General features: G+C 71.5%; 45 protein-coding genes and 1 tRNA gene. 33 read left to right on the forward strand and 13 right to left on the reverse strand.

The features are described from left to right. The 7 genes from M0638_RS23380 to M0638_RS23410 form a co-directional block, all read left to right on the forward strand. Positions 1 to 181, forward strand: a 181-nt coding sequence (locus M0638_RS23380; protein ID WP_456316054.1) for a hypothetical protein, incomplete at its 5' end; no start/stop codon positions are given. 595 nt (positions 182 to 776) lie between these two features. Next, positions 777 to 1,502, forward strand: a complete 726-nt coding sequence (locus M0638_RS29175; RefSeq protein ID WP_248669372.1) for a recombinase family protein — start codon at positions 777 to 779, stop codon at positions 1,500 to 1,502. Positions 1,503 to 1,706: 204 nt separating this feature from the next. Beyond that, positions 1,707 to 2,024: a hypothetical protein gene (locus M0638_RS23390; RefSeq protein ID WP_248669373.1), complete on the forward strand. Its 318-nt coding sequence runs from the start codon at positions 1,707 to 1,709 to the stop codon at positions 2,022 to 2,024. Positions 2,025 to 2,431: 407 nt separating this feature from the next. After that, complete coding sequence (locus M0638_RS23395) at positions 2,432 to 3,562, forward strand: AAA family ATPase (RefSeq protein WP_248669374.1); 1,131 nt, start codon at positions 2,432 to 2,434, stop codon at positions 3,560 to 3,562. A 171-nt stretch (positions 3,563 to 3,733) separates the two neighbouring features. Continuing rightward, entirely contained in the window at positions 3,734 to 4,024 is a 291-nt protein-coding gene (locus M0638_RS23400) for a hypothetical protein (protein WP_248669375.1), read from the forward strand. A 72-nt stretch (positions 4,025 to 4,096) separates the two neighbouring features. Further along, positions 4,097 to 4,600 (forward strand): hypothetical protein, encoded by a 504-nt coding sequence (locus tag M0638_RS23405; protein WP_248669376.1) that lies wholly within the window; start codon positions 4,097 to 4,099, stop codon positions 4,598 to 4,600. Positions 4,601 to 4,679: 79 nt separating this feature from the next. Continuing rightward, on the forward strand, positions 4,680 to 5,117 hold the full coding sequence (locus M0638_RS23410) for a hypothetical protein (protein ID WP_248669377.1): 438 nt from the start codon (positions 4,680 to 4,682) through the stop codon (positions 5,115 to 5,117). Here the strand turns inward: M0638_RS23410 and M0638_RS23415 are convergent. The 3 genes from M0638_RS23415 to M0638_RS23425 all read right to left on the reverse strand — a co-directional run bounded on the left by M0638_RS23415 (position 5,114) and on the right by M0638_RS23425 (position 8,382). After that, entirely contained in the window at positions 5,114 to 6,673 is a 1,560-nt protein-coding gene (locus tag M0638_RS23415; RefSeq protein WP_248669378.1) for a site-specific integrase, read from the reverse strand. The genes M0638_RS23410 and M0638_RS23415 overlap by 4 nt on opposite strands. Before the next feature lie 86 nt (positions 6,674 to 6,759). Next, positions 6,760 to 6,835: transfer RNA gene (locus M0638_RS23420), tRNA-Glu, on the reverse strand. A gap of 560 nt (positions 6,836 to 7,395) precedes the next feature. After that, entirely contained in the window at positions 7,396 to 8,382 is a 987-nt protein-coding gene (locus tag M0638_RS23425; protein ID WP_248669379.1) for a Bug family tripartite tricarboxylate transporter substrate binding protein, read from the reverse strand. Between the two features lie 683 nt (positions 8,383 to 9,065). Between M0638_RS23425 and M0638_RS23430 the strand changes: the two genes are divergently transcribed. Beyond that, positions 9,066 to 9,272, forward strand: a complete 207-nt coding sequence (locus M0638_RS23430; protein WP_248669380.1) for a hypothetical protein — start codon at positions 9,066 to 9,068, stop codon at positions 9,270 to 9,272. Beyond that, entirely contained in the window at positions 9,269 to 9,934 is a 666-nt protein-coding gene (gene trhA / locus M0638_RS23435) for a PAQR family membrane homeostasis protein TrhA (protein WP_282572249.1), read from the forward strand. The genes M0638_RS23430 and trhA overlap by 4 nt, the downstream gene beginning before the upstream one ends. A gap of 274 nt (positions 9,935 to 10,208) precedes the next feature. Here trhA and M0638_RS23440 read toward each other — a convergent pair whose 3' ends face one another. Together M0638_RS23440 and M0638_RS23445 are read right to left on the reverse strand one after the other, a co-directional pair. Beyond that, positions 10,209 to 10,997 carry an IclR family transcriptional regulator gene (locus M0638_RS23440; protein WP_248669382.1) on the reverse strand — a complete coding sequence of 263 codons (789 nt, stop codon included), beginning with the start codon at positions 10,995 to 10,997 and terminating at the stop codon, positions 10,209 to 10,211. A gap of 156 nt (positions 10,998 to 11,153) precedes the next feature. Beyond that, positions 11,154 to 12,344 (reverse strand): FAD-dependent monooxygenase, encoded by a 1,191-nt coding sequence (locus M0638_RS23445; protein ID WP_248669383.1) that lies wholly within the window; start codon positions 12,342 to 12,344, stop codon positions 11,154 to 11,156. Positions 12,345 to 12,507: 163 nt separating this feature from the next. Between M0638_RS23445 and M0638_RS23450 the strand changes: the two genes are divergently transcribed. The 7 genes from M0638_RS23450 to M0638_RS23480 all read left to right on the forward strand — a co-directional run bounded on the left by M0638_RS23450 (position 12,508) and on the right by M0638_RS23480 (position 19,967). After that, the gene (locus M0638_RS23450; protein ID WP_248669384.1) at positions 12,508 to 13,518 is read left to right on the forward strand and encodes a Bug family tripartite tricarboxylate transporter substrate binding protein; all 1,011 of its coding nucleotides are present in this window, start codon (positions 12,508 to 12,510) and stop codon (positions 13,516 to 13,518) included. A 388-nt stretch (positions 13,519 to 13,906) separates the two neighbouring features. Next, complete coding sequence (locus M0638_RS23455) at positions 13,907 to 14,671, forward strand: enoyl-CoA hydratase-related protein (RefSeq protein WP_248669385.1); 765 nt, start codon at positions 13,907 to 13,909, stop codon at positions 14,669 to 14,671. Positions 14,672 to 14,678: 7 nt separating this feature from the next. Further along, positions 14,679 to 15,650 carry a Bug family tripartite tricarboxylate transporter substrate binding protein gene (locus tag M0638_RS23460; RefSeq protein WP_248669386.1) on the forward strand — a complete coding sequence of 324 codons (972 nt, stop codon included), beginning with the start codon at positions 14,679 to 14,681 and terminating at the stop codon, positions 15,648 to 15,650. A 15-nt stretch (positions 15,651 to 15,665) separates the two neighbouring features. Beyond that, positions 15,666 to 17,189, forward strand: a complete 1,524-nt coding sequence (locus M0638_RS23465) for an AMP-binding protein (protein ID WP_248669387.1) — start codon at positions 15,666 to 15,668, stop codon at positions 17,187 to 17,189. Between the two features lie 2 nt (positions 17,190 to 17,191). Further along, on the forward strand, positions 17,192 to 18,370 hold the full coding sequence (locus M0638_RS23470) for a thiolase family protein (RefSeq protein WP_248669412.1): 1,179 nt from the start codon (positions 17,192 to 17,194) through the stop codon (positions 18,368 to 18,370). Then, positions 18,367 to 18,795 carry a Zn-ribbon domain-containing OB-fold protein gene (locus tag M0638_RS23475; RefSeq protein WP_248669388.1) on the forward strand — a complete coding sequence of 143 codons (429 nt, stop codon included), beginning with the start codon at positions 18,367 to 18,369 and terminating at the stop codon, positions 18,793 to 18,795. Before M0638_RS23470 ends, M0638_RS23475 begins: the two co-directional genes overlap by 4 nt. Beyond that, positions 18,792 to 19,967, forward strand: a complete 1,176-nt coding sequence (locus tag M0638_RS23480) for a CaiB/BaiF CoA transferase family protein (RefSeq protein ID WP_248669389.1) — start codon at positions 18,792 to 18,794, stop codon at positions 19,965 to 19,967. Before M0638_RS23475 ends, M0638_RS23480 begins: the two co-directional genes overlap by 4 nt. A gap of 109 nt (positions 19,968 to 20,076) precedes the next feature. Here M0638_RS23480 and M0638_RS23485 read toward each other — a convergent pair whose 3' ends face one another. Then, complete coding sequence (locus tag M0638_RS23485) at positions 20,077 to 20,790, reverse strand: nitroreductase (RefSeq protein ID WP_248669390.1); 714 nt, start codon at positions 20,788 to 20,790, stop codon at positions 20,077 to 20,079. Positions 20,791 to 20,880: 90 nt separating this feature from the next. Then, the gene (locus M0638_RS23490) at positions 20,881 to 21,633 is read right to left on the reverse strand and encodes an alpha/beta fold hydrolase (protein ID WP_248669391.1); all 753 of its coding nucleotides are present in this window, start codon (positions 21,631 to 21,633) and stop codon (positions 20,881 to 20,883) included. Between the two features lie 136 nt (positions 21,634 to 21,769). Between M0638_RS23490 and M0638_RS23495 the strand changes: the two genes are divergently transcribed. From M0638_RS23495 to M0638_RS23510, 4 genes are all read left to right on the forward strand, one after another. Next, positions 21,770 to 22,702 (forward strand): AraC-like ligand-binding domain-containing protein, encoded by a 933-nt coding sequence (locus M0638_RS23495; protein WP_248669392.1) that lies wholly within the window; start codon positions 21,770 to 21,772, stop codon positions 22,700 to 22,702. Positions 22,703 to 22,948: 246 nt separating this feature from the next. After that, positions 22,949 to 24,850 carry a flavin-containing monooxygenase gene (locus M0638_RS23500; protein WP_248669393.1) on the forward strand — a complete coding sequence of 634 codons (1,902 nt, stop codon included), beginning with the start codon at positions 22,949 to 22,951 and terminating at the stop codon, positions 24,848 to 24,850. 122 nt (positions 24,851 to 24,972) lie between these two features. Continuing rightward, positions 24,973 to 25,890, forward strand: a complete 918-nt coding sequence (locus M0638_RS23505; protein WP_248669394.1) for a hypothetical protein — start codon at positions 24,973 to 24,975, stop codon at positions 25,888 to 25,890. A 14-nt stretch (positions 25,891 to 25,904) separates the two neighbouring features. Next, positions 25,905 to 26,762 (forward strand): MBL fold metallo-hydrolase, encoded by an 858-nt coding sequence (locus M0638_RS23510; protein ID WP_248669395.1) that lies wholly within the window; start codon positions 25,905 to 25,907, stop codon positions 26,760 to 26,762. 165 nt (positions 26,763 to 26,927) lie between these two features. On the opposite strand, the gene M0638_RS23515 is transcribed toward M0638_RS23510, so the two are convergent. The 5 genes from M0638_RS23515 to M0638_RS23535 all read right to left on the reverse strand — a co-directional run bounded on the left by M0638_RS23515 (position 26,928) and on the right by M0638_RS23535 (position 31,459). Next, positions 26,928 to 28,019 carry an LLM class flavin-dependent oxidoreductase gene (locus tag M0638_RS23515; RefSeq protein ID WP_248669396.1) on the reverse strand — a complete coding sequence of 364 codons (1,092 nt, stop codon included), beginning with the start codon at positions 28,017 to 28,019 and terminating at the stop codon, positions 26,928 to 26,930. Between the two features lie 30 nt (positions 28,020 to 28,049). Further along, complete coding sequence (locus tag M0638_RS23520) at positions 28,050 to 28,799, reverse strand: ABC transporter ATP-binding protein (RefSeq protein ID WP_248669397.1); 750 nt, start codon at positions 28,797 to 28,799, stop codon at positions 28,050 to 28,052. A 62-nt stretch (positions 28,800 to 28,861) separates the two neighbouring features. Next, entirely contained in the window at positions 28,862 to 29,686 is an 825-nt protein-coding gene (locus M0638_RS23525; protein WP_408903663.1) for an ABC transporter permease, read from the reverse strand. A 50-nt stretch (positions 29,687 to 29,736) separates the two neighbouring features. Then, the gene (locus tag M0638_RS23530) at positions 29,737 to 30,720 is read right to left on the reverse strand and encodes a Bug family tripartite tricarboxylate transporter substrate binding protein (RefSeq protein WP_248669399.1); all 984 of its coding nucleotides are present in this window, start codon (positions 30,718 to 30,720) and stop codon (positions 29,737 to 29,739) included. Between the two features lie 319 nt (positions 30,721 to 31,039). Continuing rightward, positions 31,040 to 31,459, reverse strand: coding sequence for a hypothetical protein (locus tag M0638_RS23535; protein WP_248669400.1), 420 nt, complete (start codon positions 31,457 to 31,459; stop codon positions 31,040 to 31,042). 243 nt (positions 31,460 to 31,702) lie between these two features. On the opposite strand from M0638_RS23535, the gene M0638_RS23540 reads away from it, so the two are divergent. From M0638_RS23540 to M0638_RS23595, 13 genes are all read left to right on the forward strand, one after another. Then, the gene (locus M0638_RS23540) at positions 31,703 to 32,983 is read left to right on the forward strand and encodes an acyl-CoA dehydrogenase family protein (RefSeq protein ID WP_248669401.1); all 1,281 of its coding nucleotides are present in this window, start codon (positions 31,703 to 31,705) and stop codon (positions 32,981 to 32,983) included. Positions 32,984 to 32,994: 11 nt separating this feature from the next. Beyond that, positions 32,995 to 34,059, forward strand: coding sequence for an alpha/beta hydrolase (locus tag M0638_RS23545; protein ID WP_248669402.1), 1,065 nt, complete (start codon positions 32,995 to 32,997; stop codon positions 34,057 to 34,059). Positions 34,060 to 34,112: 53 nt separating this feature from the next. Further along, complete coding sequence (locus M0638_RS23550) at positions 34,113 to 35,105, forward strand: Bug family tripartite tricarboxylate transporter substrate binding protein (protein WP_248669403.1); 993 nt, start codon at positions 34,113 to 34,115, stop codon at positions 35,103 to 35,105. Between the two features lie 110 nt (positions 35,106 to 35,215). Continuing rightward, positions 35,216 to 35,740 (forward strand): flavin reductase, encoded by a 525-nt coding sequence (locus M0638_RS23555; protein WP_248669404.1) that lies wholly within the window; start codon positions 35,216 to 35,218, stop codon positions 35,738 to 35,740. Between the two features lie 72 nt (positions 35,741 to 35,812). After that, positions 35,813 to 36,823 (forward strand): tripartite tricarboxylate transporter substrate-binding protein, encoded by a 1,011-nt coding sequence (locus M0638_RS23560; protein ID WP_248669405.1) that lies wholly within the window; start codon positions 35,813 to 35,815, stop codon positions 36,821 to 36,823. A gap of 36 nt (positions 36,824 to 36,859) precedes the next feature. After that, the gene (locus M0638_RS23565) at positions 36,860 to 38,134 is read left to right on the forward strand and encodes an acyl-CoA dehydrogenase family protein (protein WP_248669406.1); all 1,275 of its coding nucleotides are present in this window, start codon (positions 36,860 to 36,862) and stop codon (positions 38,132 to 38,134) included. Positions 38,135 to 38,355: 221 nt separating this feature from the next. Continuing rightward, on the forward strand, positions 38,356 to 38,478 hold the full coding sequence (locus M0638_RS28955) for a hypothetical protein (RefSeq protein WP_282572251.1): 123 nt from the start codon (positions 38,356 to 38,358) through the stop codon (positions 38,476 to 38,478). Next, complete coding sequence (locus M0638_RS23570; RefSeq protein WP_248669407.1) at positions 38,468 to 38,683, forward strand: hypothetical protein; 216 nt, start codon at positions 38,468 to 38,470, stop codon at positions 38,681 to 38,683. Before M0638_RS28955 ends, M0638_RS23570 begins: the two co-directional genes overlap by 11 nt. Next, a complete protein-coding gene (locus M0638_RS23575) occupies positions 38,680 to 39,498 on the forward strand; it encodes an SDR family NAD(P)-dependent oxidoreductase (protein WP_248669408.1) in 819 nt (272 codons plus the stop codon). The genes M0638_RS23570 and M0638_RS23575 overlap by 4 nt, the downstream gene beginning before the upstream one ends. A gap of 13 nt (positions 39,499 to 39,511) precedes the next feature. Then, positions 39,512 to 40,270: an SDR family NAD(P)-dependent oxidoreductase gene (locus M0638_RS23580; protein ID WP_282572256.1), complete on the forward strand. Its 759-nt coding sequence runs from the start codon at positions 39,512 to 39,514 to the stop codon at positions 40,268 to 40,270. A gap of 54 nt (positions 40,271 to 40,324) precedes the next feature. Next, positions 40,325 to 41,308: a tripartite tricarboxylate transporter substrate-binding protein gene (locus M0638_RS23585; protein ID WP_248669410.1), complete on the forward strand. Its 984-nt coding sequence runs from the start codon at positions 40,325 to 40,327 to the stop codon at positions 41,306 to 41,308. A 408-nt stretch (positions 41,309 to 41,716) separates the two neighbouring features. After that, positions 41,717 to 42,607: an intradiol ring-cleavage dioxygenase gene (locus M0638_RS23590; RefSeq protein WP_248669411.1), complete on the forward strand. Its 891-nt coding sequence runs from the start codon at positions 41,717 to 41,719 to the stop codon at positions 42,605 to 42,607. A 22-nt stretch (positions 42,608 to 42,629) separates the two neighbouring features. After that, the gene (locus tag M0638_RS23595; RefSeq protein WP_282572252.1) at positions 42,630 to 44,390 is read left to right on the forward strand and encodes an FAD-dependent oxidoreductase; all 1,761 of its coding nucleotides are present in this window, start codon (positions 42,630 to 42,632) and stop codon (positions 44,388 to 44,390) included. Between the two features lie 174 nt (positions 44,391 to 44,564). Here the strand turns inward: M0638_RS23595 and M0638_RS29275 are convergent, their stop codons facing one another. Further along, a complete protein-coding gene (locus tag M0638_RS29275; RefSeq protein WP_282572009.1) occupies positions 44,565 to 44,654 on the reverse strand; it encodes a DUF3297 family protein in 90 nt (29 codons plus the stop codon). Positions 44,655 to 44,656 lie beyond the last annotated feature (2 nt).

A 44,656-nucleotide genomic window follows, 5' to 3' on the forward strand; every position in this document is an offset into this window, starting at 1 on the left:
GTGTGTCCCCTCTCGCTTGGCGAGGTGGCGCCTGCCCGGGGTGCCGCCCCAGCCCCTGTCGGCGGCGGAGATCAGCAGGCGTGACGCCTATGAGGAGCGGGCAGCGATCCTAGAGTTCGATGCCGGCCTGACACGCGAGGAGGCGGAGCGGCTGGCGCGGATCGAGGTGGAAGGTCTGTGACCGGAGGAGCAGCGGCGCGCGCATGCCGCAGCGCCAGTTTGCCCAAACCATGTCGCACTGTGGGGGTGATTGTGGGGTGAAGCGGCCAACTGCCAGCTAACACACTGATATCGCTAAGCCCGTGGCGTCCCCTAGGGGACAGGCGGACGCAGCAAGAATCAAGAGCAAGATCAATGGGTTAGGCGTTCGGCTTGGCCGCTATTGGATCACCCTCTTGGTTCACCGGCAAGCCCTCTGCCAGGAAGCACGCTTGGTCTGGGCACGCTCTCTTCCGCCAGCGGCACCATCCCCACCACGGGCCAGCCACCTCCCTGGCGCAAGTACCGTTACCTCGGCAGGAAAGGGGTGGGGGCCTTCAGGGGCCTGGGGGGTCGGAACGACAACGAACAACGACCCCAATAACCGACTTTGCGAAGTCGATCCTGGAAACAAGCCCCGTGGGGGTCGGTCGCCAGATGGGACCCGGACGGCGCCGCCGGCCGCCACCGCAGGGCGGGCAGGACCAAGGCGTTCTGTATCGTGTGGCCTCAACGAGGGTTGACGATAAACGAAACAGACCGGATGATGCAGCGGCTACGCATCAGGAACCGCTGCCGTGTCCGTCCAAGCTCGCGACTTCGTCCCCTACCTTCGCGTTTCGACGGACCGCCAGGGCCGGTCGGGGCTCGGCCTTGAGGCGCAGGAAGCCGCCATCGCCGGGTTCATCGCCCAGACCCCCGGCGCGCGGCTGCTGGTGCCGCCCTTCGTGGAAGTCGAGAGCGGCCGGAAGGCGGACCGGCCGAAGCTGGCCGAGGCCCTGGAGAAGTGCCGCAGGACCGGCGCCACGCTGCTGGTCGCCAAGCTGGACCGGCTGGCCCGCAACGCGCGGTTCCTGCTGACCGTCGTGGAGGGCACCGGAGAGGGCGGCGTGGCGTTCCTCGACCTGCCGACCATCCCGGCGGGGCCGGTGGGGAAGTTCCTCCTGACCCAGATGGCCGCCGTCTCGGAGCTGGAAGCCGGTCTGATCGGCCAGCGGACGAGGGCGGCACTGGCAGCGGCCAAGGCCCGGGGCAAGACGCTGGGCGGTGTGCGGCCGGGCCAGCGGCTGCCGGACCAGGAAGCGGCGGAAGCCGGCCGCAGGTCCAGCTTGGAGACGCGGCAGCGAGAAGCCGACCGGGCCGCGCATCGGGCCGCCCGCCGGATGACCGAGCTGCGGGACCGGGGGATGGGCTTGCAGGGGATCGCCCGTATGCTGAACGAAGCCGGCGAGCGGACGGTGCGTGGCGGGGTCTGGACGGCAACGGCCGTGAAGCGGGTCCTGGAGCGGGTGGGGGCAGTCTGATCCCCGCCGGACCTCGATAGTCGTTGGTATTCAATCTGGAGCGGAACGGTCTTGAAGAAGGAAAACGGTTTCCGGCTTCACAACCGCTTGTCCCACGAATCCGTTCCGAATTAGACTCGTCTCGGGCTTTCGCACGGCCCTCAACCGAGAGGATCGAGATGCAACACCGTCCCGGCACATGCCGGCGAGACGAAGGAAGTAGCTGTGTCTGACAACGTGATTACCTTCCCGCCCCGCCGCCCGAGCACCGCGCCGGAGGATCTTCAGGCTGGCTTTGAGTTCGCCGCCCAGCATGGCTGCGAGGTGGGCGAAGAGCGGACCGAAGACGGGGACGCTTGGCTGTTCGTCCAGCGGCATCCGAACATCGGATGCAGCATCATCACACGGCGCGAAGGTGGCCGGCTCCACGTCGAAGACCCCTGGAACGAGGAAGGCGGCTACTTCGACAGCATCGGGGAGGCGCTGACGGCGGCCCTGAGCGCGGCCGAGGGGCGCGGCCTGCGGGGGCCGGAAGCGGCGTAGCACGGGCGCTCGGCGCGGTAGGGACTGCCGGCCAGCCCGACGCAGAGACGCCGCCGGGCCATCACGGGGAGACCTCCGGAGGCCGCTGCCGAGAGAGCCGCCATCGCTGCGCCGGGCGCACCTCCGCTGTCGCTCCAGCGCGACCCCCGCCGATCTTCACAAGGCGCTGTCGGTGGCGCAGCGCAGACCGGAACTCCGCCTGTAGGATAGCGTCGGCGCGTCTGAAACAAATCGTGACGGCACACTAGTGTGCCAATAGGCGGGGGACAGATCGAAACTTCGCAGAATATATCATGGCCGTTTCACATGCTCTTTTTGCCGGCGTGAGTATGTGGTCATGGAGTTCCTTGTTGCGCCTCAGACTCTAGCCCTCTCTATAGGCGGCTCCCCTCAACAAGGAGCCGCACATGGAAGTGCCACCAGCCACCGCCGACCTGACCTCGGGTCGGCTCGTCAAGTTCCCCGCCGCCGATGCCGGTGGGGCGATCATCCTGCCGCGTGCAGGGGTCACCACGTCGCGCCGTCAGGGGGGCTTGAAGACCCGCACCCTCCGGGAGTTGCTGGCGCATCCCTTCCCCACTCGTCAGCCGCTGCTGTTCCCCGTCCTTCGTCAGGGCGAGAGCATGATGCTCTGGGCACAGACCGGAGCAGGCAAGACATGGGTCTCGCTCTCCATGGCGCTCGCCATCGCCGGGGGCGGCTCCTTCCTCGGATGGACCGCCGAGACGCCACGCCGCGTCATGCTGCTGGACGGCGAGATGGCGATGGAAGACCTCCAGGACCGGCTGCGTGACCTCTGCGCGGCCATCGACGGGTTCGACCCGGAGGCCGCCGCCGACAACCTGTTGATCGTCGCCCGGCAGGACCAGGGCGCTGACACGGTCTTCCCCGACCTCGCGAACCCGGACGGGCAGGCGAGGATCTTGGAGATGGTCCGGCAGCACGGCGCCGAGCTTCTCGTCGCGGACAACTTCAGCACGCTGGCCGAGGTGGAAGACGAGAATGCGGCCGGCGCGATGAACCCCGTGCTGGCGTTCCTGCTGCGGCTCAAGCAGGCCCGCGTGGCGTGCATCCTGGTGCATCACTCGGGGAAGACCGGCCAGAGCTACCGAGGGTCCAGCAAGCTGGCCGCGACCTTCGAGGTGATCTTGGGGCTGACCCGCGACGAAGCGGCCGGCGGTGTCCAGGGAGCGGCCTTCACGACGTTCTGGGAGAAGTTCCGGGGCGAGCCCCACGACACACTCGTGCCGAGGGACGTCCGGCTTGGCCGTAGTGAGGCCGGCGCCCTCGCCTGGGACGCACAGCCCGCCGAGAGGGACAACATCCGCCTGTTCCTCGAAGCGGCAGCCACTGGGAACTTCCCGCATCAGACGGCAGCCGGTGCCTCCCTCGGTTGGGACAAGACGAAGACCTCGAAGACGGTCACGAAGGCCATTGCGGCGGGACGGACCACGCGGCGGCAACTGGACGAGATCTTCGAGGCTGCCAGGGAGGGATGCGCGGTGGAGGTCGCAGAGAGCGGCGAACCGCCGTTCTAGAGGCAGTGGCCGCGCGATGGCACGCCGGGGGACTTCATGTCCCCGGCAGGAACCCAACGAGTAGGAGTTGCGAGTTGCACGGTCTCCAAGGGCAGCAACCTGCAACCACCCCGCCAACACCGTGACCGCGACCCTGCGGTTACTTCCATGAGCATCATTGAAAGAATCACCATGAGCACGATCAAGACCCTGACCGCCAAAGACATCACGCTTGAGGCCGGCGCCGAGATCACCATCCGTCTCGCCGATTGCGATGCGCGGGACCTGATGGACGTGTCGGACATGCTGACCCAGGCCAGCGGCGACAACTTCGACGCCTTCCCGAATGAGCAACTGCTGCGCGCGGCAATCGCCATCGCGGCGCGGCACGCCCGAGCGCAGCTCAAGGACATGTCCAATCTGTGGGGGCGGCTGTCGGGCGAAGACGACAACGAGCCGGCGGAAGACGGCGCCTTCGCCTGACAGGTGCGCCGGCTTCTCCTTCGCTTCGGGGAGGCCGGCGCCCCAACATCCCGCGACATAGAGATGATGAACATGAGCAGCACGACGAACGAGCACAGCACCCGAACCCGGACATGGCGGCCGGGGTTCGTGAGGGGAAAGCCTTGGGACCCGGCCAACATCGGCGTCGTGAGGGGCTACCCGAAGACCGAGGAGGAGTGGCAGGCGCGCCGAGAGCGCCAGATACTGAAGGCGAAGGCGCTACACGAGCGCGGGGTCTTCCACCGCCGGGGCGTACCGGACGGCTGGTCCGGTCGGAAGGATGATCTGGATGCGATGCGCGCCACCGCCGCCGAGAAGGCGCGTCAGGCGGTGCAGGCCATGATCCGGCGCAACTCCCTGCCCAGCGACGACGAGCGCGCGCACATGGCGCTGGAATCGCTGATGGCCATCATGCTCTGCGAGGCCGAGCACATCTCTGACAGAGTGTCGGCGGCGCGGGCCGTGCTGAAGTTCACGAAGGGACAGGCTCCCCGGCGCAAGGAGGACACCTTGCCCGCAGCCGAGGAGCTGGTCGCGGAGATGCTGAAGGAGTGATCGGTGCGGGCCGGCGTGCTGAATGTCGGCCCGCTCCTACGGGTGAAGGTAGCGTCACCCCCATGACAACGGCCCCGGAATGACGCACTATGCGCGCATGATCCGGACCGCTATTCCCGCCCTGGTTGCTGCCCTGCTGACCCTGGGCGGCTGCGCCCTGACCGATGCCGACATCGCGGTCGCGAGCAACGGCAAGCTCTGCCACCGCTACTTCACGCCCATCGAACTCGACTACCGCAGCCCGAAGATACAGGCCGAGTTGGCCCGGCGTGCCGAACGCCTGGGGCACTCGCCATGCGACGACGCCCCGTATAACCCGCTAACCGGTCAGTCCGGCCCGGCGGCGGTTGGGGTGAACCCCTTCGCGCCTCTCGCTGCGGCGGCGGCTGCTTCGGCAGCGGCCAGCCAAGCGCAGCCGGCGCCCATTGTGGTGGTTCCGCGAGCCACGCCGGTACAAACGGACTGCAATGTCCGCCGCACCATCACGGGCGCCAACATGTCCTGTTCGAGCAACTAGGGGCCGGCGCCGCCCCTCGGCGGCAACGGCGAGACCACCTTCACCAGTTCCTTCGCCAGCTCATCCGGCCGCCCCCGCCAGCCGGCCCCATAGCCGCCCCCGGCGTTCATCGGGTTGGAGTGCCCCAGGATGGCGTCGGCGGCCTCGGCCGGCACGCCCGCGAACCGCAGCGTGTCCTTCATGCGGTGCCGCCAGGAGTGCCCGGCGACCTTGCCCTTCTGGTCTATGCCGACCTTGCCCTTGAGCCACCGCCTCAGCTTCTTCGTCGCCATCTCGCTCCGCTTGCCGAAGCGGCCAGGCGTCAGGTCGGGGAACAGCGGGCCACCCTTCGGCAGCCCTTCGACGTACCGCAAGAAGCCCTCTTCGGTCAGCGCCGGGTGCAGCGGCACGAGACGGACCGGCTGCCCATCCTTGAGCGTGCGCCCCTCCGTCCGGTCGTGGATGTCGAGGACCCACACGCCACGAACCTGCCGGATGTCGGCCCGCAGCGCCCCGGTGGCCTCTTCCAGACGGCATCCGGTGAATGCCAGGACCCAGGGCAGCCAGCGCAGGAAGCCGCGCTCGCTCCTGGCGGCGGTCAGGATGCGGGCCGCCTCGTCATCGGTGAACGGCTCCCGCTCGCTCGTGTGCTTCTTGGCGCCGCGCGGCGACATGCCGGTGAACGGGTTGGCCCGACCCTCGGGCAGGTAGCCGTTGCTGGCGCCCCAGTTCCACAAGCTCCGCAGCATGGCGAAGTCAGCCGCGACGGTGGCCGGTTTCACCCCCTTGGCGAGCCGCGCGGCCTTCATGTCGCGGACCGCCGCCTTGTCCACCTTGTGCGCGTCGTCATGCCCGGCGGCGGCGCGGAGGTGCGCCAGGGCGGACTGCCGCTTGTCGAACGTCTTGGGCTGCTCCTGGCGCTCCTGCTGATGGGCTTCGAGAAGCGCCGTCATGGTCACGGCGGGCGACGCCGGGGCCTGCGGGGGTGGATAGCGCGCCTCCTCGGGGTCGGGACCGAAGTTCTGCTCTGCCCGCTGGAGCCGCCGTCGCGCCAGCCGGTAGCGCAGCGTCCAGAGGTGGCCGGCCATGCGCCGGATGGAGTCGGCGTCGCCGAGGATGCCTTCGGTCAGGAGATGCTGCCGGGCCTGCTCAAGCTGACGCTCGGAGGGGATGAACTCCCGCCCTGGCAGACTCTCGTCTTCGTCGCTTTCAATGACCCACGATAGTTCGCCGAGGACCAGATCAAGGTCGACGTCGGCCGCCTCCATGCTGCCGGGCGCCGCATCCACGTCGCGGGCAAGGCGCCGGTAGTAGTCGCCGGCCAAGGCCGCGAGCCGGTCGTCCGGCACCGAGACCACGGCACCACTCGCCTGCAACCGTGCCCGGTCCAGCTCGGCCTGGAGTTCCGCCATGGCCGCCGGATGGAGTCGCTTGGCCTCCTTCGGGTCCTTCGTGTTGAGGGACCGACGCAGCTCCACGCGGCCGACTACCGCCCGCAGCGCGACGGGAACGGCGAGGCGGGCCATGTAGGTGCCGGACTTGGGGCGCTTGAAGGGACGGGGCATCGGCAGCGGCACGTTGGATCACCCGATTGGATCACCGGGCGCCTGCAACCTACTGATTTGCCAGAATATCTCGCCGGGTCAACACCTTGCGGTGTACGTGGCGTCCCCTAGGGGATTCGAACCCCTGTTACCGCCGTGAGAGGGCGGTGTCCTAGGCCTCTAGACGAAGGGGACCCAAGCGAGGGCCGCTGTCTACCCGGCACCGGCTGACCTGGCAACCCCCACTGCGCATTTTCTGTCACGCTCTCGCTTTGGCCTGCCATGCGGTTTCTGGCCCGATGACTCGCTTCCGGTTGGATTTCGTTCCGTTGTCAGTTCGGAAGCCGTCCGGAAAGGCAGCGAATCAGCCGGCGGAGGCCGCCGGGCGAGCAGGCGGAACAGCCGCGAGTAGGTGCCTTGGCTGGACAGCCCGCCCGGCAGCTCCAGGGACGCGCGGAACAGGGCCTCGCGGCCGCCGCCGAAGACGACGCAACTCGCCGCCCCGCACACCAGACGGTCAGGGCAATCACCAGCATGTCCCGCAGTTATGCCGCCCTGTGTTGCCGCAGCGCGGGTCGGGCAACGCCTCGAACGCCAGCCACGGCGACATCCCATTCCCGCCCCACCCAATCCACAGGAAGCAAACAGGAACCAAGCCGACCCAAACAGCCCGGAACCGTCCCTCCAAATGCGATCGCCCCGCGTGCATGCCACAGTCCGTCGGCGAGGGAGTGCAGAAGGCCGCGCCAGCCGGATCAGCCCGGCGTGATGCCGCGCGCCTTCACCACCTCGCCCCAGCGCACCATCTCCGCCAGGACGAAGTCACGGAACGCCGCACGGGACATCGGCGCCGCCTCCGACCCGTCCTGGCGGAAGCGCGCCACCACCTCGGGGCGGCGCAGGATCGCCGTCACCGCCGCGTGCAGCCGCTCGAGCACCGGCTCGGGCGTGCCGGCGCGGGCGAACAGGCCGAACCAGTTCTCGGCGCTGAAACCGGCGAGGCCCGGCGTCTCGGCCAGGGCCGGTACCTCGGGCAGGGAGGGGAAGCGCGCCTCGCCGGTATAGGCGAGGGCGCGCAGCCGCCCCTCGCGCAGCAGCGGCAGCGCCGAGGATGGGTTGTCGAACATCGCGTCCACCTGGCCGGAGATCAGGTCCGGCAGGGCCGGGCCGCTGCCGCGGTAGGGCACGTGAACCAGGTTCGTGCCCGTCCTCTCCGCCAGCAGCTCGATGGCGAGATGCGTCATCGAGCCGCTACCGGCCGAGGCGAGGTTCAGACCGCCGCGCTGCCGTGCCAGCGCCAGCAGCCCGGCCGCGTCGCGCGCCGGGGAGGCCGCCGGCACCAGCAGCAGCAGACCGTTGCGCACCAGCAGCGTCAACGGTGCGATGTCGCGCACGCTGTCGTAGGGCAGGCGCGGGAACAGGGCGGGGTTCACCGCGAAGGGCGCGCCGGCCACCAGCAGGGTGTGGCCGTCGGCCGGGGCGCGCACCAGCGCCTCGGTGGCGATCTGCGTGGCGGCGCCGGCACGGTTCTCCACCACCACAGGCCGGTTGCCGGGCAGGGCAGGCTGCAATTCCTGCGCAATCACGCGGGCCGCGAGGTCCGCCGTGCCCCCAGGTGCGACGCCGACCAGGATGGTGATGCCGCGCGATGGCCAGTCGGCGGCGAAGGATGGCGTCACGCGGCCGCAGGCCGGTGCGGCCAGGAGCAGGCGGCAGACGGCGCGCCGGGAAGTTGGAGGCATGGCGGCATGCTACGAAGTATCGGCGAAGACGACCACGATCAAAGCGACCGCTCCTCGCTGCCCTGCCGGGCCGCCTTGCGCCCGCCGCGCATGTTGCCGGCCGTCGGCAGCAGCCTCTGCCCGTCGCGCCGCAAGCGCAGGACAATCCCTGGAGGCCACCTTCGGGTCAGGAGCCGTCCCGGATTCCGCGCTCGTCGATCGGCGCACGCCGGCGCGTGATCTCGGCGGCGACCCGTGCATGCATCGCCTCGGGCGAACTGCCGACCGTACGCCGTCGCCGCGAAGGCATTACGCTGGCCCATGGCACGGCGTTCGAGCCCGGGGAACCCGCCCGGCGGCTCGGGGCCGGGATTCCGTCTGGGGCCCTGCCGGACCACGCGCCGTAGGATGCGCCGGATCGTGGCGGGAGGGCGTCCGGATCGGGGGGCATGGGGCGAGGCTGAGGAAGGCGGCCGGAATGACTGCCCGCGAGTCGGCCGGAGTGACCGCCGCAGGCGCGCCCCGTGGGCGCTTGCGTTCCCGCCGCGGGGGCTCCTTGAGCCACGGTTCCACCGAGATCGATCGACATCGGAAAATTGTGCGTCGTTCGAGGCCTCGTGCGTCCATACTGCCGGGCGGCCCGCGTGCCGCCGGCATCGATCGGACGGCTTCCTGCCGCCGACGGCCGCTCCTGAAAGCATCTCATGTCCGGGTTCAGGTTCAAGGTGGGCCAGCACGTCACGCTGCTGCCGCTGTTGCAGCGCTACTCCAAGCATGTCGAGGAAGCCGGCTCGTTCACGATCATGCGCTGCCTGCCGAGCGACACGCATTTTCGGGCCTACAGGGTACGGAACGACGGGAACGGCCACGAGCGGGTGGTCGAGGAAGGCGAGATGCGGCCGCTCGCTTGAGCGCGGCCGGTCGCCGGCTCGGCCGGTACCCGCGGCGGGAGCGCCTGGCTGACCGCTGCGTGCATGCCGTGAGCGTGTCGACCGCGATCATCGCCGGCGTGGTGCTGGTCTGGTCGAGTGCCCGCGCTTCCTCCTACGGCCCGTCGGCCGCCGTGATCCGTTACGTGGCGGGCCTGCTCGGAATGCTGGGAGCCTCGGCTGCCTACAACATGGTGGCGGAGGGCAGCGCCCGGCGCGGGACGCTGCGGCGGCTGGACAGGGCAGCGATCTTCACGATGGTGGCCGGCACGTGCACGGTCATGCTGCACGGCACCGTGTCGACGCCCCTGGCCTGTGCCGCCGCTGTCGTGATCTGGAGCGTGGCGCTGTTGGGCACGATGGGCGCGATGTTCCGGCCGGGCCGCCACGAGAATGCCGGCCTGATCGCCTGCCTTGTCATGGGGTGGGGCACCGCGGCCCTGCTGCTGTGGGGGCCCGTCGCCACAGGGGGCGGGCTGGGGGCGGGCGGAACATGGTGGCTCCTGGCAGGCGGTGCCCTGTACTCGGTCGGCATCGGTTTTCACCTCTGGCATGCCCTGCCGTTCCAGAATGCGATCTGGCACGGCTTCGTATCGGTGGCCGCGGCCTGCCATTACGTCGCGGTGCTCGGGCTGGTCACGTAGCTTGGCGCGTGCCTTCTCCCACGATGCCGGTCAGCCCGGTCCACGCCTCTCGGCGATTGCCTGCCGCATCTCGGCCCGGGCCACCGCCCCGCCGGCCTCCGCCGGCTTCTTCATCTCGGCGGCGCGCCACCACGCGCATCGTGCCCATCGCGCCGCGAAGGCCGATGATGTGGGCCGAGAGGCCGAGCGTGGTCCCGAGCGGGAAAGCCCGCGCGCATGCCTCATGAGCCGGAGCGTTGTCGAACCGGGCGCGCGCGCCCTGCCTGAAGATGCTTCAGCGGGCAGCAGGTTGCCCGCGCCCCAGGCCGTAGCCCAGCGCGGCGGAGGCGGCCTGGCCGGCCAGGCGGAGTTGTGCCGCCGTGCGGCCGTCCGGTGCGATGTCCAGATGGCCGGCGGCGCCGAGGGTGGTGAGGGCGGCGGCCAGATCGCCCGCGTGGTTGAAGACGGGGACGGAGATCGCCGCGAAGCCGGCATTGAGCAGGCCGTCGGTGATGGCGATGCCGGACCGCCGGGCCGCCTCGATCGCCGGCCGCATGTTCCGGCCGGCCTCCGTCGCCTCGGCCTCGGGCAGGAAAGCGAGGAAGACACGGCCGGAGGCGGAGCGGTCCAGCGGCAGCGCGAAGCCGAGCCGGATCGCGAGGGAGACGTTGCGCCGGCCATCCAGCCGCGCGACGATCACCGGCGACTGCCCAGACCAGACGGAAAGATGCACGGACTCGCCGGTCTCGTCGCGGAAGCGGCGCATGGCATCCAGCGCCGCGTCCCGCACGTCGAGGCGGCCGAGGGCGGCCAGGCCGAGAGACAGGGCGCGCGGGCCCAGATCGTAGCGGCCGCCATCCCCGTCCTGCGTCACGAGGCCGACGGCGCGCAGGCTGGCGAGATAGGCATGGGCGCGGCTGGGCGGCATGCCGGCGGCGGCGGCCAGCTCCTTCAGCGGCGCCGGCCCGCCGGCCGCTTCCAGCGCCGCGATCAGGCGGAAGCCGATCACGACGGACTGGATGGATCGCTGTTCGGAACCGGCCTCGGTCCCCGTCTCGTCCTGGCCCGTGCCGGTGGAACGCATGGGGGCAATTAACGGCCACGCATGAGGGGCTGTCAATTGAGCCCCCACCGGTGAGGATCACCCCGCTTTTCCGTCGGCGCCTGGGCTCTGCCGGGGGGAGGCGCCGTCGCCGGCACCCGACCGGGGCACGCGCCGCGCCGCGTCGCCGGCGATGGCTCAGACGGCGACCTCCTCCACCTTGTAGCGGAACAGCCAGTCGTAGCGCTCGCGGACCCGGTCCTCGGCCCATTCGCGGTCGACATAGGCCTGTGCCCCTTCCAGCTCGGCCAGCGCCGGGTTGTGGAAGCGCCGCGCATTCTCCGCCGCGGCCAGCACCATCCGGTTCGTGCGCTCGCGCCGCGCCGCCTCGTAGCGCAGCAGCGCGGCGGGCAGGTCGTCGCCCGCCGCGCCCGCCAGCGCGCGCGCGAGCACGTAGCCGTCCTCGATCGCCTGCACCGCGCCCTGCGCCATCATCGGCAGGGTGGGATGGCAGGCATCGCCGAGCAGCGTGACGCGGCCCTCCGTCCAGCGCTCCAGCGGCGGCCGCAGCATCAGCGCCCATTTGTAGGGCACCTCGATGGCCTGGATCATCGCCTGCACGTCCGGGTGCCAGCCGCGGAAGTCGTTCGCCAGCTCCTCGGTGGTGCCGCGCTGCGTCCAGGATTCCACCTGCCAGTCGTCGCGCTCGACGATGCCGACGAAGTTCATCAGCTCGCCCCGGTGCAGCGGATACTGCACGACGTGCCGCCCGGGCCCGACCCAGTTGATCGCGACGGTGCGGCGCATGTGCGCCGGCAGCGCCGCCATCGGGATCACCCCGCGCCAGGCGAGCATGCCGGAGAAGTGCGCCCGGTCCTCTCCGAACAACTGGTGGCGGATGGCGGAATGGATGCCGTCCGCCCCGATCAGCACGTCGCCCTCCGCCGTGCCGCCATCGGCGAGGTGCAGCGTCACGCCGCCTTCATGCTGGGAGAAGCCCGTCGCCCTGGCGCCGAGGCGGATGGCGTCGGGCCGCGCGCGCCGCACCGCCTCGGCGAGGGCGCCGTGCAGGTCCGGCCGGTACACCGTGTAGTAGGGGAAGCCGTAGCGGGCGACGGATTCCGCGCCGAGGTCGAAGAGCTTCCAGGTGCGGCCGGTGCTCCAGAGGCGGATCTCCTTGCCGCTCGCCTCGCAGGCCTCCCGCTCCACCGCCTCGCCGACGCCGAGGGCGTGCAGCACGCGCGAGCCGTTGGCGCTGATCTGCACCCCGGCGCCGACCTCGCGCAGCTCCGGCGCCTGTTCGTGGACCTCGACCTCGAGGCCGCGCTGCAGCAGGGCGAGCGCCGCCGTCAGGCCGCCCAGACCGCCGCCCGCAATGAGAACCTTCACCGGCCTTGCTCCCACCATCGCCTCCCTGCTGTGGCCAGCCCTGTCCGCCGGCTGCCAATATTCAATAGTGGATAAACTTATTCGTCAATTGCGAATTTCGCCGGATGGAGGCATGGTCGGCCCCTGGCTACCGGGGCCAGGGCGGAAAGCGGGAGGAACGATGGTGCGGATCGGCAGACGCGGCATGTGCGGCTTCATGGCGGCGGGCCTGGTCGCGGCGCGCGGCGGCCAGGGGGCGGCCCAAGGAGCGGTCCAGGGGACGGTCCAGGGAGCGAACTGGCCGGAACGGCCGGTGACGATCGTCAGCCCCTTCGCGGCGGGCGGGCAGTCGGACCCGATCGGGCGCGCCGTCGCGCTGCATTTCCAGCGCAGCTTCGGACAGCCCTTCGTGCTGGAGAACCGCAGCGGCGCCGGCGGCACGATCGGCGCGCAATACGTGGCCAGGGCCGCGGCCGACGGCCACACGCTGCTCTTCGGCACCACCAGCAGCTTCGTCATCGCGCCCTTCGTCTATCGCGAGGCCGGCTACGACCCGGCCGCCTCCTTCGCGCCGGTCGCCGTGGTGTCGGAAGGCCCGATGATCCTGACGGCCGGCACCGGCACCGGCTTCCGCTCCGTGGCGCAGGTGGTGGAAGCGGCGCGCCGGGCGCCGGGGCAGGTCACCTATGCCTCGGCCGGCAATGGCAGCCTGCCGCATCTGCTGGGCGCGCTCTTCGCCCGCGCCACCGGCACGCAGCTGACCCATGTGCCCTATCGCGGCGGCGCGCCGGCGATGAACGACCTGATCGGCGGGCAGGTGGACCTGTTCTTCGAGGCGGTGGCCAACGTCGCCGCGCATGTCGAGGGCGGACGGGCCGTGGCGCTGATGAGCACCGGGCGGGAGCGTTCGCCGCTGCTGCCGCAGGTGCCGGTCGCCGGCGAGGTGGATCTCGCGGAGCTGACCCTGACCTCCTGGACCGGCCTCGCCGCGCCGGCCGGCACGCCGTCCGCCATCGTCGAGCGCCTGAACGCGGCCACCAACGCGGCGCTACGCCTGCCGGAGGTGCGGCAGTTGATGGAACGCAGCGGCATCCGCGGGGTGGGCGGCAGCCCGGCGGAGATGACGGCCCGTATCGGCCGGGAGTCCGGGATCTACCGTGGCGTCATCGCCGAGGCGCGGATCGCCGTCGAATAGCGGCGCCGGCCGCCTGTGCCGGCTGGCCGTGCCGGTCGCGGACCGACGGCGCGGCCGGAAAGCTGGCGGCGAATGTATTTCGCAATTGACGAACTGCATTCGATCATGCCCAATGAGGCCGAGGAAACCTGCCAGGAAAGCGAGAGGGCCGCTCATGACCGCAGAACGGAAACTGCAAGGCACCACCTGGCCCGGCCCGTCGCACCGCCAGCCGGACCGGGACGGCCGACGGCCCTGGCCGCCGCGCCGCCCAGCCGGTCGTCGCGCCGCTCCCACGCCGTCCTAGGGCCGGCATACCACCCTCCCCCCTTTCCACGCCGCGCCGGACCCGGGACGGGCCGCGCGCGGCCCGTCCGCCGCCACCTCCCCCAGCGAAAGAAGAAGCCGCATGAGCGCCAACGTCCTCCTCGTCGAGCATCCCGCACCGCATGTCGTGCTGCTCCGGATCAACCGGCCGGAGGCGCTGAACGCGCTCAACGCCGAGGTGCGCGAGGCGATCAACACGACGCTGCCGCGGCTCGACGCCGACCCCGAGGTGCGCTGCGTCGTGCTCGCCGGCAGCGAGAAGTCCTTCGCCGCCGGCGCCGACATCAAGGAGCGCGCCGGCATGTCGGCCGTCGACGTGATGAAGATGAGCACGACGCGCGGCATCGCCGTCTTCTCCAAGCCGATCATCGCCGCGGTGAACGGCTTCGCGCTCGGCGGCGGCTGCGAGTACGCGCTGCAGTGCGACATCGTCGTCGCGAACGACCGCGCCCGCTTCGGCCAGCCGGAGATCAAGCTCGGCCTGGTGCCGGGCGCCGGCGGCACGCAGCGCCTGCCGCGCGTCGTCGGCAAGCACAACGCCATGTACATGGTGCTGACCGGCAACATGGTGAGCGCGCAGGACGCGCTGCGCATGGGCCTGGTCTGCGAGGTGGTCGAGGGCAATTGCGACGCGCGGGCGATCGAGCTGGCGGCCCAGATCGCCGCGATGGCGCCGCTCACCGCCAGGCTCATCAAGGAGGCGGTGAACAGCGGCGCCGACATGGCGCTCGACGCCGCGCTGCGGCTGGAGACGCGGGCGCACCAGCTCGCCTTCGCCACCGAGGACGTGCGCGAGGGCATCGCCGCCTTCATCGAGAAGCGGCAGGCGCGGTTCGGCGGGAACTGAGGCGGCCATGCTGCTGCGCAAGCGCGCCTTCCTGGGGTCCGCCCTCGCCGGCCTGCTGCCCGCCGCGCTGCCGCTCCGGCCGGCGCGGTCGGAGGCCTTCCCGACGCGGCCGGTGCAGATCATCGTCGCCTTCCCCCCCGGCGGCCCATCCGACGCCATCGCCCGCTCGATCGCGCCGGCCCTGTCGGAGCGCTGGGGTGTGCCGGTGATCGTGGACAACCGGCCCGGCGCGGCCGGCTCCATCGCCGCCTCGCTGGTGCTGCGCGAGCCGGCCGACGGGCACACGCTGCTCTTCACCGCCTCCACCCACGTCCAGGCGATCGGGCTGAAGCTGCGCCTCTCCTACGACCCGGTGGCGGACTTCCAGTGCATCATCCAGGCCGCGGTCTCGCCGCTCGTCTTCATGGTGCGGCCGGACGGGCCGCGCACGCTGGCCGAGTTCATCGCCCTGGCGAAGCAGCGCAGCCTCAGCCACGCCTCCTTCGGCGTGGCGACGACGGGCCACATCTACGGCGAGTACCTGAACCAGGCCGCCGGCATCGCCATGGTCAACGTGCCGTTCAACGGCGGCGCGCCCGCCGTCTCGTCGCTGCTCGGCGGCCAGACCGACTGCTCCTTCATCGAGGGGACGCAGGCGATCCCGCTGGTGCGGTCCGGCAGCCTGCGCCCGCTCGCCGTGACCGGCCCGACGCGCTTCACGCACCTGCCCGACGTGCCGACCTTCGCCGAGAGCGGCTTCCGCGGCTTCGAGCTGCGCGGCATGCACAGCATCCTGGCGCGGTCGGCCGTCCCGGACGGGATCGCCGACCGCCTGGCCGCCGAGCTGGGGGCGGTGATGGGCGAGCCGGCGGTCGTCGCGCGACTCGCCTCGCTCGGCGTGGAACGCCCGCCGCCGACGCCGGACCGGCGCGCCGCGCTCCGCGTCGAGGCGGCGCAATGGACGGACCTGATCCGCCGTACCGGCATCAGCGTGCAGTAGTCGGGGAGCAGGAAGATGCCAGAAGCCAAGGGCCGCATCGTTGTCGCCGGGATCGAGACCACGCTTCCCGAATTCGAGAACCAGGTCGCCAGGGCCATGGCCGGTCTCGCGCGCCTCGGAGTCGGCGAGGGCAGCGCGGTGCTGCTGCTGCTGCGCAACGACACCGCCTTCCTCGTGGCGGCGCAGGCCGTCTCGCGCCTCGGCGCCTACCCGGTGCCGGCCAACTGGCACAACAAGCCGGACGAGATCGCGGTGATGCTGCGCGATTCCGGCGCCCGGTGCGCCGTGGCGCACGCGGATCTCGCGCGCTCCCACCTCGCGGGCAGCGAGGTGACGGTGGTGGCGGTCCGGCCGCCGGGCGCCACCGATGCCAGCGCCAAGCTGGAAGGGCCGGGCTGGATCGCCTGGGAAGCGCTGCTCGCCGGCAGCGAACCGCGGGAGGTGGCGCCGGTGCCGCAGCGTGGCGCCCTCATCTACACCTCCGGCACCACCAGCGCGCCCAAGGCGATCGACCGCGCGGCGATGACCCCGGCGCAGGCCGCGGCGATGGCGGAATCGCAGTGCCTGACCTACGGCTTCCGCCCGGGCATGAAGGCGCTGATCTGCGGCCCGCTCTACCATTCCATGACGATGTCCTACGCCTTCACCGCCATCCGGACCATGGGCGAGGACGGTGCGCTGTTCGTCGAGACTCGCTTCGACGAGCGGCGGCTGCTGGAACTCGTGGAGCGCGAGCGGATCACGCATCTGCTGATGGTGCCGGTGATGTTCATCCGCCTGCTGCGCCTCGACCCCGACGAGCGCGCCGCGCGCGACGTCTCCTCCATCGAGGCGGTGACGCATTCCGCGGCGCCGTGCAGCCGCGAGGTGAAGGAGGCGATGGTCGCCTGGTGGGGGCCGGTGCTGCGGGAATTCTACGGCGCCAGCGAGAGCGGGCCGGTGACGCTGCTCGCCGGCGAGGACTACCTGCGCAGGCCGGGATCGGTGGGGCGGGCCATGGCGGGCTGCACCGTCCGCGTCCTCGGCGAGGACGGGGCGCCGCTGCCGGCCGGCGAGACCGGCGAGATCGCGGTGCGCAACGGCTCCTACCCGGAATTCACCTACCGCCACCGGCCGGAGGAGCGGGCGAAGCTCGACCGCGACGGGCTGATCGCCACCGGCGACATCGGCTGCCTCGACGAGGAAGGCTTCCTGTTCCTGCGCGACCGCAAGAAGGACATGATCATCACCGGCGGGGTGAACGTCTATCCGGCCGAGATCGAGGGCATCATCCTCGAACGGGCCGAGGTGCGCGACTGCGCCGTATTCGGCATCCCGGACGCGGAATTCGGCGAGTCCATGGCCGCCCATATCGAGCTCTGCGCCGGGGTCGATCCGGACATGGAGGCGATGCGCCGCCACCTCGCCGACCGGCTCGCCAAGTACAAGATCCCGAAGGTCATCCACTTCACCGAAGGGCTGCCGCGCGACGACAACGGCAAGATCGCCAAGCGGCACCTCGCCGCGCCCTATTGGGCGGATCGGGGGCGCGGCCCGTGAGGATGCTCGCCGACCGCGCCATCGCCGTGGTGGCCCATGGCGAGGTGCCGAACGCCAAGGGCTCCGGCCGCTCGGCGCTGGAGCTGGGTGCGGCGGCGATGCGCGACGCGCTGCGCCGCTCGGGCATCCGCCTGGACGAGATCGACGGCGTGCTCGCCACCACGCCGCTCTCGGAGGCGGGCGACCCGTTCTGGACCAACCTGCTGGTCGAGACGCTCGGCCTGTCGCCCACCTGGCTCCAGGCGATCGACCTCGGCGGCGCCTCGGCGATCGCGGGCGTGGCGCGCGCCGCGGCGGCGATCCATGCCGGCGCCTGCGAGACCGTGCTCTGCCTCTTCGCCGACGCGCCTTCCACCCGCTATCTCGGCCGGCAGGGCGGGCATCGCGCCGAGATCGCCGACCCGGCCGGCTGGGGCGGCCCGGTGACGGGCTTCGGCCTGCTGGCCAGCGTCTATGCCGACCGGTACGGCTGGCCGGAGGCGGCGCTGGCGCGGCTCGCCGTGCAGCAACGCGAGAATGCCGCCCGCAACCCGAATGCCTGCGCCGAGCTGGCCCGGCCGCTGACCGAGGAGGCCTACCGGCGCTCCCGCCCGATCGCCGATCCGCTGCGGCTGCTGGACTGCGTGATGCGCTGCGACGGCGCCAACGCCGTGATCGTCACCTCGACGGCGGCGGCGCGCCGGCGCGGCCTCGCGCGCGTGGCGCATCCCGTCGCCTATCGCGAGCTGACCAACCCCGATCCGCGCGGCGAGAGCGACGACCTGCTGGCCTCAGGCTTCTCCGTCGTCGGGCCGCGCGCGCTCGCCGATGCCGGCCTCGCGGCTTCCGACATCCGCATGCTCCAGGCCTATGACGACTTCACCATCGCGGTGCTGCTGCAACTGGAAGAGATCGGCTTCTGCGCACGGGGCGAGGCGGGGGCGTTCGTCCTCGCCAACGATCTTTCCCCGGCCGGGCGCCTGCCCGTGAACACCGGCGGCGGCCAGCTCTCGGCCGGCCAGTGCGGGTTGGCGGGCGGCGGCATCGGTCTGGTCGAGGCGGTGCGGCAGATCCTCGGCGAGGCCGGTCCGCGCCAGGTGGTGGCGCCGCGCAACGCGATGGTCACCGGCCTGGGCGTGGTGCCCTATGCCGGCAATTGGGGCACCAGCGCCGTGCTCATCCTCGAAGGGGGCAGCCCATGAGCGACGGCGCCAGCACCGGCGGCCTCGACCTTCCCGAAGCCGGCTTCGACGCGGCGAAGGCGTTCTGGGCGCACCTCGCCGCCGGCGAGCTGCGGCTGCAATGCGATCCCGGCGCGGATCGCTGCCAGTTCTACCCGCGCCCGCTCAGCCTGTTCGCGCCGGACGGGGCGCTCGAATGGCGCGCCGTGCCGCGCACCGGCACGCTGCTGGCGCTGACCACGGTGCGGACGCCGACGCCGGGATTCCCGTTGCCGCCGCCCTACCGCGTCGGCCTGGTGCGCCTGGATGCCGGGCCGCGCCTGTTCGGCGTGGTCGAGGCGGAGGCGGCGCCCGCCCTCGGCAGCCGGGTGGAATTGGTGCCGCCCGAGGCGGCGGAGGGCGTGCCGCCGCTGCGCTTCCGGCCGGTCGGGGCGGCCGGCGCATGAGCGCCCCGGCCGGGCCGGACACCCAGGCCGCCGCCGCCCCCGCCGGCACCGCGCCGGGCGGGCCGCTCGCCGGGCTGCGCGTGGTGGAATTCGCCGGGCTCGGCCCCGGCCCCTTCGCCTGCATGCTGCTGGCGGACATGGGCGCCGACGTGCTCACCGTCATGCGGCCCGGCGAGCGGCTGCCCGGCCCCGGCTCGATCCTCGGCCGGGGCCGCCGGGTGGTCCGGCTCGACCTGAAGTCGGAGGCGGACCGGGCCGCCGTGCTCGCCCTGTGCGACCGCGCGGACGTGCTGGTGGAGGGCTTCCGGCCCGGCGTGATGGAGCGGCTCGGCCTCGGGCCGGAGGCGCTGGCGCGGCGCAACCCGCGCCTCGTCTACGGCCGCATCACCGGCTGGGGGCAGGACGGGCCGTTGGCGCCGCGCGCCGGCCACGACATCAACTTCATCGCCCTGGCCGGCGCGCTGCACGCGATCGGCCCGGCGGAGGGGCCGCCGGTGCCGCCGCTGAACCTGCTGGGCGACTATGCGGGCGGCAGCCTCTATCTCGTCTGCGGCGTGCTGGCGGCCCTGCTCGAACGGCAGCGCTCGGGGCGCGGGCAGACGGTCGATGCCGCCATGGTGGACGGCGTGCTGTCGCTCATGAGCGGCATCCTCGGCATGGCCCGGACGGGCCGCTTCAGCGAGGCGCGCGGCACCAACCTCCTCGATGGCGGCGCGCCCTTCTACGCCGTGTACCGGACCGCCGATGGCGGCCATGTCAGCATCGGCGCGCTGGAACCCGCCTTCTTCGACATCCTCTGCGACCGGCTCGACCTGCCGGCGCCGCTGCGCGCGGCGCAGCGGGACCGGGCCGCCTGGCCCGCGCTGCACGCCGCCTTCACCCGGATCTTCGCGGCACGCCGCCGCGACGAATGGGAGGCGCTGCTGGGCGACGTCGATGCCTGCTTCGCGCCGGTGCTGCCGCTCTCCGAGGTGGAGGCGCACCCGCACCACCGCGCGCGCGGCGCCTTCGTCACGGTCGGGGAGAGCCGGCAGCCGGCGCCGGCACCGCGCTTCGGCCGCACGCCCTCGGGCACTCCCGCCGCCGCGCCGGCCCTGCCGGTGGCGCCGGAGGCGGCCCTCGCCGCCTGGGATGCCGCCGCGCCGCCGGAACCGGCCGGCGGCCGGGACTGAAAGGACCCGGGCGATGGCCGCGCCACGGCGGAATCCGCTCCGGCCGGCACCGGGTGGCGCCCCGGCCAACCGGTCCCGGCGCGGCGTCACGTCCCGGCGCCGCGCCGCACTACGCGCCGTGCCAGTCGACGACCTCGGCGAGCGGCGCCCGGTCGGTGCGGAAGGCGTTGGCGGGATGCGCCGTGTCCTCGTAGCCGAAGGAGATGCCGCACAGCACCTGCCGCCCCTCCGGGATGCCCAGCCGCGCGCGGAGGATGGGCGCGTACATCGCCAGCGAGGCCTGCGCGATGCTCGCCACGCCCAGCGCCTGCGCCGCCAGCATGAAGCCGGTGACGTAGGCCCCGCAATCGACCGCGCCGTAGGGGCCGAGCGCCGCCTCGGTGGTGACGATCGCGACGTGCGGCGCGCCGAAGAAGCGGAAATTCTCCAGCGCCTGCCGGCGCGAGGCCTCCCGGTCGCCGGCCGCCACGCCGGTCGCGGCGTAGAGCTGCAGGCCGGAGACGCGGCGCCGGTCCCGGTAGACGCCGAGATACTCCTGCGGGAACGCGATGTCGGGCGCGGGCGCGCCGGCGCGCGCCGCCTGGAGCACCGCCTCGCGCAGTTCCTCCGTCGCGGCGCCGCCCGTCACGTGGACCCGCCAGGGCTGGGTGTTGCACCAGGAGGGCGTGAGCTGCGCGACCGCGAGGATGCGCTCGATCACGTCGCGCGGCACGGCATCGGGCCGGTAGCCGCGGCAGCTGTGGCGCGTGCGCAGGAGCGCTTCCAGCGCCCCGATGGCATCCATCTCCGGCGCCGTGCCGGTCGGTGCCTCACCATCCATCATCCCGTCCTCCCTGTTTCCGGCAATGCCCGTCCTCCGATCCCCGTGACGACGGGCGGCCGCCGCCCCGCCGGGGCCCGGCCACGGTGCCGCTCAGCCCGGCGCCAGGAAGCCCGCGAGATGCGAGGCGAGGATCAGCGGGCATTCGTTCGCGGGATAGTGGCCGCTGTCCGGCATGACGACGAGCCGCGCGTTCGGCAGCGTCGCGAGCCAGGTGGCGCGGGCCACCGCCTCCGTGATGCCGGGATCGTGCGCGCCGAGGATCACCAGCGTCTCCGCCGTGACGTCGGCCGCCTCCCGCGCGAAATCCTCCAGCGCCCAGGATTCGAAGTAGGCGGCGAAGGCGTCCGGATCGCTGATGCGCATCGAGTGCTCGGCCACGCGCCGGCTCCAGACCGGCGGCAGGCGGCCGCCCGTCGTGTTGGCGACGATGCCCTGGCGCACGCCGACCACGTCCCTCGCCTTGCGGAACAGGCCGAGCCGCTGCTCGTCGAAGGGCGAGCGGCCGGCCCAGACGGGGGCGATGCCGCAGAGCTTCCCGACGCGCCCCGGCGCCTCGACCGCCACGCGCAGCGCCGCCTTGCCGCCCATGGAGTGGCCGACGACGTCGAACCGCTCCCAGCCGAGTTCGTCGGCCAGCGCCACCGCGTCGCGCGCGATCGTCGCGACGTCGTAGGGGCCGGCCTCCCCCTTGCGCTCGCCGTAGCCGCGGAATTCGAGGCAGGCGAGGCTGAAGACGTCCGGATCGATGGCGGCCAGCATCGCGTCGAAATCGTGCGCGTCGCCGAACCAGCCATGGATCAGCACGGCGCGAACAGGCCCGTTGCCGTACCGGTATGCTTCCATCCCGCTTGCTCCACCTCGCATCGCCCGGCCATCGAACGGGCCGCGCGGAAGACTAGGCAGGCAAGCGGCGGGCGGGCTGCGCCGGCACGGCACCGCGTCTGTGCGTGGAAGGAAGAAAAGCAGGGAGGATGACGGTATGCGGCAGCCAGGGGGCCGGAACTACTGCCTGAAGGGTCTCTCCTCGGAGATCCTGTCCTCGATCTTCGTGCCGCTCGAGATGCGCGGCGCGGCCGCGGTCGAGGGGCGCTACCACGTCACGGAGCTGGATTCGCTGCGCTTCATCCGCGCCCGCAGCCGTGGCGACCGGTACGAGGCGCGGCGGCGGCAGGACCACATCGCCGCCGGCGCGGACGGCCACTGCTTCGTCTGCCTGCCGCTGAGCCGCCCGACGCTGCTGCGCCAGGACGGCGCGAGCTGCCTGCTCGAACCCGGCGATCTCGGCCTCGTCGATTCACGGCGGGAATACAGCGTCGAGGTGCCGGCCGGCAGCGACACGCTGTGGCTGCGGCTCGACACGGCCCGGCTCGCCGGCCGCTTCCGAACGTCGCCGGCGATCTTCGCGCGTCGGATCGACGGCAAGGCCGGCATCGGCCGGCTCGCCGCCGGCTTCCTGCGTTCCGCGGTACGGCAGGAAGGCGAGGTGCCGGTGTCGTCCCGGACCCTGGTCGCCACCGTGGCGACCGACCTGCTGGCCGAGGCGGCGGCCACGCTGCTCCAGGACCGGCCGTTCCGCTCCGGCAGCCAGCGCAGCTTCGACCGCGCCTGCCTGCACATCGACCGGCATGCCGACGACCCCGAGCTCTCGCCGGCTTCCATCGCCCGCGCGCTCGGCATCGGCCCGCGCTACCTCAGCCAGCTCTTCGCCGATCGTGGCGAGACGGTGATGGGGCGCGTGCAGCGGCGGCGGCTGGAGCTGTGCCGGGCGCGGCTGGAGCGGGAGGTGTGGCGCCCGGGGCTGATCACCGAATTCGCCTATGCCGCCGGCTTCGGCAACGTCTCCAGCTTCAACCGGGCCTTCAAGGCGGCCTTCGACCGGACGCCAAGGGAGGTGACGCTGCCCCAGCCTTGAGAGTTTGCGAAGAATGCCCGTCGGCGTCGATGCCGACCGAGAAGGACGAACCTTTTCAACGGGCATTCCTTCGCAAGTTCGATTTCTTCACACACTCTGACCGGGCGGCACGCATTCCCGGCGCACCCTGTCCGCGCAGCCCCGGTGCCGTCTGCGCAAAGACACGGCCCGCCCCATCGTCCGACCATGCCGCCGCGCCGCCGGCCGCTGGCGGCGGACGAAGCACAAGGAGGGGAGGGAAGGCCGGTGACGGACGCAGCCGAGACCGTGGCGCTGTTGGAGGGGCATCTCCGCGCCGGGGCGGAATTGCCGGTCCTGCTGATGGCCACGGCGCATCTGACGGGCGACCACTCGCTCCTCACGCCCGGCCGGAAGCCGGGCGTCGTGTTCGGCAAGCTGCGCTGCGAGGTAGCGCCGGCGGAGCGGGAGTCCATCCTCGCCGACTGCGCCGAGCGCCTGCGCGCCTTCCTCGCCGCCGGCGCGCCGGTGCCGCCGCTCACCTTCGACGTGCTGCACCGCATCGCCGCCTGGGCGGTCGGCAAGGAGATCGAGCCCTTCGTGCCGCTGCTGGCCGAGGAGATGGTGCTGGGCGGGCAGGATCCCCGCCGCCCCGGCTGGTCCAAGGCACGGATCGCGCCGGACCGTCCCTTCAGCGTCGGCATCGTCGGCGGCGGCGAGAGCGGCATCATCGCCGCGATCCGCCTCGCCCAGGCCGGCATCCCCTACACGCTGTACGAGAAGAACGACGCCCTCGGCGGCACCTGGCTGGAGAACCGCTATCCGGGCTGCCGGGTGGACATCAACAGCTACGTGTACAGCTACGCCAGCGCGCCCGCCGTCTGGCCGGAGTATTTCGGGCAGCAGCCCGACGTGCTGGCCTACCTGCAGGATGTGGCGCGGCGGCACGGGGTGGAGGAGCAGACGCGCCTCGGCTGCGCGGTGCGGGCCGCGCGCTGGGACGAGGCGGCGTCGGCCTGGGAGCTGCGCCTCTCGCAGGGTGGCGACGAGGTGGTCCGCACGCACCAGGCGGTGATCTTCGCCGTCGGCCAGCTCAACCGGCCCGCCTTGCCTGACATCCCCGGCCGCGACGAATTCGCCGGCCCCGCCTTCCATTCCGCGCGCTGGGACCATGCCGCCGATCTCGACGGCAAGGATGTCGGCGTCATCGGCACGGGGGCCAGCGCCTGCCAGTTCATCCCGAAGCTCGCCGAGCGGGCGCGCAGCGTCCGCGTCTTCGCGCGCACCACCACCTGGCTGCTGCCGACGCCGGAGCTGCACGAGGCGGTGCCCGACAGCGCCCGCTGGCTGATGGCGAACCTGCCCGCCTACCAGCAATGGTACCGCGCCTCCATGCTGATGATGCAGGGGCCGGGGCTGCTCGACCGGATCACCCACGATCCGGCCTATCCCGCCTCGGAGACCGCCATCTCCGAAAGCAACGACGCGCTGCGCGCCTCGCTGCAGGGCTGGATCGAGGCGCAGATCGCCGACCGCCCGGACCTGCGCGACGCGCTGATCCCGGACTCGCCGGTCGGCGCCAAGCGCATCCTGCGCGACAACGGCGCCTGGATACGCGCATTGCGCCGCGACAACCTGCGCGTGGTGCGGACGCGGATCGAGCGGATCGTGCCGGACGGCCTCGTCACCACGGACGGGGAGCACCACCGGCTCGATGCGCTGATCTACGGCACCGGCTTCCAGGCGGCGCGCTTCCTGCACCCGATGACGATCACCGGCCGCGGCGGCGCGGACCTGCACGCATGCTGGGGCACGAACCCGCGCGCCTATCTCGGCCTCACCGTGCCGAACTTCCCGAACATGTTCGTCATGTACGGGCCCAACACCAACCTGGTGGTGCATGGCGGCAGCATCATCCTGTTCTCGGAGCTGTCCGCGAAGTACATCCTCGGCGCGCTGCGCTGCCTGCTGGAGGACGGGGCGAATTCCCTCGAGGTGCGGGACGGCATCCACGAGACCTACAATGCGCGGGTGGACGAGACGAACGCCCGGCGCGCCTGGGGCTGGTCCGGTGTCAGCAGCTGGTACAAGAACAGCGAGGGTCGGGTGACGCAGAATTTCCCCTTCACCATCGCCGAGTACTGGCAGCGCACCGACCGGTTCGAGCGGGGCGAGTACCTGATCCGATAGGAAGGGCCCGCCGCCGTGTCCCCCGCCCGGCGCGACACGGCGGCGGGCGGGAAGCGCCAGGGCGGCGCGCGAAGGACCGCCCGGAACCGGCCATGCCGGCAGGAAGCAGGGGAAACGGCGTGATGCAGGCGGATTCGGAGACTCTCGGCCCGATCGCTGACAGGGACACGGATCCCGCGGACGCTGCGACGGCGCCCGAGCCGATTGCCGAGGGGCTGTCCCTGCTCGGCGGCAGCGTCACCATCGACGAGCGGCTGTCCTGGTACCCGGCGGCGGAGGCGGGCCACCACCTTCCCTTCAACAGCTACCTGCTGGCGGATGCCGGCAGCCTGCTGCTGCTGGAGGGTGGCGTGCCCGCGGTGTTTCCCGCGATCGCGGCGCAGCTCGGCAGGCTGGCCCGCGCCGGGCAGGGGCCGACGCGGCTGGCGGTCACGCGGAACGAGCCTGACTGCGTCGCCAACATTCCCGATCTGGTACGCCTGACCGGGCTGCGCACCGTCCATTCTCCCGGCCTGCTGAACACCCTGCAATTCTTCGCCGCCGACACGGAGGCGCTGCGCGAGGGGAGCTTCCTCGACACCGCCACGGAATTGCAGATGCTGGATTTCGGCGTGGAATGCGCCCGCGTCGCGCCGGGGGACACGGTGCCGGTCTCGGCGCGCCGCCGGCTGGAGGCCATCCAGGCGCCGCTGCGGGTCCTGCCGACCGTCTGGTACCACGACCGGGTCAGCCGGACCCTGTTCTGCTCCGACAGCTTCACCGACGAGACGGCGGCCACGCCCGGCCAGCGGCTGCTCTCCGACGTGGCGCCGCACGACGCGCTGGTCGCGCGCTGCCTGGAGAATTTCGCGCTGAAGTTCGACTGGCTCGCGCGCAGCCGGCTGGCGCCGATCATCGACCAGGTCGAGGCGATCTTCGACCGCCACGACATCGAGGTGCTGGCGCCGAGCCGGGGCCTCGTCATCCGCGGCGCGGCCGCGGTCCGCGCCAAGCAGTCGGCGATGCTCGCCGCGCTCCGGCGGCTCGAAGCCCGCCATTGAGGAGAAGATCCGCCATGTCCGACGCCGTTGCCGAGGGGTGCGCCGGCGATGCCGCGCCCGCCACCAACCGGATGGACTATCACGGCTTCTCCGCCCGGCAGTTCACCGACAGCGCCTACCTGCTGACCGGCTGCTTCCACATGCGCATGTACGGCCGGGAATTCCACACCCATGCCTCGGCCTACCTGCTGCGCGGCAGCGCCGGAGCCGTCCTGATCGACACCGGCCATGCCAAGGACGGGCCACGGATCGAGGCCTTCATCCGCTCCGTCGTCGGCGACGAGCTGACCTACATCTTCCCGACGCACGAGGAATACCCGCATGCCGGCAATCTCGGCGCGCTGCTGACCGCCTTCCCGAAGGCGACGGCGGTGGGGGAGGTACGGAACCTGCACCTGTACCACCCCGGGCACGCCCGCGCCGGCCGCTTCCGGCAGATGCGCACGGGGGAGACGCTGTCGCTCGGCGACCGCACGCTCAGCGTCCTGCCCGCCCTCGTCCACGACCTGCCGGCGACGGCCTGGGCGCATGACGACAGGGACGGGCTGCTCTTCGTCTCCGACGCCTTCGGCTTCTCGCACTACGCGACCGACCAGTGCGCGCTGCTGACGCGCGAGATGCCCTTCCGGCCGACGCTGGAGGATACGAGGATGGTCCTCGACCTCGCGCTCTACTGGGCACGCTTCGCCGACAACCACCCCCTCGTCGCGGATTTCCGCCGGATGCTGACGCGTTATCCGACGACCATGATCTGCCCGGCGCACGGCAACGTGGTCACCGAGGTCGAACAGCTCACCGCGCTGATGGAGGAGGCACTGCTGGCCAACGGCATCACCCTGCCGGCCGGGCGCCCGGCAGAGAATGCGACGTGAGGCGAACGATCACCGCCCGTCTTTGGCTGAGCCGAGTTCGGGGTGGTGAGCGCGGGTGGGGGCGAGGCGCCACGCATCGGCGGCCACTACCTCAGCCGCGGCGCACCCTGGAGAAACTGATCGCTGCGGCAGCAGCGCCCGGCGTGGCGTTCCCGGCGGCATCGGTTACTCCGCCGCCACGGCCTGCGCCGCGCGCTCGGCCACCAGCCGGCGGGCGATCGGCAGCAGCTCGCGCCCGTAATCGACCGCATCCTCCAGCGGGTCGAAGCCGCGGATCAGGAAGGTGGTGACGCCGAGCGCGTGGTAGTCGAGGAAAGCCTGCGCCACCTGCTCGGGCGTGCCGACCAGCGCCGTGGTGTTGCCGCGCGCGCCGGTGGCGGCGGCGATGGCGGTGTAGAGCCGCCCCTCCGGCCGGTCGCCCAGCGCCGCCGCCTCCAGCAGCCGGCGGGAGCCGACATTGGGCGGCTCGCGCAGCGCCGGGCCGAGCGCCGCCTGGCCGCGCACCGCGCGGATGCGGGCCAGGATGCGCTCGGCGCGCGCCCAGGCGGCCGACTCCGTCTCTGCCAGGATCGGGCGGAAGGAAAGGCTGAAGCGCGGGCTGCGCCCGTGCGCGGCGGCGGCGGTGCGGACCCGGCCGGTGATCTCGCGCACCTGCGCCTGCGTCTCGCCCCACAGCGCGTAGACGTCGGCGTGGCGCGCGGCGACGCGGATGGCCGCGTCCGAGGCGCCGCCGAAGTAGATCGGGATGCGCGGCTGCTGCCGCGGCCGCACCGCCGGCGAGGCGCCCTCGAAGCGGTAGAAGGGGCCGTGATGGTCGGAAGGGCCCTCGGCCGCCCAGACCTGGCGCAGGATGCCGACATACTCGTCGGTGCGTCGGTAGCGCGCCTCCTTGTCGAGATAGTCGCCGTCGCGCCGCTGGTCGGTGTCGTCGCCGCCGGAGATGACGTGGATGGCGGCGCGCCCCTCGGTGAGCTGGTCGAGCGTGCCGAAGGCGCGGGCGGCGGTGGTCGGCGCCTGGAAGCCCGGCCGGTGCGCCACCAGCAGGCCGAGCCGGTCGGTGGCGGCCCCCGCATGGGTGGCGATCTGCAGCCCGTCCGGCCCGTCCGAATGCCAGCCGATCAGGATGCGGTCGAAGCCGCCCGCCTCGTGCGCCCGCGCGGCCTCGCGGACATAGCCGGGGTCCACCGCCGCGCCATGTGCCGGGTGGATCTCCGACTGCTGGCGCGGCTGGATCATGCCGATGAATTCGAGGCTCATGCCGGCTCTCCGGGCAGGGTTGTCGTCGCTTCAGGCCGCCAGCGCATGCCCGTCCTCCTCGACGCCGAGGGCGTTGAGCAGGCGCGCGCGCAGCGCGGCGAACTCGGCGCCGGCATGGCGGCGCGGCCGTTCCAGCGGGATGGCCACCTCGGTGGCGATGCGCCCGGCCTCCAGCACCACGGCGCGGTCGGCCAGCAGCACGGCCTCGTCCACGTCGTGCGTCACCAGCAGCACGGTGCAGCGGTGTCGCTGCCAGAGATCGGCCACCATGGCCTGCATGCGCAGCCGGGTCAGCGCGTCGAGCGCGGCGAAGGGCTCGTCGAGCAGCAGCAGCTCGGGCTCGCGCACCAGGGCGCGGGCGAGGCCGGCGCGCTGCGCCTCGCCGCCCGAGAGCGTCAGCGGCCAGGCGTCCGTGCGGTGCGCGAGGCCGACCTCGGCCAGCGCCGCCAGCGCCCGCCCCTTCGGGTCCGCCCCGCGCAAGCCGAGCGTGACGTTGCGCAGCACGCGCTTCCAGGGCAGCAGGCGCGGGTCCTGGAACACCACGGCGCGCCGCGCGGGCGCCGCGACCTCGCCCTGCTCCACCGGGTCGAGCCCGGCCAGGGTGCGCAGCAGCGTCGTCTTGCCCGAGCCGCTGCGCCCGAGCAGCGCCAGGAACTCGCCCGGGCGGATGTCGAGGTCGAGCCGGTCCAGCACCGCCGGGCCGCCGAAGCGGCGCGTCAGGCCGCGGATGCGCACGCCGGCGGCGTGTTGCCGCGCGATGGCGGGGGTGACTGCGTTCATGGCATCCGCTCCGGTGCCGGCGTCGAGGAGGAGGGCGTGGTCGACGAGACCGTCGCAGCAGATCATGCCGTCCCCCGCAGCAGCACGGGCCGCCAGGACAGCGCCCGGCGCTCCACCCAGCGCACGAGCTGGTCGGCGGCGAGGCCGAGCACGGCATAGACCAGCAGGCCGACGATGATGATGTCGGTGCGCAGGAATTCGCGCGCGTCCATCATCATGAAGCCGATGCCGGCGGTGGCGTTGATCTGCTCGCCCACCACGAGGCTGAGCCAGGCGACGCCGAGCGCGTAGCGCAGCCCGACCAGCGCCGAGGGCAGCGCGCCCGGCAGGATGACGTGGCGGATCAGCTCGCCGCGCGAGAGGCCGAGCACCGTCGCCGCCTCGACCAGGCGCGGATCGACGCCGCGTATGCCGGCGAACAGGTTGAGGTAGATCGGGAAGGCGCTGCCGAGCGCCACCAGCGCGATCTTCGGCGTCTCGCCGATGCCGAACCACAGGATGAACAGCGGCACCAGGGCGAGGTGCGGCATGGTGCGCACCATCTGCAGCGGCGCGTCCACGATCTCCTCGCCGCGGCGCGACAGGCCGGCGACCAGCGCCAGCGCCGTGCCGGCCACCACCGCGATGCCGAGCCCGGCGCCGACGCGGGCCAGCGAGACCAGCAGGTTGTGCTGCAGCTCGCCCGAGGCCACCAGCTCGACGAAGCTCCTGGCGATGGCCGAGGGCGGCGCCACCAGCCGCGAGGAGATCAGCCCGAGATCGGAGGCCGCCTGCCAGAGCAGCAGGATGACGACCGGCGAGACCAGCCGGCGCAGTCCGGGCGGGAGGCGGGGGCGGGGCTTCGTCGCCGGCCGGTCCGGCAGGGCGGAAAGGATGGCCTCGGACATCATGCAGTCTCCATGGGCGAGGGCTTCGAGGCGGCTTGCGGGGTGCGCGCTCACGCGCCGCCCGTGATGCCGGCCTCGCGGATCAGCCGCCCCCAGCGTCCGGTCTCGGTGGCGAGGACGCGGCGTGCCTCGTCGGGTGGGCCGTAGCGGCCGGTGACGCCGAGGTCGCGCAGCTTCGCGAGCACGCCGGGGTCGCGCAGCGTCGTGGCGAGCGCACCGGAAAGCCGTGCGACCGCCGTGTCGGGCGTGCCCGCCGGCACGTACCAGCCGGCCCAGGAGGTGGTCTCGAAGCCCGGGAAGCCGTTCTCGGCGAGGGTCGGCAGGTCGGGCAGCGTGGCGAGGCGTTCCAGCGAGGTGACGGCGAGCGGGCGCGTCTGCCCGGCGCGCATCGCCTGGACCGCCTCCAGCGCGGCGCTGAACATGCCGTGGGCGCGCCCGGCCTGGATGTCGAGGATGGCCGGCACGCCGCCGCGGTAGGGCAGCAGTTCGCCGCCGAGCCCGGCCTGGCGCCTGAACAGCTCCCAGGTCAGGTGGGTACCAGTGCCGAGGCCGCTGGTGGCCATGTTCAGGTGCCCGCCGCGCGCTTTCGCCCAGGCGACGAATTCCGCGACGCTGCGCACCGGCAGGTCGCGGTTGACGTGCAGGATGTAGGGCGTGGTGGTGGTCAGCCCGACCGGCGCGAAGGCCTCCAGCGGGTTGGCCGGCTGCAGCTCCGGCTGCAGGTTCGGCAGGATGGCGAGGGTGATGCCGCCCGAGAGGATCGTGTAGCCGTCCGGCCGCGCGGTCGCGACATGCGCGTTGGCGACCGCCGAGCCGGCGCCGGCGCGGTTCTCGATCACCACGGGCTGGCCGATCTGTTGCGCGACGAGAGAGGCGGTCAGCCGCCCCACCGTGTCGACGATGCCGCCGGGCGGGAAGGGGATCACCAGGGTGAGCGGCCGGCTCGGAAAGCCCGCCTCCTGAGCGATGGCGGGAATGGCGAGGGAGGGCAGGGCGGCGGCGCCGAAGGCGCCCAGCAGGGTACGGCGGCGCATGGGCCGTTCTCCGTCGGATGGCGGTGCGGAAGGTGGATGGGGGTCAGCCGCAGGCCGTACAGCCGCTGCGGATCCCGCGCGGGCCGCAGCCCTTGGGACGGAGTGACGGGGTCATGGACATCACGATAGCCGCTTTATCACCATCGTCAAATGTGATTTACCTGAATTAACGAATTTTCCTGCACCAATCCGCCTGCCCGACACCCGCGTGTCGGGCACGATCCGCAAGTCGGCTCAGGCACGATAAGCCGAAGGGAACGGAACAGGCTGAGGAAAAGCCAAACGCCGAACTGCGATGTGCAATTGATTATGGATCATTTCAGATAGTGAAAATGGGCTGCGCTGTCGTCGAGGCCACCGGCTGACAAGGAACGCATGCACCATGGCCGAGGTCGGCGCAGAGCAGGGCCTGCGGCTCGAAGCGCTGTGCGGGATCACGCAAGAGCACCCAGCGGATCGGCACGACGGGCAGGCCGGCGTGACGCCAGACGGCGGTACCGGTACGGATCTCCACCACCTTGTCGCCCGCGCCGTACCAGTCGGCCACCGTCACGCGCTGCCAGGCCGTCCGCGCCTCGGCCACCCGGATGGTCAATGTCGGCATCGGCAGGTTCAAGCGCGCGATCGGCGGCATGCCGCGGCCGCGCACCGGCAGCAGGCGGATAACCGAGGTGGCGATCGCCGTCGCTGCGCTGAACAGGATGCTCGAGCCTGGACGGCCCGAGTATGTCCGCGTCACCTGGTCGAAGCACCCCACCGGCATGTGAGGTCGGGGCCCGTGATTCGCAGACCACGATCCCGCGAGATGGGGAAGTTCGTTTGTGCTCCTACGATAAATCCGCCGAGGCTCCTTGCTTGACAGCGGTTCATCACGAGTCCTATCGTCCATCAAACGGGTCACTGTATCGTTGTGCGGCGTCAGGCGGAATCTGTGGCCGATAAGCGCCGAGCCGGAAAGGCTCGGCAGGGAGAAGGCTCGGCTATGAAACTCGCTCTTGCCGGACGTGTGTCGCCCCCGACCGCCGCCATTCTCCAGGTTCCGGAGCCTGGGCTGACACCGCGCGATCTCCTCGACCGCGCCATCTCGCTCCGTCCCGTTCTCCGCGCGCGCCAGGAAGAACACGAGGCCCTGGGAACCTACGCCGAGGACGTGCACGACACGTTCGAGCGAATGGGCTTCTACCGAATCACCCAGCCGCGCCGCTTCGGCGGCTATGAGTTCGGCCTGCCGGTCTTCTTCCGCACGATGATGGAGATCTCACGCGGCGATCCCGGCGTGGGCTGGTGCCTCACCCTCGCCGCCTCGCACGCCTTCCTGCTCGCCTCGCACTGGCCGGAACAGGCACAGCGCGAGCTGTTCGGCGTGACTGGCCACTTCGTCGCTCCACACCGCGCCCAGCCGCTGGGCACCGCCACGCCCGTGCCAGGCGGGCTACTCATCCAGGGGCGCTGGAACTACGCCTCGGGCGTGCCGCACGCGACGCATTTCATCGGCACGGCCATGCTCCGGAAGGAGGACGGGACGCCCCCGTCTCCCGTGCTCGTCGTGGTGCCACGCGGCGGTTACGAGGTGCTGAAGGACTGGGGTGGGGACGAAATCCTGGGAATGCGTTCCTCCGGCTCCAATACCGTCCTCATCGAGGGCGCGGTCATCCCCGCGCACCACGCCGTGCCCTTCAACGCCCAGTTCTGCCGGCCGGAGGAGATGGCTGACGGTACGCCCGGCACGCGGCTGCACGGCAACCCGATGTATCTCGGCCGCATCATGGGGCCGTACCACGCCTCGCTGGTGTCGGTCGTCGTCGGAGCGACCTGGGCTGCCATCGACGAGTACGAGGCCCTGATCGGCCGCATGAAGACGCTGGCCGATCCCGCCCTGCTGCGGGCGGATCACCATGACGTCCAACGCACGCTCGGCCTCGCCCTCGCGCGCGCCGATGCGGCGGAGGCAATCCTGGTGCGCACGCTCGAGCGCTACATGGAGATGTGCGAGCGCTGGGCGGAAGACGGCACCCCGATCAGCGTGGAGGAGAACCTGCGTCTCCGGGCAGCGCTGCAACAGGCCGGCGCCATGGGGGTGGAGACGGTGGAGATGCTGCTGCGTTCCGCCGGCGCCTTCACCACCAAGAAAGGCAACCGCCTCCAGCGCTATTTCCGGGACGTGATGATGTACCGTACGCACAGCTCCGCCCAGTGGGAGGAGTTCGCGACCTATGTCGGGCGCGCCCATCTCGGCAAGCCCATCGGCATGCGTGGCCTGTAGGAGACGCGGCCATGGACGGGGCACGGATTCCGCCCGGCCCGCTGGTCCTGGCGGACCAGGGCTTCTTCTGGGTCGGTGTCGAGCGGCAGCCGCAGCCCTACGGGCTCGTCGCCGCCGGGCAGATGTTCGTGGGCTACCAGATCCCCGCGGAACGGCGCCACGCGCTGCCCGTCGTCATGGTCCATGGCGGTGGCGGCCAGGGGCTCGACTATCTCGGCACCCCTGACGGGCGCCCGGGCTGGGCCACCTTCTTCCTGCGGCGTGGCCATGCGGTTTACGTCGTGGACCGCACGGCGCTCGGCCGCTCGCCCTACCACCCGGATCTCAACGGTCCTCTCGGCCGCCCGCCGGGCTACGAGTTCATGCGTGACCGCTTCGTGGCGCCGGAACTCTCGCCGGAATCCTACCCGCAGGCGCGGCTGCACACGCAGTGGCCGGGCGGCACGGCGGTCGGCGATCCCGTGCTCGACCAGTTCATGGCAGGGCAGGGACCTTCCGTGGCCGACCTGGCGCGGGTGCACGCGGACATGCGCCGATGCGCGGCCGCCCTGCTGGATCGGATCGGCCCCGCGGTCCTCGTCACCCATTCCGCCGGGGGGCCCTTCGGCTGGCTGGCGGCCGACGCACGGCCCGCGCTGGTGCGGGGCATCGTCGCGGTGGAGCCGCAGGGACCCGCCTTCGCGGAGACGCCCGGCGGGCCGCTCTCCTGGGGCCTCACCGCCGTGCCGCTGCTCTTCGATCCGCCGGCAGGCGCCCCGGAGGAGCTTGGCCGCCTGCTGCGCCGGGCGCCCCGCCCCGACCTGCAGGATTGCTGGGTGCAGGCGGAGCCCGCCCGGCAGCTTCCCAATCTGCGCGACTTGCCCGTGGCGGTGGTGACGGCGGAGGCATCCTGGAAGGCGCAGCAGGACCACGGCGTCGTCGATTTCCTCCGTCAGGCTGGCGTGCCCGCCGAGCACATCCGCCTGGAGGACCACGGGCTGCACGGCAACGGCCACATGATGATGATCGAGCGGAACAGCGATGACGTCGCTGCCCTGGTCGCGGACTGGATCGAGTGCCGCATCGGCGCCGCGTGATGCCGGCCCACAGGGCGGGGCAACCGTCCGGGGCATGAGGGGGAGGAAGGGTGATGGAGCCTGCGACGACGCGTCGGGCGCTGCTGCGCGCCGGTATGCCGCTGGGGCTGGCCTGGCTCGGTGGCCCCCGGGAGGCCGCCGCGCAGCTGATGGACCGGCCGGCGCGGCTGATCATGAATTTCTCGGCCGGCGGCGTGATGGACACGGTGGCGCGGCTCTACGCGGAACGGCTGCGGGGGATCTACGCGCCCCAGGCCATCGTCGACAACCGCCCCGGCGGGGCCGCGCGCATCGGCGTGGAGATCGCGAAGGACGCGCCGCCCGACGGCAGGGCCTTCCTGATGACGCCCGAGACGATGATGGTGCTCTACCCCTTCATCTACACGCGCACGCTGCGCTACGACCCGCAGCGCGACTTCGTGCCGGTGACAGGACTCTCCTCCTTCGGCTTCTCCTGGCTGGTGGATGCCAACCACCCCGCGCGCAACTTCGGGGAGTTCGTGGAATGGGCGCGGCGGCAGCCGGAGGTCTATTACGCCACGCCGGCGGCAGGCTCCACACCGCACTTCCTCTCGGTGATGATGGCAAGGGCTCTGGGTTTGCGCCTGTCGCACGTACCCTACCGCGAGACCGCCATGGCCCTCGCGGATCTGAACGGCGGGCGTATTGCCGCCTACGTAACGGTGATCGGCACCGCGGCCGAGCAGCACCGTTCCGGCCGGATGCGCGCGCTCGCCATCACCATGCCGCAGCGTGTCCCGACCCTGCCGGACGTTCCCACCTTCGCCGAGCTCGGCTTCCCGCAGTTCACGGCCGACGAATGGTACGGGATCTTCCTGCCCGCCGGCACGCCAAGGCAGTTCGTCACCGGGCTGCACGACGCCATTGCCAGGGTGAGTGCCTTGCCGGAGATGCAGGCGGCCTTGCTGAAGCTCGAGCAGTACCCCGTCAGCACGACGACGGAGCAGTTCGTCGCGCGTCTGCAAGCGGAGCGGGATCGCTGGGGACCGGTGGTGCGGGAGTCCGGCTACGAAGTCGCCGACTAGAGCGGTTCGCCGTAGGCACGGACCACGCGGTCTCCTCCGGATGAGCCGGGCGAAGGCCTGACCGTGTGCGTCGGGGGCTTCGGGAAGCATACCGATGGCATGAGAGGGTGATGGGCAAGATGATCGACGCCGCGGCTTTCCGGAACGCGATGGCGCAACTCGGCGCGGCAGTGAACGTGGTGACGACCGATGGGCCGTCAGGCCTTGCCGGCGTGACCGCGAGCGCCGTGTGCAGCGTAACCGATGCGCCGCCCACCCTGCTCGTCTGCATCAACCGCGGCAGCAGCGCCCACCCCGTCTTCGAGCGGAACGGTGTCCTCTGCGTCAACACCCTTGCCGCGCACCAGGACGGGATATCCGATCACTTCGCCGGGCGCTCGGGCCTTTCCGGCGCAAAGCGTTTCGAAGGGATCGACTGGCAGCGGCTTCTCACCGGCGCCCCGGTGCTCGCCGGGGCCGGAGCCGCCTTCGACGCGCGCATCGTGAAGCGCGTCGAGCACGGCACGCACAGCGTGTTCTTCGCGGAGGTTCTGGCCATTTCGCCGAGCGCTCCGGACACAGGGGGCCTGATCTACTACGGCCGACGCTACCACCCGGTGGGTCATCTGAGGCGGCAGCAGCCGAAGATGGCATGAACCGACCATTGCATCTTGACGCGCCGCTAATGTCGCTGTAGTGTCCGCATAACGATACACTGCATCAAAATAATGCTCGGCAACGAAGCGCCGAAGAAGAGGAAACATCTGGTGACCAAGATCGGACGGCGTGCCGTGCTTGGCCTTACCGCTGCCGCCATCGCGAACGTCGCGCGGGCGCAGCCGCTGGACCGGGTCGCCCGCCTGCTGGTGGGCTTCCCGCCGGGTGGCGCGGCGGACATCGTGGCCAGGATCTACGCGGAGCGCCTGCGCGGCAGCTACGCGCAGCAAGTGGTGGTGGAGAACCGCCCCGGCGCCGCGGCCCGCCTCGTGCTGGACGCCGGGAAGGCCGCCGCGCCGGACGGCGCGACGCTGGTCTTCACCCCCGAGAGCATGCTCACGATCTATCCGCACATCTATCCGCGCACCCTGCGCTACGACGGGACGAAGGACTTCGTGCCGGGCGGCGCGACCTCCTCCTTCGGCTTCGCATTCGTCGTGGCGCCGGACCATCCGGCGCAGGATCTGGCAGGCTTCGCGCGGTGGGCGCAGACACAGCGCGACGTGTCCTATGCCAGCCCCGCCGCCGGCTCGATGCCGCACTTCGTGGCCGAGCAGATGTCACGCAAGCTGGACCTGCGCCTGATGCACGTGGCCTATCGCGGCACCGGCCTCGCCTTGCCCGACCTCTCGACCGGCCGGCTGGGTGCCATCATCAGCGTGATCGGCGACATGGCGGAGCAGTCCCGCGGCGGCCATGTGCGGGTGCTGGCGGTTTCCACGCCGAAGCGCGTGGCCTCCCTTCCGGACGTGCCGACCTTCGCCGAGCTTGGCCATCCCGACCTGACCGCGGAAGAACTCTACACGATCCTGCTGCCCGCCGGCACGCCCCAGCCGATCGTGGAGCGGCTCGAGAGCTCCATCGCCGCCGCTTCCGCCAACCCGGAACTGCGCGCGGCGCTGGCGAAGATGGAGCAGGTTCCCGTCCTGCTTGGCTCGCAGGGCATGATCGAGCGGATCCGCGCGGAGAGGGATCGCTGGGGACCGATCGTGCGGGCAACCGGGTACACCGCCGAGGAATAGCCGTCCCTGCGGCGCACCGATCTTCAAGGAGTTCCCATGTCCATCGCTCTCGCGGACCGTCCCGCCACCCGTCCGGCGCCGCTGCCCGTGCCGGAGCCCGGGCTCACCTCTGACGAACTCGTCGCACGCGCGGTCGCGCTGCGCCCGGTCCTGCGGGATCAGCAGGCGGAGAACGAGGCGCGCGGAACCTACGGCGAGGACCTGCACCAGGCCTTCCGCAAGGCAGGATTCTATCGCATCACCCAGCCCCGTCTGTTCGGCGGCTACGAGATGCCCCTGCCGGACTTCTACCGGGTGATGGTGGAGGTCTCCCGTGGCGATCCCGGCGTGGGCTGGTGCCTGACCCTCGGCGCCTCCCACGCCTTCATCGTCGCCTCCCACTGGTCCGAGGAAGCGCAGCGCGACCTGTTCGGCGAGGATGGCGAGTTCGTGGCGCCGCACCGCGCGCAGCCGATGGGCACGGTCACGCCCGCGCCGGGCGGCTACCGCGTGAACGGGAAGTGGAACTACTGCTCCGGCATCCCCCACGCCACGCACTTCATCGGCACCGCCATGCTGGCGGACGGCGGCGCCCCGCCGCGCACCGTCCTCGTCGCCGTGCCGCGCGGTGGCTATGAGATCCTGCCGGACTGGGGTGGCGACGAGATCCTGGGGATGCGTGCCAGCGGCTCCAACAGCGTGGAGATCCGCGATACGTTCGTTCCCGCGCACTTCGTCATTCCCTTCGACGTCATGTTCGCCCGCCCGGACGGAATGCTGAACGGGACGGTTGGCACCCGCCTGCACGGCAACCCGATGTATCTCGGCCGGCTGATGGGCCCCTACCACGCCTCGCTCGTCTCGGTGGTGACGGGCGCCGCCTGGGCCGCGATCGACGAGTACGAGCGCGTTTCCGGCTTCATGAAGACCTATGTGGAGCCGGACGTGCTGCGCGCCGACCATTTCGACTTCCAGCGTCCGCTGGGCGAGGCGCTGGCGAAGGCCGATGCGGCGCAGGCGGTCCTGATGGGCGCGGCGCAGCGCTACATGGACCTTTGCCTGCGCTGGGCGAAGGACGGCACCCCGTTCACGGTCGAGGACAACCTGCGCCTCTGGACCATGCTGCAGCAGGGCGGGAAGCTGGCGGCGGAGGTGGTGGAGTCCCTCTTCCACAATGTCGGTGCCTTCGCCACGAAGAAGGGAAACCGCCTGCAGCGCTACTTCCGTGACGTGCAGATGTACCGCACGCACATGTCGGCGCAGCATCAGGCCTTCGCGACCTACGTCGCGCGTGCCCACCTCGCCCGGCCGACCGGATTCCGGGGTCTCTGAACGTCTCGCCGGCCCGCACCCACGGCCGGCAGGGGGCTTCCGTCCTCGACAAGCATGATGCCCGGAAAGGCCGATCCGATGGACCGAACGAGTGCCGGGCCGACGCGCCTCGTCCATGGCGGCGTGCCCGCGGGATCGCCGCCGGCGGGGCGCGCTCGCCGGCAGCCGGCCGGCATGAGGTGCGCGATGGGCGGGGCGGCGGGCCTGTGAGCGAGCGGCCCATGACCGAGCGGCCCATGACCGAGCGGCCCATGACCGAGCGGATCGACGGCGCCGTCGTCGCGGGCGTGGAGCCGGTCGGCCTCGTCACCGACCTGATCCTGGCGCGCGCACATGGCGCCTGATCGCTACGCCGGGCAGCGCCGTCGCGTCCTCCCGGAGGTGGTGGCGCCGACGGCGAACGGGAACAAGCGCCGCCTGATGGAATCCGATCCCGGGCGGCGGTGCGAAGACGTCGAGCGGCTGGCGCGGCTGAACGCCGACCCCGCGTTGCCGCGGGCCATGCTGCTCGCCACGCGTCGACTGGTGAGCAAGGAGGTGCCGGGATGAGAGCCACGGAGATGTTCGACCTGACCGGCCGGGTGGCGGTCGTGACCGGCGGCGCGAGCGGGCTGGGCTTGGCCTATGCGGAGGCGATGGTGGAGAACGGGGCCCGCGTCGTCCTGATGGACGTGGACGGCGCCGCCGTGGCGGCAGCGGCGCGCCGCCTCGGCGCCGGCGCGCATGGCGAGGCCGTGGACGTGCTGGACCGTGCCGGGCTGCGCGGGGCCTTCGAGGCCGTCGCGGCGCGGGAAGGCCGCATCGACGTGGTGTTCGCGAATGCGGGAATCGACGTGCCGCCCGGCTATCTCGGCAAGGACGGTACCCGGGCGACGGGCCGGGCGCTGGAGGATGTTCCCGACGAGATCTGGGATCGGATCATCGGGATCAACCTTACCGGCGTGTTCGTGACGGTCCAGGCGGCCGCGCGGCAGATGCGGGCGCAGGGCGGCGGCGGCAGCATCGTCGTGACGACTTCCGTCGCCGGGCAACGGGCGTCGCCCATGCCGGCCTTCCCCTACATGCCCGCCAAGGCCGGGGCGGCGCATCTCGTGCGGCAGCTCGCGCTCGAGCTCGCGGCCTATGGGATCCGCGTCAACGCCATCGCGCCCGGGATGATCGCCACGGCGATCGGCGGCGGCCATACGCTGACGGAAGCCGTGCAGGCGGGGGTCGCGCGCAAGACCCCGCTGCGCCGCATGGGCCAGCCGGAGGATGTGAAGGGGGCGGCGCTGCTCCTGGCCTCCGCCGCGTCGTCCTACATCACGGGAACCGAGATCGTCATCGATGGCGGGCGGATGCTCGGCCTGGCCGATCCGGGCTGAAAGGGAGCCGGAAATGGAACCGCGTTTCCAGGACAAGGCGGTGATCGTCACCGGCGGCGGATCCGGCATCGGGCGCGCCGCGGCGCTGCTCTTCGCGCGGGAAGGCGGGCAGGTCGTCGTCGCCGACCGGTCGGCGGAGCAGGCGCGAGCGACGGCCGGGATGATCACGGCAGCGGGCGGCAGGGCGCTGGCCGTCGCGGTGGACGTCGCCGAGTCCGTCCGGTGCGCGGACATGGTGGAGCGCTGCCTGGAAGCCTTCGGCCGACTGGACATCGCCTTCAACAACGCGGGCGTGGGCAGCACCGGCTTCGACCTTCCGGAAGAGGACGAGGAAGCCTGGGACCGGATCGCGGCGGTGAATCTCAAGGGCGTCTTCCTCTGCATGAAGTACGAGATCCCGGCCATGCGCCGCGGCGGGGGCGGCGTCATCGTCAACACCGCGTCCGTCGCCGGACTCGTGGGCGAGAAGGGGATCGCGACCTATGCCGCGACGAAGCACGGCGTGGTCGGCATGACCCGCACCGCCGCGCTGGACCATATCGGCGAGAACATCCGCATCAATGCCGTCTGCCCGGGCGGCACGCTGACACCGATGGTGGCGCGCTCCATGCAGCGACCCGGCGTCGCGGAACTGCGCATGGCGCGCCATCCCATCGGCCGCTTCGCGCAACCGGAGGAGATCGCGCGCGCGGCCCTGTTCCTGGCCTCCGACGACGCGTCCTTCATCGTCGGCCACGCCCTTCCGGTCGACGGCGGGCTGACTGCGCAGTGACCTGACTCAACCACCCGCACCCCTCCGAGGAGGGAGAACGGGAAGGAGGAAACCATGCTCCCAGCGCTATCCCGCCGCGCGGCTCTCGGGACCGCGGGCGCCTTTCTGCTCGCCGGTCCTGTCCGCTCCATGACCCTCGACAAGCCGGCGCGCTTCATCGTCAACTCGGCCGCCGGAACGAATTCGGACCTCGTCGTCCGGCTCTACGCCGAGCGGCTGCGCGACGTCTATGCGCCCCAGGTGATCGTGGACAACCGCACGGGCGCGGCGGGGCGGATCGGACTGGAGGCGCTGAAGGCGTCGGCACCGGATGGTGCCACCATGGCCATCACCCATGACAGCTCGCTCACCATCTATCCCCACATCTACCAGCGCACCCTGCGCTACGATCTGGCGCGGGATTTCGTGATCGTGGCGCCGCTCGGCGCCTTCTCCTTCTCGATCGCCGTCTCGCCGAGGAGTGAATTCAGGAATTTCCGGCAGTTCGCGGAATGGGCGCACGGGCGCCAGGGAGTCGCCTTCGCCTCCTCCGCCGCGGGCTCGGCCCCGCACTTCGTCGCGATGGAGATGTGCAAGGCCATCGACCTGCAGGCCAGCCACGTTCCCTACCGGGACAACGGCCAGATCATCGGCGACCTGCAGGCGCAGCGGCTCGGCTTCGCCATGCAGCTCGTCGGCAGCCACGCGGAGCTGCACCGCTCGGGCCAGCTCCGCTCCCTTGCCGTCAGCGCGGAGGCGCGCTCGCCGCTCATGCCGGATGTTCCGACCTTCGCGGAGCTGGGCCTGCCGCAGCTGACCGCGGAGGAATGGTACGTCCTCCTCGTCCCGGCCGGGACGCCGACGCCGCTGGTCTCCGGGCTGCGGGCCGCCGTGACGGCCGCCGCGGAGGATGCGGCGCTCGCGGAGGCGCTCTCCCGCGTGGGGCTCCACGTCGTGAAGGCATCGCCGGAGCAGTTGGCCGATCGCCTCCGCACCCAGACCGCGCGCTGGGGCGAGGTGGTCCGGGAGACGGGCTTCTCGGTCGAGGAGGCCCGGTAGCGCCGATGGGACCGGCCCCGGCTCCCCTGTCCGAGCCGGGCGCCGCTGCCGGCGCCGCTCGGAGCGGTGGGGCGGGCGTGGTCATCGATGGGGTCGATCACCCGGGCCGCAATGCCCGTGCGCAGTCGGCATGGCTCCACACCGCGAGCGCCGCCACCCGCCGCCACGTTCGACGCCCACCGCGCGGGACGCCATGGCGCGCATCGAGCACGCCCTCGTGCGACGCCCCGACTTCCCCGGATGAAACGACGGTGCACGGGAACGGGCTGGGTCGGGTGGCGGAACCGTCGCCGCCGGGGGCAGCCAGAGCCAACGACCGGCCGATCGAAGGGGAATCCGATCGCTGCCGGATGACAGCTCGGCACGGGCGCCGGCCGGTCCGCCGCCGAACGCCACGAGGAGAACGGGATGCGTGATTTCGACGAGAGCAACATCACGACGGCCGTGCTGGACCGTTTCGACGGCACGCCGGATCCCCGGCTGAAAGCGGTCATGCAGGGCCTGGTGCGGCACCTGCACGCCTTCGTGCGGGAGGTGGAGCCGAGCTTCGGGGAGTGGCGGCAGGCGATCGAATACCTGACGCGCACGGGGCAGATGTGCAGCGACGTCCGGCAGGAGTTCATCCTGCTCTCCGACACGCTCGGTGTCTCCATGCTGGTGGATGCCATCAACCACCGCCAGCCGGCCGGCGCGACGCAGACGACGGTGCTGGGCCCTTTCTACGTGCAGGATGCGCCGGAAGTGGCCAACGGGTCGGATATCGCGGGTGGCGCCGAGGGCGAGCCGCTGCTGGTGGAGGGCACCGTTTCCGCGGCGGGAGGTGGTCCTCTGGCCGGGGCTCTGGTGGAGGTCTGGCACTCGGACGCGGACGGCTACTACGACGTGCAGAAGCCGGAACCCGATGCGCACGCGCTCCGTGCCCGGCTGCGGACGGATGCGGAGGGCCGGTTCCGCTTCTGGTCCATCATGCCGAGATTCTACCCCATCCCCGACGATGGGCCGGTGGGTGAGATGCTCGCCGCGACGAACCGCCATCCGAACCGGCCCGCCCACGTGCACTTCATGATTTCCTTCCCGGGTTACGACACGCTGGTGACGCACGTCTTCGCGGCGGACAGCCCGTATCTCGACAGTGACGCGGTGTTCGGGGTCAAGACGTCGCTGATCAGCCACTTCGCACGGGAGACGCCGGGGACGGCGCCCGATGGCCGCGAGATGGATCGGCCGTGGCGGCGCCTGAACTACGATTTCGGCTTGAAGAAGACCGCGGTCGGCACCGGCGCCCGGCGGGTCGCCTGAAGGAAGAAGAGGGATCACGGGAATGATCGAGACGGACGTCCTCATCGTCGGGAGTGGCCCGGCCGGCTCCGCTGCCGCGCTGGCGCTGAGCACCTACGGCATCCGCAACGTGCTGGTGACGAAGTACCGATGGCTGGCGGACACGCCCCGCGCCCATATCACCAACCAGCGTACCATGGAGATCCTGCGCGATCTCGGCGTGGAGGACGAGGTGACGGCCCAGGCCACGCCGCAGGCGTGGATGGGGAACACGGTGTTCTGCACCAGCCTGGCCGGCGAGGAACTGGGCCGCATCCGCACCTGGGGCACCCACCCGCAGCGCAAGGCCGACTACGACCAGGCCAGCCCGTCGGCGATGTGCGACATGCCGCAGAACCTGATGGAGCCGATCCTGTTCGGCAATGCCTGCGCCCGCGGCACCCGCGCGCGCCTGGACACCGAGTACCTGTCCCTCGTGCAGGACTCGGAGGGCGTGACGGCCACGGTGCGCGACCGGCTGGACGGGCGGGAGTACCAGATCCGCGCCAGATACCTGATCGGCGCCGATGGCGGCCGGTCCAAGGTGGCGGAGGACATCGGCCTGCCGATGGAAGGCCGCATGGGCGTGGCGGGCAGCATGAACATCGTGTTCAAGGCGGATCTGTCCCGCTACGTCGCCCACCGTCCCAGCGTGCTCTACTGGGTGCTGCAGCCCGGCTCCAACATCGGCGGCATCGGCATGGGCCTCGTGCGAATGGTCAGGCCCTGGAACGAGTGGCTGATCGTCTGGGGCTACGATATCCACCAGCCGCCGCCCGAGGTGGATGCGCGCGTGGCGACCGAGGTGGCGCACAGGCTGATCGGCGACGACACCATCCCCATCGAGGTCACCTCCACCTCCGTCTGGACGGTGAACCACATGTTCGCCACCCGCTACGCCGAGGGCCGGGTCTTCTGCATGGGGGATGCGGTGCACCGCCACCCGCCCTCCAACGGGCTGGGCTCCAACACCTCCATCCAGGACGCCTACAACCTGGCCTGGAAGCTGGCCCTGGTGCTGAAGGGCCAGGCCGCCCCGTCCCTGCTGGAGACCTACGACGCGGAGCGGGCGCCGGTGGGCCGCCAGATCGTGACGCGCGCCAACCAGAGCATCGAGGAGTTCGGACCGATCTTCGGGGCGCTCGGCCTGCTGGACGACCGCGGCTTCGCGCAGATGCGCGCGAACATGGAGGCGCGGAAGGCGGACACGCCGGAGGCGGCGGAGCAACGCGAGGCGCTGCGCCGAGCCATCGCCTTCAAGGACTACGAGTTCAACGCCCATGGCGTGGAGATGAACCAGCGCTACCGCTCCGCCGCCGTCGTGGGGGACGGCACGCCGGAGCCCGTGTTCGACCGCGATCGGGAACTCTACTATCACCCGACGACCTGGCCCGGGGCACGGTTGCCGCACGCCTGGCTCGGGCGCGACGGGCATCAGATCTCCACCCTCGACCTTGCGGGGAAGGGGCGCTTCAGCCTCTTCACCGGCCCGACCGGGTCTGCCTGGGCGGAGGCGGCCGCGCGGACGACCGCGGAGACGGGCGTGCCGATCGAGGTCTTCGTCATCGGCCCCGGCCAGGCGCAGGAGGACCTGTTCGGTGACTGGGCGCAACTGCGCGAGGTGGGAGAGAGCGGCTGCGTGCTGGTGCGGCCGGACATGCATGTCGCGTGGCGGGCACAGGACAGCGCCCGGACCGCCGGACTCACCGAGGCGATGCTGGCTGTCCTGGGCCGTGGTGCCCCGGCCGTGAGCCGGGCGGCCTGACCATCACCCTAGAGCATTTTCAAGCTGAGCGTACTCGCTCAGCGGCTCGGAAAATGCGCCGGATCAAAGGCTAGAGCCGTTCCGGCCTGACTGTATCAGGCCGGAACGGCTCCAACCTTTTGGTTTTTCGCATTTTCCGGGTCGCTGGGTGAGTACACCCAGCTTGAAAATGCTCTAGCCCTGGTCGTCGCGGAAATAGGGTTCCACCGTGCCCTGGAACTTCATGGTCATCGGGTTGCCCTTGCGGTCCAGCGTCTTGCCCAGGG

The sequence above is a fragment of the Roseomonas acroporae genome (assembly GCF_023223525.1).
Lineage (GTDB): Bacteria > Pseudomonadota > Alphaproteobacteria > Acetobacterales > Acetobacteraceae > Roseomonas_E > Roseomonas_E acroporae.

What these genes read in the sequence shown, in the direction of transcription:
- M0638_RS23480 (WP_248669389.1), top strand. Translation starts at nt 18,792, where the DNA reads ATGAGCGCCCCGGCCGGGCCGGACACCCAGGCCGCCGCCGCCCCCGCC.
- M0638_RS23505 (WP_248669394.1), top strand. Translation starts at nt 24,973, where the DNA reads ATGCAGGCGGATTCGGAGACTCTCGGCCCGATCGCTGACAGGGACACG.
- M0638_RS23430 (WP_248669380.1), top strand. Translation starts at nt 9,066, where the DNA reads ATGTCCGGGTTCAGGTTCAAGGTGGGCCAGCACGTCACGCTGCTGCCG.
- M0638_RS23395 (WP_248669374.1), top strand. Translation starts at nt 2,432, where the DNA reads ATGGAAGTGCCACCAGCCACCGCCGACCTGACCTCGGGTCGGCTCGTC.
- M0638_RS23575 (WP_248669408.1), top strand. Translation starts at nt 38,680, where the DNA reads ATGAGAGCCACGGAGATGTTCGACCTGACCGGCCGGGTGGCGGTCGTG.
- M0638_RS23515 (WP_248669396.1), bottom strand. Translation starts at nt 28,019, where the DNA reads ATGAGCCTCGAATTCATCGGCATGATCCAGCCGCGCCAGCAGTCGGAG.
- M0638_RS23410 (WP_248669377.1), top strand. Translation starts at nt 4,680, where the DNA reads ATGACGCACTATGCGCGCATGATCCGGACCGCTATTCCCGCCCTGGTT.
- M0638_RS23520 (WP_248669397.1), bottom strand. Translation starts at nt 28,799, where the DNA reads ATGAACGCAGTCACCCCCGCCATCGCGCGGCAACACGCCGCCGGCGTG.
- M0638_RS23530 (WP_248669399.1), bottom strand. Translation starts at nt 30,720, where the DNA reads ATGCGCCGCCGTACCCTGCTGGGCGCCTTCGGCGCCGCCGCCCTGCCC.
- M0638_RS23465 (WP_248669387.1), top strand. Translation starts at nt 15,666, where the DNA reads ATGCCAGAAGCCAAGGGCCGCATCGTTGTCGCCGGGATCGAGACCACG.
- M0638_RS23585 (WP_248669410.1), top strand. Translation starts at nt 40,325, where the DNA reads ATGCTCCCAGCGCTATCCCGCCGCGCGGCTCTCGGGACCGCGGGCGCC.
- M0638_RS23580 (WP_282572256.1), top strand. Translation starts at nt 39,512, where the DNA reads ATGGAACCGCGTTTCCAGGACAAGGCGGTGATCGTCACCGGCGGCGGA.
- M0638_RS28955 (WP_282572251.1), top strand. Translation starts at nt 38,356, where the DNA reads ATGACCGAGCGGCCCATGACCGAGCGGCCCATGACCGAGCGGATCGAC.
- M0638_RS23590 (WP_248669411.1), top strand. Translation starts at nt 41,717, where the DNA reads ATGCGTGATTTCGACGAGAGCAACATCACGACGGCCGTGCTGGACCGT.
- M0638_RS23490 (WP_248669391.1), bottom strand. Translation starts at nt 21,633, where the DNA reads ATGGAAGCATACCGGTACGGCAACGGGCCTGTTCGCGCCGTGCTGATC.
- M0638_RS23495 (WP_248669392.1), top strand. Translation starts at nt 21,770, where the DNA reads ATGCGGCAGCCAGGGGGCCGGAACTACTGCCTGAAGGGTCTCTCCTCG.
- M0638_RS23540 (WP_248669401.1), top strand. Translation starts at nt 31,703, where the DNA reads ATGAAACTCGCTCTTGCCGGACGTGTGTCGCCCCCGACCGCCGCCATT.
- M0638_RS23510 (WP_248669395.1), top strand. Translation starts at nt 25,905, where the DNA reads ATGTCCGACGCCGTTGCCGAGGGGTGCGCCGGCGATGCCGCGCCCGCC.
- M0638_RS23525 (WP_408903663.1), bottom strand. Translation starts at nt 29,686, where the DNA reads ATGTCCGAGGCCATCCTTTCCGCCCTGCCGGACCGGCCGGCGACGAAG.
- M0638_RS23425 (WP_248669379.1), bottom strand. Translation starts at nt 8,382, where the DNA reads ATGCCTCCAACTTCCCGGCGCGCCGTCTGCCGCCTGCTCCTGGCCGCA.
- M0638_RS23400 (WP_248669375.1), top strand. Translation starts at nt 3,734, where the DNA reads ATGAGCACGATCAAGACCCTGACCGCCAAAGACATCACGCTTGAGGCC.
- M0638_RS23570 (WP_248669407.1), top strand. Translation starts at nt 38,468, where the DNA reads ATGGCGCCTGATCGCTACGCCGGGCAGCGCCGTCGCGTCCTCCCGGAG.
- M0638_RS23485 (WP_248669390.1), bottom strand. Translation starts at nt 20,790, where the DNA reads ATGATGGATGGTGAGGCACCGACCGGCACGGCGCCGGAGATGGATGCC.
- M0638_RS23475 (WP_248669388.1), top strand. Translation starts at nt 18,367, where the DNA reads ATGAGCGACGGCGCCAGCACCGGCGGCCTCGACCTTCCCGAAGCCGGC.
- M0638_RS23565 (WP_248669406.1), top strand. Translation starts at nt 36,860, where the DNA reads ATGTCCATCGCTCTCGCGGACCGTCCCGCCACCCGTCCGGCGCCGCTG.
- M0638_RS23550 (WP_248669403.1), top strand. Translation starts at nt 34,113, where the DNA reads ATGGAGCCTGCGACGACGCGTCGGGCGCTGCTGCGCGCCGGTATGCCG.
- M0638_RS23460 (WP_248669386.1), top strand. Translation starts at nt 14,679, where the DNA reads ATGCTGCTGCGCAAGCGCGCCTTCCTGGGGTCCGCCCTCGCCGGCCTG.
- M0638_RS23470 (WP_248669412.1), top strand. Translation starts at nt 17,192, where the DNA reads ATGCTCGCCGACCGCGCCATCGCCGTGGTGGCCCATGGCGAGGTGCCG.
- M0638_RS23455 (WP_248669385.1), top strand. Translation starts at nt 13,907, where the DNA reads ATGAGCGCCAACGTCCTCCTCGTCGAGCATCCCGCACCGCATGTCGTG.
- M0638_RS23555 (WP_248669404.1), top strand. Translation starts at nt 35,216, where the DNA reads ATGGGCAAGATGATCGACGCCGCGGCTTTCCGGAACGCGATGGCGCAA.
- M0638_RS23595 (WP_282572252.1), top strand. Translation starts at nt 42,630, where the DNA reads ATGATCGAGACGGACGTCCTCATCGTCGGGAGTGGCCCGGCCGGCTCC.
- M0638_RS23405 (WP_248669376.1), top strand. Translation starts at nt 4,097, where the DNA reads ATGAGCAGCACGACGAACGAGCACAGCACCCGAACCCGGACATGGCGG.
- M0638_RS23560 (WP_248669405.1), top strand. Translation starts at nt 35,813, where the DNA reads ATGCTCGGCAACGAAGCGCCGAAGAAGAGGAAACATCTGGTGACCAAG.
- M0638_RS23545 (WP_248669402.1), top strand. Translation starts at nt 32,995, where the DNA reads ATGGACGGGGCACGGATTCCGCCCGGCCCGCTGGTCCTGGCGGACCAG.
- M0638_RS23440 (WP_248669382.1), bottom strand. Translation starts at nt 10,997, where the DNA reads ATGCGTTCCACCGGCACGGGCCAGGACGAGACGGGGACCGAGGCCGGT.